Source organism: Thermosporothrix hazakensis (genome assembly GCF_003253565.1).
GTDB lineage: Bacteria > Chloroflexota > Ktedonobacteria > Ktedonobacterales > Ktedonobacteraceae > Thermosporothrix > Thermosporothrix hazakensis.
Genome location: NZ_QKUF01000016.1, coordinates 106,535 through 153,916, shown reverse-complemented (window position 1 = coordinate 153,916; position 47,382 = coordinate 106,535). Strand labels below are relative to the sequence as shown.

The window sequence follows — 47,382 nt, the reverse complement described above, 5'->3', positions numbered from 1 at the left end:
CCAGCCCGTCTGCTTGTCCTCGACACCGCGACAATCGTGCTGGAACGGCAGGATAGCCCTTCTTTCCTGGTTTCTTCTGCTTGCAATGCTCATAGAAGCGGGAGATGGCAGCCCACGCCCGATCAGCGGCAGCTTGCCGGGCCTGCGAGTTGAGGGAGAGCGCAAAAGGGAACTGTCTGGCCAGCACAGCACAATACCGCTGCAGATCATTCCTGGAGATGCCACGTGCATCCATCCAGAGGCGCAGGCACGTATTGCGAATGAACTGGGTGGTGCGGATGGCTTCCTCGATGGCGGCGAATTGCGCTTTCGACCCATCGAGCTTGTATTCGTAAATTAGCATCCCTTGCTCCTTGTTCGTCCTCACTATCTTCGTGTATTCTCGCACAACGGTTGTCTTCTGTCAAGCGAAGGAGAACGTTCTGACTCTGCTGGCTTCCTGCGCCATCCATCCCCCTGGCTGAAGCCAGCGGCCTTCTGCCGCTTTTTGGTAATGATCCCGGATCGCGTCCGGAGGTCATACCGCGTGAGTTCATAGTGGTACGGTTGCTCACAATTGATGAGACGCTCAAAGGCTTCGAGTGTCGCAGGAATATCGTCTTTCTGATCGTGCGGTGTTTTCTGTATCATATTCCACTCCTTCCCAACACCTGACCAGGGAGAAAGGCACTGCCCCTGACCCATTTCTTCATTATACCCGCTCTCCTCTACACGCCCTGCTTGCCCTGTGTAAGACAAACTCCTTTTGCAGCAAATTTTTCACACAAACCCTGCTTACGATCCCTTACAGCACACATAGCTTCGTGCTTCAGTATTTCCCTCTTGCATTTCGAGCTCGCGCAAGCTATACTGGAAGCAGATCCATGCGAGGCCAGAAGTGATGCCATTTCCAAGCACGCAGCCTCGCCCAACCCACGAGAAGGCAAGAAACCGGTCTCTGGAGCAAGCTGAGAAGGATTGGCAACAGGCCGGAAACCGTGAAAACGGATCGTGTCGCCATTTTCAGCGAGGAATATCTTGCTCTGCTTCACAAAACAGCTTCTGAGAACGCTTCTAGCACCATGCCTCGCTTTGCAGGGGACTTTGATCTATTCAGGATTTTGGAACGGCTCAAATCCGAGGGCGATCATGAACCCAACGCCCTTGCAGGGCTTCGATCCGTTCAGGATTTTGGAACTTCCTGGTAATTGCCTCTAAATCAGGGTGGGTATCAACCTGTAGGGAGCTTCGATCCGCGCAAAGAAGCAGGCAGGTCGACACGTCGCGAGGGAGCCTTGTCGGTAAGCCACCGCTCTGGTATACTTCCTGGTGTTGGGAGGAATGGGAGCAGTCGGGAACAATGCAGACAGAAGGAAGGTTCGATGCCCAGAGCACCACTTCACGCCCTGACCTGGTCCAAAGAGCAGCGCTGCTATGAGTTATACACTCGTGGACGGCTTGAGCATCGCTTTCAACCAGCGGATGAAGCCGCCTGGTTAGACTGGCTCCAGGAGGCGACTTCCTTTGCCTTCCATGGCGCAAGAGGCTCTCTCAATGTCTATCAGGAACAGCGACCACGTGGGGGAGCGTATTGGTATGCCTACCAGACCAAAGAGGGCCGCACCCGCAAGCGATACCTCGGACAGACCGAGAATCTTGGTTTCTTACAACTGGAGGAGACGGCACAGGCGCTCTTGCGTGAGCAGAAAACCGGACATTCGCTCGATCAGGGGATGCTGGTGCTTTCGGGACGACTTACTCCGCCGCGACTGCCAGGCGCCCTGGTAGAGCGTGAACGCCTGCTGACTGCACTCGATGAGGCGCTTTCGACACCGCTGACTCTGCTTTCCGCTTCGGCGGGATGGGGCAAAACAACGCTGCTCTCGGTCTGGGCACATCGACAAAAAAAGACACAGGTGGCCTGGCTCTCGCTGAACGAACTGGACAATAGTCTGACACGCTTCTGGGTCGCGCTGATCGAGGCTTTGCGTCGCTGCCCCTGCCTGGAACCAGACTTCGGAGAAAACGTCGTAGCACAGTTACAATCGCCTCAGCCTCCACCGCTTTTCTCCTGTCTCTCCGTACTTCTCCATGAGCTGGCAAGCCAGCAGCTCTATCCTGTTCCTATTGTCCTCATAGTAGACGACTATCATGAGATAGAAGAAGCAGCTATTCACCAGAGCATGGCCTTCTTCCTGGAGCACCTGCCCGCGCACCTGCATCTGATCCTCTCCACCCGCGTAGACCCGGACCTGCCTCTTGCGCGTCTACGAGCCCACGGACAGTTGACCGAGATTCGTGCGAGCGAGCTACGCTTTCAGGAGAACGAAGCACAGCAGTTTGTGGACAAGATGTTCTCGCCACCACTCTCAAAAGAAGAGGTACAGCGGCTGGTGAGCCGAACGGAAGGCTGGATTGCCGGGCTACACCTGGTCGCGCTCACGATGCAAAAGCGTAAGGATCGCACTACGTACCTTGAAACATTGACCGGGAGTCAGAGGTACCTGCTGGATTACGTGCAAGATGATATCCTGACACGCCTATCACCCGATATGCGCGACTTTCTCCTTCACATCTCCATCCTCTCTCATCTGGACGCACGTGTGTGCCAGGCCGTCACGGCTGCACCAACGAGAGCAGCCAGTCAGCACATGCTCACGTTGCTGGAACGAGCGAACCTCTTCCTGGTGCCCCTGGATGAGGAGCGACGCACCTATCGGCTGCATGATCTCTTTCGTGAAGCCCTGCTCTCGGCGCTCCATAACAACCAACCAGAGATAGTACCGCTTTTGCATCGTCGGGCTACCGACTTTTATGAGGCGGAAGGACAGTGGTCTGAAGCCATTACTCATGCACTTGCCGGGGCTTCTTTCTCCACAGCAGCGCGGCTGATGGAACAGACCATCGAACAGTTCTGGCTGCGTGGAGAGGCGGAGACAATGGCACGCTGGGTGCTGGCATTGCCTGATCCGGTGGTACGCGAACACGCACACCTGGCACTCACTACAGCACTCTATCTCCTTCACCCCGTCACCTATTCGACCCAAGAGCAGCGTGAACGTCGCCACCAGCAAGTGAGACAGCTCATAATACGGGTCGAAGGAGCCTTGCAGCATCAAGCGAACGAGCCCGCTTCGGAGACCCTGCTGCATCGGCGTCTGCGCCTGTTACGCGCGGGGATCGCCCTGTATGAGGCAATAGCGGCCTCAGAGTATGAGCGCCTGCCCGCCCTTCAGCAGGAGATGCAGGAGCTTGACCAGGACGAGGAGATCATCTGGCATATACTCCCGCTCTTCTGTAACGTCGTCTACTACACGGCCAGGCAAGAGAGAGCAAAGCTTTTACCACAACTGCTCGACGCCAGAGAGCAGGCCCGCCGCTCGGGAAGCCACCTGGCGGCAATCAGAGTCATACAGTGGTTGGCACTCGCGGCAGAAGAGGCGGGACAGCTACACCTGGCCTATCAGGAGAGTCTGGCCGCCCTCGACCTGATCGAACAGACGGGGAGCTATACCCTGCTCAAAGGGTACTTCAGGGATGTCCTGGCAGGAGTGTTGTATCAATGGAATCGGTTGGAAGAGGCGCGTGGCTGGCTGCGAATGGTCATTCAAGATGCCACCACCTGGCAACAGAGTGATTTACTCCTGTCAGGATATATGCATCTGATGCAGGTCGAGCAGGCAAGAGGAGATCTGTCTGCTGTCCAGCAAATACTGCATGAGTTTGAGCAGTTGGCAGGGTATCACCGTCGGAACTGGCTGCCCATCATGCAAGCACAGTGGTGGCTGGCTCGGGGAGAGATAAGAGAGGCAACCAACTGGGCAATGAGCATTGTCTTTCCCGAAGGGGCATGGGAACGCAGCTTGTATGACGCTTTCCCGATTGTGATGCGGGTATATTTTGTAGAGCGCCATTGGACAGAAGCTCTGGAGCAGCTAGAACGCTTTCGCGAGAAGCTGATTCATTCGGCCAACAGCAAGATTACCCTCACATATCTGGCTCAGTCCATGGTGGCGCTACACCATGCAGGCCAGAGCGAACAAGCATGCAAGGTCGCGACGCGCCTGTTCGCTTTGACCGAACCAGAGGGCTACCTGCGTCTGTACCTGGATGAAGGCGAACCGATGCGTCAGGCACTTGAGACACTGCTAACTCCCAACTCACAGCAGCATGAGGTGGCCCCCTCCACCAGAGCCTACATCTCAAAGCTGCTGACCACTTTCGAGCAAGTGCAACAAAGCACACACCTGTCTCAGGTTTCGCCCTCCTCTCTCGCATCTGCATCCCTCCCTGCCCGGAAGGCATCCACTCCGGGCATTCCCCTTACACAGCGTGAGCAGGATGTCTTGCGCCTGTTGGCCACCGGAGCCTCGAATCAGGACATAGCCCGGTCCCTGGTGATCGAACTGCCCACCGTCAAAAAACACGTCAGTAACCTGCTCAGCAAACTGGGAGCCACGAACCGCACTCAGGCAGTGGCCCTGGCGCGTGCCCGCTCCCTGCTCTAACAGGATTCCTCCCAACAGGGAACCGTTCTCCTCTTACACCTACTCCCTTTGGTATCCTTTTGGCTCCTGTGGAAGCGCTCGCGTTCTGTTATTCTTTATACCAGCGGAAAGGAAAACACGGTGATCCAGGATCCTCCGTTGTTCGCCTTTCTGAACACAACTTGAAGGCCGTGAAACGCGCAGAATGTGGAGGAGACAGATGTACTACGAGATACGAGTTCAGGGACACCTGGACCCGGCCTGGCAAGACCGCTTTGGCGGACTTTGCATCGAGCAACAGGAGACCGGAACAACGCTCCTCTCAGGGACGCTGCCAGATCAGGCCGCGCTGCATGGAGTGCTCCTCCAGATCGTCCGTCTCGGTCTGACGCTGCTCTCCCTTGAGACGAGCACAGCTCAGACAAAGGACGCTTGAGCAGGTGAAGCATGCCTTACTCTCACACGAAGAAAACACAGTTTAACGGCAAATGAAAGGAAGATTCGATCATGGCTAATGAAAAAATACAGATGGTGATGATGGCAGTTACCGATATGGCAAAGGCCAAAACCTTTTACGCGGAGCAATTGGGATTTGAGGTCACGACAGACTACGGACAAGGCGAACAGCACTGGGTCACACTTGCGTTCCCGGGAGGGGGTGCCTCGCTGACACTCTCGACATTGCATGGAAATATGCGTCCTGGTACAATGCGGCTCTACCTGGCGACATCCGATGTTGAAGCGACCTACAACGAGCTCAAAGCAAAGGGCGTTAAGGTCAACGACGTGAAGGACGATCTGTATGGTCCGGGGTCTGGCGTCAAATGGTTTGACCTGCGGGATCCCGATGGTAACGTGTGGCAGGTAGTCCAGGCCTAGTCACTGCGAGGTGCAGTGCAGATGCGCCTCGCATGCTTCAGTATCGCGCCGATTGATGCTCTGTTAAACAGAAAAATCAGGAGTATAGTATGAATCAGTCCTGGCAAGATTTTGCGCTCGCTGAACCAGAACTCTCCGCCTTTGGCGAGGCTCGCTTGAAAAGTGGCCCGGCCTATCTGGCAACTGTCCGTGCGAACGGAATGCCCCGCGTTCATCCCGTGACGCCAATTATAGGCGAGGGGCATCTGCTCCTGTTTATGGAACCGACATCTCCAAAGGGCCATGATTTACAGCGAGGTTCCGGCTACATGTTGCATTGTTGGGTAAGCAGCAATGATGGTGGTGAAGGAGAGTTTTGCCTGACAGGACATGCATTTTTAACTGATGATCCGGCGATGCGGGAACTTGCTGCGACATATGGGTATCAGCCGCAGGATCATTACATCTTATTCGAGCTGACTGTAGAAAGCGCGTTTTCAACGATCTACTCCGATACCGGCGAGCCAATACGGAAAAGCTGGAAAGGGCAAAAAAAGCCCTTGAGTATCACCGGGTGACAATGAGAAGCGCCGAATGCAGGTCACATCCCTGGTAAGCCCGTCACCCTTGAAGAAACGCCTCCAAAAGCTTCGCGGCCATATGAGGCAACATACAACGAGAAGAGGATACGTTCGCCACCGCGCTATGGCACGGTTTTCACCCCAGATCAATTAGAAGGAGATTGAGATGAGCAAAACAGAAAAGATGAACACACAGGAGTCCGCTGAGAATACGACCGTGAGCAACAAGAAGTCTAAGGGCTTCACAGAGGAAGAACGAGCCGCGATGAAGGAGCGCGCCAAAGAGCAGAAAGCAGAGGCACGCGCCAACAAGAATAAGGCGGAAGGGGAAAGCGACGTGCTCGCAAAGATTGCCGAGATGCCGGAACCAGATCGTGTCATGGCCACGCGGCTCCATGAGATCATCAAAGCCAATGCGCCAGAGCTCTCACCGAAAACCTGGTATGGGATGCCCGCATATGCCAGAGATGGTAAGGTCGTTTGCTTCTTCCAGCCCGCAAGCAAGTTCAAGACAAGGTACGCGACGCTTGGCTTCAACGACATAGCCCATCTCGACGAAGGCGCTATGTGGCCGGTCTCCTTCGCGCTCAAGGAGTTGACCGCCGCCGAAGAGGAGAGGATAAGCGAGCTTGTGAAGAAAGCGGTGAGCTAAGGGCGAGGCTTGCAACGAAGCCCGCGCGAGGGTCTTCTGCTGCTCCAAGCATGCTGCCGGGGAGGCGAGAGCCCAGGTTGCTCGCCTGTGGAGAGGAGGGATCCATATCTCTCCCCTCCGTTTCTTTAACTGACTGCATAGTGGGAAAGCTCTCTCACTCCCCGGGTTCTATCAGTTTCCTTGCTGGCTCTGCTTCTGCTGTGGTAAAAACAAGCATCTGCGAAATCGGGGGAGTCAGCGACCTGAAAGGAGCAGGTAAAGAGCGACACAACAGGTAAGTCAACCATCGCGCGGCGGCTTTCGGAGCAATATGGGGTTCGCCTCCACCACTGCGATGACATGCAGTCGGCACACACGGCCCGCTCAAACCCCATCGAGCACCCCATGCTTCATGCTTTCATCGCTATGACGATGGCGAACACCAGAGGAGATGTTTCGCACCTTTCACGGCTTCCATGGAGAAGGGTTCAAACTCATGTGTCAAGCAGCATACTCTCCAGTCTGGCCAACGTCCTCCAGCTCACTGAAGATGAACGGGCGCATCTTTTTACGCTTGCTCATCAACCCGCCCCCGATCTGCAGAGTATGCGGCCAGAAGAGCCGGTACAACACATCTCTCATCACATACTTGATGAGCTGAATGCTGTGCCTGCCCTGCTCACCGGACGTACTTATGATATCCTGGGCTGGAATAATGCCGCCAGAATGGTCTTTGAAGATTTTGGCAAACTTCCCAAAAGTGAGCGCAATCTACTGTGGTTGTTATTTACAAAGACTCCTTTGAGCGAGCAGATCACCCTCTTTGTCGAAAGGGAACACTATGCTCAAGAGATCCTGGAGGTCTTTCGGGGCCGGGTGAATCGCAGTTTGGACACTCCTGAGATCTCAACATGTATCAAACGCCTCCAACACGCCAGTCCGGTTTTTCGCAAGCTCTGGGCTCAACACAATGTGCACGCTGCCTGTACAGGCAAAAACATCTCAGGCATCCCGTACTTGGCGACCTGACTTTTGAGACGGCCACATTTCAGCATTCTACTGTCCGCTGTCATGTATCTTCAGGTGATGAAGAAACGACCAGGAAGCTTCATCAATTCTTTAAAAGGCATGATTTGACGGCAAACAACGTTTGAGAAAGAGATGCTGGCGCCGCAGCCACACCGTGTAAAAGCACTGAACCGTCTGATCCAACCCGGCATCTTGCAATGCCTGTAGCGTAGTGACGCTTCCGATAACACAACGGGAGACCACGCCCAAAAAAGAAAGGGGGCCTGCTTCTCTTGCAAGCCCCTGCGGCACCATATCAACAGTGTTTGTTGGCCGCCCTGTGTCGAGGTTGAAATAACGGCCCTCAGCCCTGGCTGGCTCAGCGAGGTGTGCTCGCCGCCAGCTCTTTGGGCTGCTGCGCTTTGATGCTGATCCGTTTGGGTCGAGCCGCCTCATTGATCGGCGCATACACCTTCAGCATGCCATTCTCGTAGCTCGTCTCGATGTGCTCGCTATCCAGCGCCTTTTCAAAGGTGATTGAGCGTGTGAACTCGCCGGAGCCGAACTCCTGAAGCAGCCAGTTCACCTGCTTCCCCTCTTCCACAACCGGCGCATACTTGCCCTTGAGGGTCAGTGTGTTCTCCTTCACCGTCAGCTCAATATCCTCCGCTTTGACGCCCGGCAGCAACGCCTGAACCTCATAGCCCTGCTCGGTCTCCAGCACGTTCACCGGAATCTGATTGACAGCTTCCGTGAACAGGCCTGCCGGATGGACAAAGCTCTGATCAAAGAGACGATTCATCGCATCACGCAGCGTAAAGAGCTCATTGAATGGGTCATAGCGTTTCAGCATTGTCATAGACATCACCTCCTGCGAAGCATGACTCTATGCGACACTCTTGACCCGGAAGAGAGATCATCTTTACTCTTCTTTCCCTGACCCCTCTTCCTCTTTCCATTTCTCTATAACAGAGGATCTCTCTGTTTTATTCCCGCCCACAGCTTTCATTGCTCTTTCCGGCTATGAACTTCTTCCTCTTTCCATTTCTCTATAACAGAGGATCTCTCTGTTTTATTCCCACTTCCAGCTGTGGGCCTCTTCCGCTTTCCACCTTTCTATAACAGAAGCTCCATCTGTTTTATTCCGACCCACAGCTTTCATTACTTTTTTCGGCTGTGATCCTCTTCCTCTTTCCATCTTTCTATAACAGAGAAGCCATTTCTGGTATTCCCATTCAACCGCTTCACCTCTCTTCATCGGCTTTCCATTACAAGAAAACAGAAAGGAGCTTTCCTGTATTTCCACAACGGTTTTTCTCTTTTCCCGTTGCTGCCCCTTCTGAGCTATTCATTGAATACAGAATGCTCAGAAACTCGGGGTACTACTCTCTATCTACGCTCTGCGCTAACCAGGGGAGCCCGCCACGAACGTATGTCACCGTATCCAGGACAGCGAACCAGTCGAAATTAGAGAAGCTTTGGGCACTCAGTGGTTCTATATACGACCCATTCTTTTTGCTTCCAGAGCGAACGGGAAGAACAGCAATCTCCTCTGCAGGCAGCCCCTGTCCGCCATGCGTGGGAATGAACCGCGCAGGTCCCGGAACAGCAGTCAGCAGCGCCTCAAGCGTGCCTGCTTCTGGCCGGCCGATTCCATGAACTGGCGATTCACCCACAGCGGAACCGATGACGGCATAGCGCGAACCAAACATCTCTTGAAGATGAGCTCCAACAGGACACCATGTCACGGTTTCGTTCCCCCATTGCCATATTGTCTGTTCTCGATTCAAATGGCTGTTGTGAGCAAAGATGAATACTTTGCCCCAGCCCTGTTCACGAGAAATGATATACTCCAGATTATCCGCCATCATTCCAGCACGGATATGCAGTAGCCTGATCATACGTTTGTCAGACGCTCGTGCTAGCTCTGCATGATAGTTCAACAACTGCCGCGCCTCCACCGCGAATTGCATAGCCTCCAGGTAGCGGCTTTTGTCGCTCTTTGCCACCAACTCGGGACGGCGAAAATGGAGCTCTGAAATGAGTTCCTCTACCTCAATGCGTAACGCCCTTGCCTCTGCTGACTGGCCTACGGCCTTCGTTGGATCGAGTGCAGCATCTGGATTTTCCCAGGCGGCATCTTGACCAAGCAGTGGTTCAATGCGGTTACGATATTCCTGACCGCGAACACGATCAATTGAGGTGAGGTAATCAAGTGCAACAAAGAGAATCTGACGTGGACTGGATGTGATAGGCGCATCAGTCGGACCATCGAAACCATAGAAATGGATTTTCACAGGATGTGCTGGATCAGCATTGTATTGGCGCATCCACTCGATAAGTTCTCGATTCGCTTCGAATCGCTCAAAGCCGTGTTTCAGCCCAGCATCGCGTACTGCTTCATACGAATCTGGCCCGCGCCCAAGCACATATTCATTGACAATGTCTCCCTTATGGAAATTGCTCTCGATGGCGATAGCGCTATAGCCGTGGCGCTCTACAAGGCGCTGGAAGAGTTGATTGCGAAGAAGAAGGAGCTCCTCCCCTCCATGAAGTGCCTCTCCAAAGCCGAGCAATTCTACGGAACTCCCAAGTGAAGCAATCAGCTTATCAACCGCAGCATTGAAGGTGGTCGGAGAAGCAAGCGAGAATGGAACTGCCTCCTGCGCAATCCAATCGTGCAGTGTCGCATATCTGACTGTTGAGTGAATCATGTATCTCTCCTCTGGAGTTTTCTGAGGAGCATTCCCTTCTGCTCCTCATCTCCGTTCTCGCACGCTCTACAAGAACAAGGTAAACAAGATGGATTTCGTATGGAAGGTGCATGCATGCATCTCCGATCCATGCTGGCCAGGCATTTTCTGGATCACATCCCTACTGTACAACACAGATGCAACATTTGAGGGTGAAAAGAGTAAAAACAGGGTGGCAGGACGTAAAAAAAGAGGCGAACAGGCTCAAGTATACCTGATCCATCTGATAGCGCCACACCGAGAAAGTCTCCAGTATCGTGATGAGAGTTTTAGATGATCCCTTATATAGCCCTATTCAGGCAGCAGAGAATGAGGGTTTTCAGCCAGACGAAACGGGGCATAAAGATTGCTTTTTCTCATACCTGCTCTTATACTATCCATTACCTTGCGAGAGCGAGGAAAAAGAGCATACGGAAACGGTGAAATGAAACAGCTCACTCATGCGTACCATCTGGCAGAAGCCGCAAATTGGCCGATGATTCAGCGAGATTGCCTGCTGAGCGCCAGCGCACTCTTCGACACTGCCGGAATCTCTGGCATTGAGCGGGAGCAATTGGAGCGACAACAGCGCCTGATACATACCAGACTGCCAAACGGCGTACAGATTCGAGATCAACGGCTTTAGCTGCATCCAGCATCATACCGACACGGTTCCAGCGTTGATCCACCAGCTCATGATCAGGCATTCCATAGATAAAGCCATCCAGCCCGATGGAAATTGCACGCTGTACCTCCACTTGATAGTCTATCTGAAGCCAGTTTTTTTCCGACCGGGGAGCACGTCCAATGGGACGATCACGCAGATAGACACCAATTGCGCGATACTGCCCATTCTTCGCGTCGGGGTCCAGCCACGCAGCGGAGTAATCTTGCGATGGAACCGCATTCTCAATAGAGATGGGAAAGGGAGGGAAGTAGTAGACAAAGACCTTCTTTTTCGAGGCACGCAGTACGCTGGTTGAGGGCATATCAAACAGAAAGGGATTCACGGAAGCAGGAAGCCGCGTGGGCCGATTGGGATCCTGCCGGACGGAACAGGTAAAGCCCGGCACCAGCAGCAAGGACGGTTCCCGCACACCCTGCTGAAAGGGCCAGCATCTTTCTGCGGCTAAAACGAAACGCCATAAAACAATTTCCTCCTGAAATTGTAGTTTTTCCAATGCTGATAGGAATACTCCTTCACAAGCAGCAACTTATGAACAGTATTGAGCGTTTTCTGCTTTCTAAACTGATCCTTGCCCCTCTTTCTAGCAGGAGTAGACTATCACCATTTTCACGAAAGGTAGAATGCGGGCAGTAGCATAATAAGAAACAGATTTGACTATTTTTGCCCTCAATGGGCACTTAGTTACTACCTGCATTCATACACGTTTTTATGGATAAAATAGCAGGCAGAGCATCTCCCGAATCCAGCCTGCCCGCGATTGAATTTTTACTATTTCTTTGATTTTTCTTGCCAATTTCATTGACAAGAATCCATTTTATATGATAACTTTTCTATGTAAGCGCAGCAAATATCTCCATTCTATAAAAGAAACTCACTAAACTCTTCTATGAACAAAGAAAAAGGAAGCAACAAGCATGAATCAATCCGAGGCGAAAAAACCGTTAGCACATTTTGAAGATTTCGTACACTCCATTCTTCAGGATTGGAAGGTTCCGGGCGCCGCTGTCGCGATCATTCAGAATGATGAAATTCTTCTCTCACAGGGCTTCGGGCAACGCAATAGAGCTGAGGGGTTAGAGGTGACATCCGAGACACTTTTCCCCATCGGCTCCTGTACAAAAGCCTTCACAACAGCAGCAATAGCTCTTCTGGTAGACGAGGGCCGGTTAGACTGGGATACACCGGTCAAAGCATACCTCCCCTCCTTTAAGCTCTATGACACCTTCGCCACCGAGCGACTGACGCCCCGCGATCTGGTATCGCACCGCTCTGGCCTGCCTCGCCATGACCTGATGTGGTACAACTCCACGCACACACGCAAAGAGCTGTTTGATCGTCTACAGTACCTCGAACCGAATAAGGATCTCCGCCAGCTCTGGCAGTATCAGAACCTGATGTATATGGTTGCCGGGTATCTGGTGGGAGAGCTGACCGGCCAGACCTGGGAAGAGTTCGTACAGAAGCGCATCTTCGAGCCTCTGGGCATGACACAAAGCTTTTTCTCGATCGAGCAAGCGAGAGAACAGGGCCAGTGTTCCCATCCCTATATTCATCTGAACGATGAAGTAAAGGAGATGGCCTTTTATGCGGCACAGGGAGCCATCGCGCCAGCCGGAGCGATTGTTTCGAGCATCAAGGACATGAGCCGGTGGATATCGCTCCAAACGAACGGGGGTAAAATCGGTGAAACCCAACTCATCTCTGAAGCTCAGATAGCACAGATGCACTCGCCACAAATGGTCATGCCAGAGACAAATAAATACGCCGAACTGACCAACTCAACCTATGGCATGGGCTGGTTCCTCCATACCTATCGGGGCCACAAAATGGTTGAACATGGCGGCAATATCGATGGCTTTAGCTCGCTTGTCACCATTTTGCCACAGAAAAATATTGGCATTGTCGTGCTTACTAACCTCCAGGTGAACCCGGTTCCCTCTATCCTGACATATAACATCATTGATCGCTTGCTTGGGCTGGAAGCAGTCCCCTGGAATGAGCGCTTCCGGAAGGAATTTGATGAGATGAAGGCGGCAGGAACAAAGGGAAAGGAAAAAAGCGAGGAAGACCGCGTTCAGGGAACATCACCATCACATCCCCTCGAAGCCTACACCGGCGACTTTGAGCATCCCGGTTATGGGACCATCTCGATCACGGAGCATGGGGGTCAGTTGAAGGCCATATTCAACTCGATGGAACTTCCGCTCAAGCACTACCATTACGACGTCTTCGATGCCACTGTTGAGAAATTCGACCTCACCATAAAAATGTCCTTCTTTACCAACACCCGTGGCGATATTGATACCCTCAGTGCGCCAATGGAATCAGCGGTTAAAGACATTGTCTTCAAGCGTGTGCCGAACAAACAGATGACAGAAAAGAGTTTCCTTGAGCCCTTCACCGGAATCTACGAGGTCATGGACATGCAAATGATTGTCGCCTTCAAGAGCGAACACACCTTGAGCGTCTCCATGCCAGGTCAGCCAGCCTTTGAACTCGTACCTTACAAGGGGACAGAATTTCAGGTCAAAGGGCTTTCGGGCTCCCGTATCGAGTTCAAAAGAGATGAGTCGGGAACAATCACGGAGGCAATCATCATTCAGCCAGGCGGTGCTATTACCGCGATAAAGAAGACAAAGTAGCGCCCGCAAAGCGGATGTTCTCAGTCTTATGGCAGCCAGAAATGAGTACGTTGACTCCAGGTGATGGCGTTTCACACAGGTACTTCAGGCAGCCTGAGAAGCGGTGTCACAGACAGAATATCGCTTCTCGTCATCCAGAATCTTCCTGCACATGATCGTGCAGGACCGGAGGGAAGTGGGCTACTGGCAGGTATCATTGCGGCCCTTGTCCCTCCTTCCGCCACAAAACGCTGAACTGCCTCCTCAGTGTCAAGGAAATCTGTTCTCCGGTGATATCGGCAACACTCGATAGTGGGAGAAAGGTTGCTACAGCCGGATAAAATCCACAAGCGGCTTTTATCCAGTCGCCCTGCTGATAAACGAAAAACCAGCGGGGAGCTCTGGTGCTCACCTCTTGACAGCGGCCCCCTTTTCGAGTATCCTGAAAATAACCGAACGAACGTACACCCGAAAGAAGGAAGGCAATGCCCGAACAGACGCGCTCAGATAGCCGTGCCCTCATTTTGCACGTCGCCCTCCAATTGTTCAGTGCCAGAGGCTATGATAGTACTTCGATAGACGATATTCGTCAGGCAGCAGGCTTCAAGTCGAAAGCCAGCCTGTATACCCATTTTAAGAGCAAAGAAGAAGTCGCGATAGCCTTGATTCAGCAGATCATGGCTGCACTGAATCAGACAATGTTTCGCGCATACCATGAGGCCAAACCAGAGCCACTTCACCAGCTCACGGCGATCGGGCGGGCTTTTATCTCCTGGGGGCTGCTCCATCCGCAGGAACATGCCTTCTGCTTCGTACGAGTACAACAGGATATACTCCTTCAAGGGAAAGCCAGTTTCTACGGTGCAGACATGCAAACGCCAGGGCGTACCCTTACCAGACTGATTACACAGCTACGCCAGACACAGCCGGTTCGAGCTATTGCTGATGCCGCGCTGCTCAGCATGTTTGTCGGGCTCATCAGCCGCGCTGTCATTGAACAGGAAGCCTTCGGGGACCTCACACACGAGCAGAAAGTACAGCAAATCCTTGAGGTTTGTTTTGCTATCTTGTTTGCGCAACCGGTCCCTATCCCGGACTGACTTTTTTGACGTGCACACTGTCCGAACGCCCGGATAGAAGAGAATCAGGAACGACAAGCGTATCAACCTCAGTGAATTACCATCAAACTTCGTTCATGCTATAATAGCGCGTCGCACGAACAGAACGCTCTGTTGCCAGAGTACCCCTTCACAACACTATTGAGCAGCCCGGCATTTGTATGAGCACAATGGCATGCAGAACAGCGAGTCAGGCGCGTACACGCGGAAAGAATGTCCTCAACAGTGGAGCTAGCAACATGCGTCTTCACACCAGACGTGCGCAAAGTTGCACTCCCGCAAGTCCTTTTTAGGGATCAGAAAGTACGCAGTCCCTGCATCACCAAAGTTCAGACCGATCTTTGGGACGTAGTCAAGCTGAAGCAAGAGTACATGCTGCTTCAATTGCTCCTCATCTTCCATGAGATCAGACGGTTGAATGGGAGTCGGGATCCCCAGAGCCTGATGCAACGGTTCAGAAGTATAACGGCCAGTGATCTCATCACATTCCGCTGGTAGAGATTCATCCAGGAGATGGAACCCCCATGACCAGATAGGTTCAAAGTGGATTTTCGCCTGCTGATAGGTGTTCACACCTTCGCTCACTGCATAGGGTTGCAAGCGAGCGCTATCGCCCCGCCAGTAGATTACGCGTCCGCAATCTGTCAACACGACATCACCAGACTGGAAGCCAAGCCCGAAGAAATAGAGCATGCCATCTGACGGAAGCGCCTCACGTGCGAACGCAAACGAGGCTAGATCTTGCAAGCGATACTGAGCCAGAAAGGTTAGCGGCGTTTCCCGGGGAACATCTCCATAATCCTCGATCAAGGAGGGATAGGAAACATCAGGCGGGAGATCAGGCATACCTCCCACTTTGGAGCTACCAACAGGGAGCTGCTCGGCGAGCTCCAGATGAATCTTCAGTGCTGGCTGGCGCCGGGCTAACAAAGCATCTTTATACTGTTCAAGGCCACATGCTTCAATCTCCTGTACAATTTGCTGTAACTGGCGCTCTAACTCGGCTTCATAGGCTTCCATATCCCTCATCCTTGTGATTTCTTCTTCAAGTCGCCTGTCAATGCGACGGACACTATCCCCTTGTAGGGAATATATCCGGTTCGCTATGAAAAAACAAGGTGTACCCGAATCCAGACGGCATGGGGACACTGCTTCCAGATCGATTTCGGCGTTCTCACGTCATACCCTCTGCCTCGGGTCATATGCTATCGGCATTTGGGCAGCATCCGTTATACTTGAAATGATACCGGTACATCTTCTTTCAGACTGTTTGTAGCATCGGCTTGTCTATTTCCGCTCTTCACCCGGCCTCAGAAGAGCAAAGCACAAAAGGAGCAAGAAAGATGACTACCCGTTCCTTCCGTTTCGGTGTGATGATCCATCAGGCGCAATCAAAGGAAGAATTGCAAGAGAAGGCAAAACGCGCGGAACAACTGGGCTACAGCACGCTGCTGCTTCCAGATCATATAGGTATACCATTGGCTCCCGTCCCGGCGCTGCTTGCCGCTGTTGAAGCAACCAGCACTCTGCGCGTCGGGAGCTACGTCTTTAACAATGACTTTCGGCATCCAGTAATGCTGGCAAAGGAAGCGGCAACACTCGATATCCTTTCCGGAGGACGCTTTGAATTCGGCATCGGGGCCGGTTGGCTGAAGAGTGAGTACGAGCAAATAGGATTATCTTTCGACGCAGGTGCGACACGTGTCGAGCGGCTGGAAGAGGCCGTTCAGATTATGAAAGCTCTGTTCACAGGAGAACCGGTAACATTTTCGGGCAACCATTATACGATCAAGGATCTCAGAGCGCCTCTCAAGCCGCTTCAAGAGCCGCAACTTCCGCTGTTGATCGGAGGCTCAGGGAAGCGCATTCTGTCACTTGCCGGTCGTGAGGCGTCTATTGCTGCTATTACAGCACGGGTCGTCCCTGACACCATCAAGCCAATCGTCTCGACAACTACCCCTGAGGCCACACAAAGAAAGATCAAGTGGATACGTCAGGCAGCAGGAGAGCGCTTCTCACAGATCGAATTACATCTTACAGTGCTTCTGACGCTCATCACGGATGATCGTGCCGGGACAGCACAGCAATTCGCACCCCTCGCGGGAATGACTGCGGAGCAAATTCTTGAAAGCCCGCACTGTTTGATGGGAACCGTCGAACAGATAAGCGAGGAGGTGTACCGGCTTCGAGAACAGTATGGCTTCTCCTATCTGGGCATCTATGAGGAAAGCATGGAAGCGTTCGCACCGGTTATTGCTCGCCTATCAAACAAATAAGCCTGTGATGCCCAACTCCCTGCATGCTGCGATCAGTGGCAACGCCCCCCTTCGCTCATGTGTCCCTGATCCGCCCCTTGTTGTGGGCAGAACCTGCTCAATAAGGGCGAATTATACCCTCTTTTGGCGATATACTCTTACCAGAGAAGATTTGTTGCAAAAGAGACGGGAGTCTACTGCATGTGAAGTATCTGAATATGCCGTACTTCAGTTCATAAATAGCTCTTCCCAAACATTCAGGCGAGGGATCGTTAAGCTGCATTGACCCCTTGAATTCTGGCTGGAGTCAAAGCCTCGGGATACATTCCGAAGAGAGCTGCTACTGACCCTCTAAGGCTCTCTTTCAGACATATTCAAAGCCATTTGAATATTCTCTATCCCTCCACATTCATTACTTATAAATTTTGATTTTATTCAGATATATATTTTTATCCCTTAATACTCCGATTATCTCTGTTCTAGAGCAGAATATCTTTACTGAAACAGGGCAAACGAGAGCCCACCCGCTCGCTTTGAAGCACTTTAAAGGATCTCCTGGCAGAGATAGAGTGTATGTATGATACTATACGTTGCAGGAGTCTCTATTGCAGATTAACGATGAAAGGACGAATCATGGTACGTATCCGCGATTTTGGGGTGCATCCTGGTTTATTGCGCCCGGGAACACTGAATGCTATCACCGATGTGGCGGGAGTAAGAGTCGGACATACAACGGTAAGGAAAGAGGTCAATGGTATTCCCTGGCGCACAGGGGTAACAGCCATCTGGCCCCATGCGGGTGACGCGCTTCAAGAGCGTATCTATGCAGGAATATTTGCGTTGAATGGTTTTGGTGAAGTGACGGGTCGCTCTGTGATTGAAGAGTGGGGTGTGTTGGCAGGTCCGATCATGTTGACAGGCACCAACCATGTGGGCGCAGTCCATCACTGGACAACGCAATATCTCTTTGAGCGCGGAGGCAGAGAGAAAGGGTTCACCGCCATTCTACCGGTAGTTGCGGAGTGTGACGATAGTTATCTTGATGGTGCTTTTGGTCAGGCTCTTGGACGGAACGAGGTCTATGCTGCACTGGATGAAGCTACAGGGGGTCCAGTTGCCGAAGGGTGTGTTGGAGCAGGGACCGGGATGCTCCTCTTCGACTTCAAGGGAGGGATCGGAACCGCCTCTCGCATCATCGAAGGAGAAGACATACAATATACGGTCGGGGTGCTGGTGTTGACGAATTTTGGTATCAAAGAGCGGCTCTGTATTGATGGTATCCCGGTCGGACGGCTGCTACAAGAGCCTCCTGCACCTGAGATCACAGAGGGAAGCTGCATCGTTCTTGTGGCAACAGACGCCCCGCTCCATCCTTTGCAATGCAAACGGCTGGCAAAGCGAGCCGCGCTCGGTCTGGCACGAACTGGCTCCCTGGCAGGTGATACCAGCGGCGAGATCATTCTTGCGTTTTCAAACGGAAATCGTATTTCTGAAGCCGCTGCGGGAACCAAAACAAACATTCAGGTTCTTGTTGAGGGATACACAAACGCGAATACCTCTATACTGAACAATCTATTTAAGGGTGCAGTGGAAGCTACTGAAGAGGCGGTGTATAATGCATTGGTTGCAGCAGAAACAACAGATGGAAGAGACGGGCATGTGGTGCATGCGATCTCGCATCAACGTTTGCAAGAGCTACTGCGACGCGGATACACCCCTGCATCATAACAAAACTATCTGAGACGGGCATATTCCTCTCATAGCCTTATATAGAGATGCCAGGAGCATGCTTGTCAGCGTTAGAGAAGCAGCTACTGGCACACATTTCTACTTCTCAGCAAGCCCTGCCTCCAATGCAACAACGTGGGATGGATCAAGCCTTTTCCGTTAGCGAGGCACCTGTAGCCTTCGAGCCACAAGCAGAGTCATCCAGGTAGTACACGCCGAGCGATGGATGACCCGGGCACATCATTATCTCTGTGCACATGAGACGCCCTTCATCTAAACGATTGAAACAATGGAGAACAGGTAATATTCTTCAGGGTTTATTTTTCCCTTGCCGTGCCACTCAGCCTCTCTTTTGTTTGTCCTGGGGATACTCTCTGTGCTTTTGAGTTATAAAAGACGCAAGTGAATCCAAGAGTCTCCCAGGCCTTGTGGCTGATGCTCGCTTCCTGGACACAGTGCATTCGTTCAAAGAGGTATCTGGAACGCTTCGGCAATATACCAATGGCGACCTCTCCCATCAATCTGGCTGCCTTCTTCCATCACGTCACCGCTGAGGTGAGGAGTTTGCCTCTATTGGTATCAGCTTCTCATACATGATCAGACGCCTCTCTTACAGCAAGCACTGGATACTCATGGCCTTTTCAGAGAGCTTTTCCCTCAGAAGCCCTTTTGCAGGATCTGGGGACGTTCACCTACACGATCCGTCGGTATCCCCTCTCTCAAAATAGAGGAGTTCCGAGTTTTGGTGATTCATCTCTCGTGAGAGATGCGGCAAGTTCAAAGCTGTTATGCACACCCGCTCATCTATTGGAACGGGCAAGGACACACCATGTCACTAACTGCTCTTTCTGTTCCGACTTTTTCGTGACGAGTCAGCAGAGAGAGGCACCGTTCCTACTTTCCTTAACCATTCCAACTGAGGTCTGTCTTAAGCTCTGGTTGGGAGTCACTGCTATACTGAGAACAGTGACCTTCACATGCAGAAGGGAAAAAAGTGATTGCTTTCTTAAGAGGCACATTCATCTATCCACACTGCAAGAGGATTCACAGATGAAGAACGAGCGTTTCTTTCGAGAAAAACGATGGTATGCGCTGCTCCTTGGAGCGGTGCCCATCGGGATCATCGTCGGCCTGGCAGCTCTGGCTTTTGTGGCCTGCATACGCTTCGGCACACTTGGCCTCTGGACCATGCTTGCTGGCGCACTTGGTATTCTCCACGCGACGGAGACCCCCTGGTTTATCCTGGGAGCCACCAGCGTTGGTGGCCTGCTGGTTGGCCTCTGCACCGCGCTTTTTCGTGGAGGGGGAGAAGTTCACCTGTTACAGGAACTCCAACAAGAAGGGCACATCGCTTATCGAAAGGTTCCAGGCACGTTACTCACCGCTCTCGTGTCGCTTGTGTTCGGCGCCAGTGTCGGGCCGGAAGGGCCTCTTCTCGAGCTGGGGGCAGGCATCGGCTCCTTTCTGTCCGATCGTCTCCGGCAACCAGTCGAGCAGGCACGTGTCCTGACCTATACAGCAGCTAGCGCGGTCTTTGGAGCGTTCTTTGATTCTCCCTTTGGCAGCGCCTTTCTGGCGCTAGAGTTACCTCATGCCCAGGATATGCGCTTCTATCGTTTGTTGTTTCCAGGAATCGTCGCGAGCATCATGACCTATGGCCTTTTTCTTTTTCTCGCAGGAGGAACGCTGGGAGGTGAATTTGTCTTTCCTCCTTATCAAGGGTTCCGTTTGCTCTACCTCCTGTATGCTTTTCCTCTTGGGGTCGTTGGTGCAGGCGCAGGGCTTCTGTTCATTTATCTGTTTCGGGAAATACACTACCTTATGCGCCCCCTGGAGCATCATCCAGTGGTGAGAGGGATTATTGGAGGCACGGCCTTTGGACTTATCTCCATGCATTTTCCCCTGATCCTGTTCTCTGGAGAGCAGCAACTGGAGACGCTGCTGCGTACAGGACTCAACCTGGGGGTCTTTACCCTCCTGCTCCTGGGACTACTGAAAATCGTGGTCACCTGCCTTTGTCTCAACACGGGCTTCTTTGGGGGACGCATCTTTCCCTCATTCTTCGCCGGGGGGGCGATTGGCATGGCCATTTACCTCCTTTTTCCGGCAATCCCGCTTGTCGTCTGCATGCTCTGTGTGCTTTCTGCATTGGCTGTAAGCATCATGAAGATTCCGGTGAGTATGACCCTCATCGTTGGTGCGCTCATTCAACCAGGGTTGGCGCCCGTAATCGCTATAGCCATCATCGTCAGTTTTCTAATGACTGTCAATATCCCGTTGCTTCCTGAGCGTGCGGAGCAACAACGGTCTCTCCTGCTGACCCTTCTGGAGCGCCTGCGGACACGATCAGGATCGGCCTCAGAGGACTAAGAAAGGCAAAGGAGGGCTCGCTCATGTTTCCCCTCACACTCCGCCGCCGTTGGCGCGATCTACTCAGCGGCTTCTGGCTGATTCCGGGCCTGGTCTTTCTCCTTGGGCTAGCTCTGGCGTTCCTGTGCCTTGCCCTTGATCGCTATATAGCCTATCCAGGCCCCATCTCGTCCGTGCTTGACAATCCCGATGCCGTTCGCAGTGTCCTGGGCACCGTATCGGGCGTACTGATTTCGATTACGGCCTTGATTTTCTCCATTACGCTCGTCATGCTCCAACTCATCTCAAGCCAGTTTACACCACGTGCTATCCGTGGCCTGTTCAGTGACCGAGTCAATCAGGTGACGACCGGCGCGCTGGTGGGTATTTTCGCGTATTGTCAGATTATTCTCTTTAATATCCGTAATGAAACTCCAGCGCACCCCGCCTTTGTGCCTTTTCTCGGTGTTTGCGTCGCTGCGTTTCTGCTCTTTGTCGGGCTTGGCCTCTTGCTTCTCTTTATCAGCCACTCAGTGTATGCTGTTCAGATTGCTAACATTGCGGCTCGCATTACCTGGCAGACCCTGCAAACCTTGCAGAAGCGACCATACCCTGATATCCTGGCGGAACAAGATCTCACCGCTGATGGAGAACGATTGGTACAGCAATGGAGCGCTGAGGCTCCCGCGTTTCCACTGTATGCCAGGCGGGCGGGGTATGTTCAGACTGTTTCAGTTCGCGATCTGAGAAAGGTCGTCTTACAGCATCACCTGCGCTTGTTTTTGCGCGCCTACCCTGGCCGCTTTGTGACCACACAAACCATCATTGCCGAGGTATGGGGACTCCCATCACACGCATCTCCTCTGATCGAGAAACAAATTCATTCCTGCCTGAGTATCGCCAATGAACGCGACCTCTGGCAGGACGCAGGCTTCGGGGTGCGCCAATTGACAGATATTACTTTGCGCGCACTCTCAGCCGCGATCAACGATCCCACGACCGCCGTGCTCTGCATTGATTATCTGCGCGTGTTACTGGAGTATCTCGTACGTGATCAGGCCATTGCGCCCCTCTATTCGACGTACTCCGGAGTGCTGGTCGTCGAATGTCGCTCCTTTGAGGAATACGCACAAATGCTCATTCAAATAGGTCGTTATGCCTCGACAGACGCTCGGGTTGTGAACCGACTGCTGCACACCCTGGAGTGTGTTGCCGAGATCGCCAGTGTCGAGCAGCAACGCGCGCTGCGTTTCCTGCACACCCTGGCGCAGACCATTGCTGCTCCTGCGCTGGCACAAGCCGCCACCGATTTTGATCGCGCGCTGATTGAAGAGCAACTCGAACGAACATTGCAAAAAATGGCCGAGTAGGTTCTTTCAATCATTGCTTTTCTCTGTATACTGAGAAAGAGAGCCTTGTAAGGCCGATAGAGGAGCGTTCCTATGGACCACCAGGTAGAGAACACACAATCCAAGCAGGGAAGAGATCAACACAAAGCCAATGAGCATCTGGCGAATGACCGGACAGGATTAGCCTGGATACGTACAGGACTGGCCATTATCGGCCTTGGCTTTGTGATCTCGCGCTTTGGTATGCTGTTACGTGCCCAGGCCCGGCCCGACCTGCCTCCCTCGGCGATACATTACTCCACGCTTCTAGGGGTAGCCCTGGTGGCCCTTGGCGTCCTCACACTCGTCTTCGCCTTGATCAGCTATCTCCGTATTCACCTCGCCATCGAGCAGAATCGGTTTGCGGGCACGCCCTGGCTTGTCGCAACACTCATGGGATTATTGGCCGTTCTGGGAATCTTGCTCTTTCTCTATATGTGGTTGGTCAGTTAGCCAAGCTCCGATTTGACGGCTTCAGTGGCCTTTACACGAGCAGCACACACCAGTTGAGCAGGCAGACGCGGATAGCGAACACGCAAGGGATAAGCGCTCTACTATGCAGTTCCACCCCATTGCTGAGGCGCTGCATGAAACCGAGTCGCATGAGCGCATAAAAACAATCAGTATGTTCTTGTAATGTTTGCCCCATGAGCTGCTTTTGCTTGTTGGTCGGCTTCAGTTATCCCACATCTGTCCATACAAGAATATCTCATCCATACAAAGATTTGTTGATAGGTACAGGTTCCCTCCTGTGCCCAAGTTCCAAAAAAGGAAGACCTGCTTCCTCCCCATCGCTCAAGCAAGGGATAACCGCAGGTCAAGTCTGATGATGTGGCCTCCTTGCCAGATCATTCCAAAGCTGCACAACGCCAGTAGAAGAGAAGCCTGCTCACTTATGGGGTCACAATAGGAAACGCTTGCTGAAACGTATCCAACAAGCCGAGAAGCTCCTTCACGGCGGCTTTGTTTCCTTTCACCTGGATGGCACCGTTCTCGATGGCCTGGTCAAAAGTCATCTTTCCTATGTTGATCGTGTCCAGCGCCTCCCGTGTAAGAGTGAGTGTAGCGTCAGCGTCTCTTGCTTGTTTCTCGGGAGTATAGGTCAAGGCGCAGTTCTCCAGCCGGAGTGTATACTGCTCTTTGATGTCCGTGAAATCCCAGTTCAGCAGGATGCGCTTGCCATTCGCTCTGGGACCATTAAGATGCACCCCCAGGTAGTCGAAGTACATCGGCAAGGTCATCGCTTTGAGCAGGTCCGGACTATTGACAATCGGTGGCAGCTCCGGAATGCCATTGCGTAACTCAAAAGCTCCCATCAGGTACTCGTTACGCCAGGTCCCATTCTCGGCCTGGTAGCCAAGTTGCTCCAGAGCATCCGCTAGAAGCAGCCTGGCCTGCTCATTCGAGGGTTCAGCAAAGACCACATGTTTCATTACCTCTGCAACCCAGCGATACTCTCCATGCTCAAAGCTGGCCTGCGCTTTCTTGAGAATGGCCGCTGCTCCCCCCATAAACTCAACATATTTCCTGGCAGCATCCTCCGGTGGTAGGGGATGAAGGTCGGACGGATGGGAACTATAGAAGCCCAGATACTGTTGATAGATGGCCTTGCTATTATGGTTGACCGACCCATAATAGCCCCGATTATACCATTCCTGGCTTAGACTCTCAGGCAGTTCGATCATCTCCGCGACCTCCAGCATGGTCGCTCCCTGGTTCATCAAGCGTAAGGTTTGGTCGTGCAGGTACTTATAGAGATCGCGCTGCTTGCTCAAGAACGTTTGAATGTTGTCCTTGCCCCAGGTCGGCCAGTGATGCTGTGCAAAGACAACGTCACTCCTCTCTCCAAAAAGCTCGATCGCCTCATTAATCGTCTTCCACCAGGCAACGGCATCACGCACTTGCGCACCTCGCAAGGTGTAGAGATTATGCAGATTGTGTGTCATGTCTTCCGCTGCACACAGTGCGCGCATCTGCGGAAAATACATAAGCATCTCCGCAGGCGCTTCGGTCCCCGGTGCCATCTGGAAGATGATTTCAACCCCATCAATGGTACGCGTTTCTCCGGTAGTGCGCAGGATGTCCGTCGGAGCAATTAAAGTCATTGTTCCTGTTGAGATCGTCTTGCCCAAACCAGCATCAACCTGTCCGTGGGCGCTGCGTGGGAGAACCGGCCCATACATATAGGTGCTACGACGCCCCATCGCATTACCCGCGTAGATATTTTCGCTCACCGCGTGCTCCAAAAAGCCATCAGGAGCTAAAATGGAAACCTTGCCACTAGATACATCCTCCTCGGAGACGACGCCCTTGACGCCGCCAAAGTGGTCGGCATGGCTGTGGCTATAGATGACCGCTACCACGGGCTTTCTGGGAAAGTGTTGATAGTATAATTCCAGGGCAGCATGGGCCGTCTCGGTACTGAGCAGGGGGTCTATCAGAATGAGCCCCGTGTCTCCCTGAATAATTGTCATATTGGAGAGGTCAAAGTTCCGCACCTGATAGATGCGATCAGTGACCTGAAAAAGCCCATGAATCGCATTGAGCTGTGCCTGACGCCAGAGGCTGGGATGCACACTCGCTGGGACGTCCTGCGAATCCAAAAAATGATAGGGGCCAAGATCCCAGATAGGCTGCCCATCTGCGCCCTGAATTCGAGCATCTGGCAGCGAAGCGAGAAAGCCGCGTTTGCTAGCCTCAAAATCATCCCGATTCGCGAATGGCAGCATCGAAGACATGCGACCATTCGCTTCCCTGGTCACCTGCGTGGCCTCTTTGGGCTCACTCTTCAGTTTCAGTGCGTGTTTTCTCATGATCATCTCCTTTTCAGAATGGACCTTGACAGTGAGAGACCGTTCTTCTCCCACGCCCTTAGATCTATATATAACAGAGCTTGATTCTTACCTATTACTCAATACAAAGATCTATCTTTTATCTAAAAAATCCTTTCTGTTATAGATCATAAAGTATACTTCTAATACTTTATATCTCTAAATCTCAAGATGGTTTTTTCTTAAAAAAATCAGATTTCTCTGTATTTTTTAAGGATTATTGTACACCTCCTTCGTTACGCTCTTGTCGTACCTGTGTTCACAATATCCCTGTTGTGCCATTGCACTCCATATACGAATTTCAGCCTCTCAATTCCTTTCGCAAGAGAGACTCTCAACCTGGATGACATATGGGTGATGAGCACACTTCCGACTGGTAGTGAAACAATCGTCACATGTTTGCCCACTTATTCGTGGAGAATAAGACGTCCACAAGTTTTCATCTTCTCTCTGGCTTCAAATTCACTCCAAGATGGATTAGCTCTTTCTATTTTTCTACTCATTTATACATTACTCTGTATATACAAACTCATCTAGGTGTATTCTATAGCTCAGTTATATTTTACTCCTTTTTAAGCTTAAAAATATGCTATTATCACTCCATGAAAACCTATTAGAAACGCGACAGCGAAAATATGAGGCCAGACAGCAATAGAAGGGAGAAAACCATATGTAAGCGATGTCACTGTATCATGTACCACCTTCAGCAGGTCACGGTTTCGCCTCATCTGTATGCAGCAAACGTACAGGAAGCAAGGGCAAACGAGGAAAAGACAGAGAAGTCAGTGAGTACACACAAGCCGCGCAGATGGAGGGAGGCACACCCCTGGCTGACCGGGTCCAGCAACAACAGCCTGTTCAAGTGGTTCTTCATCCATCTACTCAGATTCACAAGATCCAGCAGAACGCAGATGAGCTATTTGCCTGGGTTGATGTCTCCTTTACACTGTATCAGTCGTTAGCCGATCAAACAGGAAAACGAGACGAGCACACCGTCCTTGATCCGAAAACACAAAAACCTCTCATCCAACATATGCAGGTCCTGCTCCTTGCAGGGCTGAATACGGTCACCGGCCAGAGCTGGCTCGTCATGATATATGCTCTCAACGCCCCACCGCCAGAAATACTCGATGTCCCTTGAAATCCTGACCACCTCTCGGAAGAAAAGAGGCGGCGCTGTAGCAGGCGCCGCCTCTTTTTCGTTCTGCTTCCAGGTTCCTGCAAGGCCGGTTCGCGGCATCCAGAACAACGTGTGTTCTTACTGCCTGGTCGGCACACGTCGATACTTAAACATCCTCTCCCACCTCAAGATGGGAGTTTCCTGCGCCGCTCCCGTGAATAGTATGGAAAAGAAGCCAGGAAATGTATCTCTTGCTTTTTCCTCTCGTATACTGTATACCTATATACAGCACCATAGTTCAGCAGGCTAAACCCGCGAAACATCAGATATACTGAGAGTTTCGTGCGGCGATTACCACACAGCGCTGCAAACGGGCTGAGGACTATTGTGGTAAAGGACTATCCTGTTTACGAGGCTCCAAAAAGCAGAGGTTCCCACAAACCGATCTGGGGGCAGGCTCCTGAAGCGGTGCAGGAACCCCAGCAGTTCAAAAGAAGCAAAACCCGAATACGGGATCGAAATTTATAGGAGCAATCATCCAAATGGGGGATACTCTGTTTCGGAGTCGAAACGACAAAGAGCCCGACCATGGGATTTAAATTCGACAGATCCTCACGCGGCCGCGCAGGATACAGGGTATAGAAACGATCAAACAAGCGAGCAGTTTCCGCTCCCTGCTCTTTGAGTTTCCTTTTTAAGAAGGTGACAGCTTTTTTATCGCCTCTTTTCCGCTAACCACATATCTCGCTTGTCATTCTCTCCTAACAAGACACCTTATGCTCCTATCCTTCTCTTTTTTCTCTTACCTTTTTACACCTCAATGTTTTTGGGCTGACGCACAGAGCAGAGAGGCATTGAACCAGTTGAGAGCATAGGTACCTCTCAACAGAAAGAGAGCTTGAGGGGAAAGAGGCGCGTAAGCAGGGTGATGGCAGACATTGAGAGGCTTCCTGGAGACCAGACTATCCGCCGTTCCTTCAAGAGTCACAGTTGATGGGCCCCCCAATTCGGAGATGCCCACCAAAATGGCGAGATCGTGCACACAACAAGAGTGCTTGGAGAGCGCTTACAGGATCTTCAAGCGGGTAGGATGGGAGAGCGTTTGAAAGGTTCTCGCCACCTGCGCAATTAACGCCTCAGAAGGAGCGGCAGCTTGCAGCTCTGCAACCTTTTCAGGATCAATCGGCTGGGGACTATAGGGAAGCTCTTCCTGTTTTCCTGTCAGATGAGACATGCCTGATTCTGTTTTCCTGTTCACTATCTGAATATTTACTCAGATAATAGCAGGGGGCCTTTGCTGCTGTCAAGGGAGGGGTATGCCTGCATGACACAGGAAACTGTTTTATGGTCTGCTCGTAGAGCTCTTGCACAGAGGCCAGAGACAGGCGCGAATAGATTTCCAGCGACGCTCTGCTTTCGTGGCCAGAGTACGGTTGGATCAGAGCATCATCGGTCCCTTGTGTTTTCAACCAGGTTAAAGCGGCAGGCCATTGCACGCAGGTGATGTCGCTCTACCGCGACTTGTTCCACCAGCCCGGTGTGTCTCTCTCATCGGTCACATTCCCTCGTTTTATTGTGTCATTATTATGACAAAGGAAATCTGCCAGATGCGATAGGGGGACGCACTCCTGCTTCCCGCACAGATAGGGCTACCCATCAAGACACCCGAAAGAACAAATCGGCAGTCAAATCACATCATGGCAAAGAAAGCCTGGTCTATAAAGAACATAAGGACCTTCTATCAGTAGGCCCTTATGTTTATTCATCCGTATCGAAAGGATAAATTTCATGACCCATACATCTCCTACACATCCTATTCGCGTAGGCGTTCAGTTGCACCCACAGCATACCAGCTACGAGGACTTCGCACAGGCAGTGCGGGCGGTCGAGGAATTAGGCGTTGATAGCATCTGGAACTGGGATCATTTTTTTCCGCTCACTGGTGATCCGCAGGGCAACCATTTTGAAGCGTGGACGCTGCTCACGGCGATGGCCACACTGACAAAGCGTGCCAGGATAGGGTGTCTCGTGACCTGCAATACCTACCGCAATCCAGCTCTGCTCTCTGATATGGCGAAGACCGTTGATCATATTAGCGGCGGCAGACTGATTCTCGGGATCGGTGCGGGCTGGTTTGAGCGCGATTTCAAGGAATTTGGCTACCATTTTGACACCCCAGGCCGCCGCCTGGCAGCACTGGAGGAAGGATTGTCAATCATCAAAGAACGTTGGGAAGTGGATGCACCTAAACCCATCCAAACGCCTATTCCCATCTTAGTTGGTGGCAGTGGTGAGAAGAAAACGCTACGCCTGGCTGCGAAATATGCAAACATCTGGCATGGCTTTGGTGATGCCGCTACACTCACGCGGAAGATGGAGGTGCTTGATAGCTGGTGCAAAGAGATAGGGCGCGATCCGAAAGAAATTGAGCGCTCTTCCGGCACGGATGCAGACGATTCAGATACAACACGTGATGCACTTCTCAGGGCGGGAGTAACCCACCTGATTATAAGTGTGGGCGCTCCCTGGGATTTCGAACCTGTTGAGAAGCTGGTACGCTGGCGTGACAGCCGACGTGGTTAGCCAGCATGTTCAAGGAAGTCGAGAATAGTCGGCTTCCTTGACTTTTTTGGCCTTTGAGGCGCCAGAAAGGATGGTTGCAGGGCCGCTCATCAAGAAGCCCCTAATCAAGGCCACAAGGGAGCGCCTGATGTCTGGCTCGAAGTGAATGCGAAGGTTTCAGAGAGATTGGAGGGTATCGAGGTCGGCGATAAGATTATCGTTATTACCAATCAAAAAGAGACACGAGTTCTCTTGTAGATTCAATCAACAGGTTCCTTCATGAGGTTTTTAGAGGGCACAGATACTCCGCTCACCCGCGTTCTCTGGCATCTGGCTACCAGCAGAAAGGCAGGCACTGAAAAGGGTTCCGATTTTTGCGCCTGCACAGACATCACCAATCTAACATACGCCTGCATGAGGTACAAGATTGCAACAAGTATCATGTGGCTCCCTTCTTCAGAATCTGCTCTTGCTAGCATAATACCTTTGCTTCGACAAAAAGCGAAAACTTTTTCTTCTCTTTTTTTGAAAGAGATTTCATTACATCACACCTCGCTTTTGGTATCAGCAAACATATAGCCTTTTTCACTGCTCCTGGAGCCATAGAAGCTGATTCCCCTTAGCATCCTTTCTCCACCCACTCGCTTTTGAAACGCCATAGAAAAGAGGCCCTCCGTTCGTGGGGGGCCTCCTCTGGCAGGTCGAACGGTTTATTTCACCGCAGTCTCTTTTTTCGCGATATCAGCATAGAAATAGCCACTATCCTTCATAATACGCTGTTGTGTCTGATGATCAACATAGATCAAGCCAAAGCGTGGCTCAAAACCGAGCGCCCATTCAAAGTTGTCCATCAGCGTCCAGACAAAGTAGCCTCTGACTGGAACCCCTTCCGCGATGGCGCGCTGAAGGTACGTCAGATGGTCGCGCAGATAGGCGATACGTCGTTCATCATGTACATGGCCATCCGGGCTGACCTCATCTGGTAGCGCTATGCCATTCTCGGTTATATATATTTTCGGCGGACCGTAGCGCTCATTTACATACTTTAAAATATCATAGATGCACTTCGGGTATACCTCCCAACCCATCAACGTATGTTCGCCCGGAGGCAATACCCGGCAGTAGTTCACGGGAACAAGTTCGTCTCCATGCGCGATCACCGAACGCCGATAGATATTGATGCCCAGATAATCCAGCGGAACCGCCATCCGCTGCATATCGCCAGTCTCAATTCGCGGCATCTGCTCCCCGAAAAGCGCAACCATATCGGCTGGATATTCACCACGCAGCAACGCATCAAGGAACCAGCGATTCTGCATCCCGTCGAAGCGCAAAGCAGCAGCGACATCTTCAGGAGCCTCCGAAGCCGGCTCCGCAACATTTATATCCAGCACAATCCCGACCTGGCTTTGAGGCACATTCTCCCGAATCACCTGTGCAGACGCTCCATGTGCAAGGAAGACATGATGTAGAGCTGTCAGAGCAGCTCCAGGCTGCATCCGCCAGCCGGGCGCATCCTCGCCAAGCACATAGCCACCCCAGGTGAACACCCCCGGCTCGTTGAACGTCGTCCAGTGTTTGACCCGGTCACCAAACGCCCGCGTGACAACATCGGTATACTGCACAAAGTCCTCAACAATTCCGCGGCGGAGCCAGCCCTTCCCTTCATCCTGAAGCGCCTGGGGCAGATCCCAGTGATAGAGCGTGACAAATGGCTGAATGCCCGCTTCCAGTAAGCCATCAATCAGGCGGCTATAGAAATCCAGTCCGGCCTGGTTGACCGTGCCACGCCCCTGAGGCAAAATGCGAGACCAGGCAATAGAGAAACGGTACGCGTCTAGATTCAGTTGCTGCATCAGCGCGATATCCTCACGCCAGCGGTGATAATGGTCACAGGCAATATCACCATTTTCGCCGTTCTTGATTGCCCCGGGCGTATGGGTAAAGGTATCCCAGATATTTTTTCCACGTCCACCCTCGGTCACAGCTCCTTCAATCTGGTACGCAGCGGTAGCCGCCCCCCAGAGAAACCCCTCCGGGAACTCACCAATGGCATTCTTCATACTCACAATTTCTTCCTTTCCATCATGAAAGTTCATTCGAGGCCGCAAGCGCCAGATCGATAAAGAGTGCAGATGACCAGCCAAAAGCATGGGTTGCCCGTGGTGGTTTCTCACCGGTGAGCGGATGATAGTATTCATAGAAATCATCTGCCGCAAGTGCCAGCTCCAGCGTGCGCCGCCGCAGCTCTCGCGCCTGCTCAGGATAGCCTGCACGAAAGAGTCCATCGATCAGCAAATAGTTGACATTCAGCCAGACAGGACCACGCCACATGGATAGCGGGTTAAAGGCCGGGTCATCAAAGGCAACGGTGGGCACCGGATGATGTCCCCAGAATTGCCGTTCGTCTGTCAGCGTCTCAACCAGGCGATCAGCGATTGCAGCAGGCATACGACCGGTAATCAAAGGGAAAAGGTTAAACGGCGTGCGCACTGCAAGCAACTGCCCATCATGAGCCGCCCGGAACAGGCCTGCCTCCTCATCCCAGCGCAACTCAATCATCCGCTGTGCTAGCTCGCCTGCTTTCTGCCGCCACTGCTCCGCCTCGTCCGGCCGCTCAAGTACCTCGGCAATTCTGGCGAGATAGTCATATTGCAAACAGAGATATGCATTCAGATCGGGCGTTTCAACGGGCAACCCCTGATCCCAGAGCGGGTTATTATCCAGGCCAGAGGACCAGGGATGCAGGTACTCACACAGGCCATTCCCGTCCGGGTCGCTCCTGGTAAACCACCAGTGCTGAAAACGGATGATTGGATCATACATCTCATTCAAAAACTCCCGATCCCCGTCAAGCTCGTAGAGCTTCCATGCGGCCCAGGCCGTCAGCGGTGGCTTGGTGATATCAGCCTCCACAATCTCGGTGGTATGTGCCAGAATCCCTTCATCATGTACGATGTCAGGAATCAGGCCGTCAGGAAGCTGATAATCAAGCATGATGCGGAACTGATCCTGAGCCAGCCGCATATCACGATGTCGCAGCGCAAGCGCGTGGAAATACGAATCCCAGTGCCAGACGCCAACATAGCCCATTTTCGAAGGAACCATCCCTTCACGTATCGGGTGAGCATAGGGATAGAGCAGGTTGACACGCATCACCCACCAGGCATAGTAATACCGGGTACGATACTGCTCGGCGACCTCCGGCACTCCGGCAAACCAATCATGCCAGCGCTGTTCCGCCGCCTGGAGGGCCTGGCTGGCTGGAAGAACGCGCCGATTAAAGCCAGGCGTTCGTGTGATATTGAGCAACAGCGCAGCATCTTCCTCTGCTTCAAAGAGCAGACGTATCTCGTATTGCCCGTTCGTCAACTCAGTTACACGATTGCAGAGCAGAGTGGCGTTCGTTGTATAAACCAGCGAGCACGGTGAGGTGCTGGAACGGCTCAGGATGCCCCCGCGTCTGTCAGTCTGTCCCTGCTCCATTGGCGTATGCAGAATCAGCCCGCTCCGCCCGGCAGGCAGAGCCACCAGCAGGGTTTCGGGATCAACAAAGGTAATCCGAAAAGTCCCCCCCGGCGTCTGGTTGAGAATCTGATGGGGATAGGTCGTCCACGCACAAGCGCAAGGCTCCCCGGCCTCATCGGTGAAGCGCCAGTTGGTGATAGCTGGCGACAGCTCCGGGTCAATTTCATATTCAGCCAGACCAACCCACAGGCTCCGCTCGTCCGCACGAAAGAGGATGAGCCGGGAATCACGGTCGGTAAAAGGCACCCGCTCCAGCATGATGCGGTTCTTCAAGAGATTGAGATATGGTGATCCAGTTTCCATGTATGTTCACTTCCATCTAGAGAGGAGGACACAACTATGACTTCAGACCGGTCAGCGCAATTCCCTGAATAATCTGACGCTGACCCAGAACGTAGACCAGCAGCACCGGCAATACGGCAATCATTGAACCAGCCATCATCAAAGCCCACTGTGAGGTGTACTGCTCCCGGAACTGATTCAAGAGCAAGGGCACGGTATAGAGATCCGGGCTGCTAAGCATGATGAGCGGTACAAAGAAGCTGTTCCACTGTCCCAGGAAGGTAAAGATCCCCAGGGCGGCCATTGGCGGCTTCAGCAGCGGCAGGATCACATGCCAGAAGATCTGCCAGCGGCTGGCCCCATCAATGATCGCGGCCTCTTCCAGCTCTTTTGGAATCCCCAGAATAAACTGACGCATCAGGAAGACCCCGAAGGCATCGAAGAGCGCTGCTGGCACGATTAGAGCAAGATGGTTATCCAGCCAGCCAAGCCGTTGCATAATCAGAAAGCGCGGGATAATAGTTAACTGAAATGGAATCATCATTGTTGCCAGAAAGAGCACAAAGACGATATTGCGCCCAGGAAACCGAATTCTGGCAAAGGCATATCCCGCCATTGCCGTTGTAATCAGCTCACAGGCAACAACAACGATGGCAATATAGAAGCTGTTCCAGTATGCCTGGCCGAAAGGCATTGCCTGAAGCGAGGCAGGGTAATTCTGCCAGACAATCGGATTCGGCAGAAGCGAGAGCGGATCTTGAAACGCCTGCGAATCTTCCTTGAGCGATGTTACCGCCATCCAGATAAACGGCCCAGCCATTATGATCGCGCCGATAATCAGCAACACGTGTATGAGTGCGGCAAGCATGCTTCCGGCAATGCTACGCTGCTTCTGCCTCGGTCGGCGAGCCTGAAAAACAGGCTTTGACGTCTTTACAGCCTCTTGAAGCATACATCTTCCCTTCCTTCAACTTTACAGATCGTAGTTCACCCAGCGCTTTTGAAACGCAAACTGGATGAGGGTCAGGACGAGCAAAACCGCGAAGAGAATCATTGCCGAGGCGCTCGCCGGTCCAAAGGTAAACTGCCGAAAACTCAGGTTATAGATATGGTAGACAATAGTGTAACTGGCCTTGTCGGGGCCTCCCTGCGTCATCACAAAGGTCTGGTCGAAGACCTGAAAAGAGCTGATAATCGAGAGCACGGTGATAAAGAAAAGGGTCGGGCTCAACAAAGGGAGCGTGACTTTCCAGAAAAGCTGGAAACGGTTTGCACCATCAATGCGAGCCGCTTCAATATAGGTGGATGGAATATTCTGAAGACCGGCCAGGAAGATCACCATGTTTGAACCAAGGCTACTCCAGATGCTTACAATTGAGATTGAGGGAATAACCCAGTGCGCATCAATCAGCCAGGCAGGCCCCTCAATGTTGAACCAGGAACGCAACAGGACATTGATAAAGCCGGCGTCGCTGTTCAGCAGCCAGAGCCAGATCACACCGGTTGCTACCGAGCTGGTCACAACGGGCATAAAGTAGATAATGCGATAGATCGTTTTCCCGCGCACTTTGTTGAGACCCAGGGCTACAAGCAGCGCAAGCAGGATACCACCCGGTACTGTGATCAGGGTGTAGATCGTGGTGTTGACGAAAGCAATACGCAAATTCGGGTCTGAGAGCTGATCGATAAAATTTTGCAGCCCAACAAATTGCACCTCGCCCAGGCCGTCCCAGTGTACCAGGCTCAACCACAGAACGATCACCAGCGGAATGAGCGAGAAGGTGACCAGGCCGATCAACTGCGGCAGGAGAAAGAAGCCTCCCCAGAAGGCTTCACTCAGCGTCCGCCGCCACCTGTTCCTGTGCACGCTGGCCTTCATCGCGGATACGTCTAATTGCAGTCTCATAGATCACTCCTGTACGGGGTTCTACTGGAGCAGCGATTGCGCCTGCTTGATACGCGGGTTGACCATCGCGGCCACCTTTCCCAGCGTGGTCTTAACATCAGCCCCCTTCAAGAATACCGGATCGAAGGCTGAGACAATATCCAGGCTCAGGCCGGGAGTTCCCATTTCAGAGGCAAAGGTTGCAAAACCTGTATTGCGAGCATCCAGCAAATGCTGCGCGTGAACAGGGTCATTTCCATCCAGTACAACCTGATCCGCTCCCTTCACCGACGGAACCGCGTCTCCGGCGTCTTTCAGGCGCAAGGTCTCGCCATCTTTAGAGACATAATTTGACAGGAATTTATAGGCCTCTGCCGGGTTCTTCGTTTTCTTGTTAAGCACGATATAGGCCAGAAAGATACCTGTAGGCCTGCTCTTTCCATCTGTACCGGGCATTGGCACAATGTCATAATCCAGTCCCTTTGCCCGCGCCCCCTTGAAGGTCGAGAGATAGTAACGCCCTGCGGACAAGAATCCAACCTGATTGGCTGTAAACATCAGGTCTTCGCTCTGATTCGAGGGGAGAGAAGACGCATAGGCAAACTTCTTCGCCCGGACATTCTCGGCCAGCCACTCAAAGGCCTCGACTGTCTTCGGGTCCTGATCGGCGATAAAGTCCCCGTAGCCATCCTTATCGTAGATCCTGCCGCCATTGTTGATCGCCCAGCTATAGTGATACAGCATTGAATCGCTGGCAAGGATATAGCCGCGCTTCTTGTTCGCCGTGATTTTATCGATCATCTGTTGAAATACATCTCTGGTCCACTTTCCCTGCTTATACAGCTCGGCGGGCATTTCGGTAATGCCGGCCTCCTGCAAGACCTTCTTGTTGTACCACAAGACGATCGGGTTACAATCTACAGGAATTCCGTAAATTTTCCCGCTGCGCGTTCTGGCCGCGCCCCACATGCCCGGGAAATAATCGCTCTCCTTGACCACGCTATCACTCTTCGCCAGAAGCGGTGTGAGTTCCTCGATCGTCTTATTTTGAATCAACTTGATGATATGCTCGTCTGCGGCGTAAAAGACATCAGGAGCAATACCGCCATTCAACTGAGTCAGAATCTTGGGCAAATAATCATCGTATGAGGGGATCGGGGCAAACTTGACATTCGCGTTATGGTCCCTGTTGTACCTGTCGGTGAACTCCTGAAGCCGTTTGGATGTTTTCGCTCCAGCCCAGGTTGACCATTTAATAGCGCCATTGCTATTCGCGTTCCCGCCTCCACAGGACTGTAAAAGCGTCCCGATACCGGCCAGTGACGCCCCCAGAGCAAGCGAATGAGAGAGGAATGTACGACGGTTAGCCTTTACCAGGGGAAGAGATGAGAGCCTGTCATTCATACCTGTGCTACTCCTTTCATGACATCTGCTCAGATGCAGGCAGCTTCGTTGTTGCCTTGTGTTTCAGATCTTCCTACAAAATTATGTGTAAAAACAGGCAGGCGAGGCAAATTGAGAAAATGACAACCTGATAAGTATTTGACATGATGTCATCCTGTAGAGCCAGGATCCTCCTCCCCTGCCGTTTCACCCCCACTATGTATCACAACTCTGTGAACCCACCCCGCTTTAACCCATAGCGTTAAGCAGGTAAGTTAATCGGTTAATTAACTTGTTACAAGTATATAACACAAGGATTTTGCAGTGTCAATACTTTCGGCAGCTCTTTTTTTCACCCGCGCTCATCTGGTAGCTGCTCTATTGACAGGCTGTACTCCCCTGCCTATACTAGAAGTCAGCCTGAACCGGCTCCGAACAGTATTACCGCAGGAGACAAACTTGACAACCATTTATGACGTGGCAAAGGCAGCAGGCGTTACAGCGGCCACTGTTTCATATGTCCTGTCCGGCAGAGGCTCGATCAGTCAGGCCACCCGGGAGAAGGTGTTAAAATGTGCTCACGAGCTGGGGTATCGCCCGAACCTGCTTGCACGCAGCCTGACCAAGCAGCAAACACGCACGATCGGGCTTGTCATTCCACATATTATCAACCCGTTCTATGCTGGCATTGCAGAAACAGTGGAACGCAATGCCTATACCCGTGGGTTCCGCACCGTCATCACCAATACCTATGAAGATGAGCGCCTCGGTCAGGAGCTTCTGGAGGATCTGGCTGCACGACGCGTCGATGGCATTATTGCGCTACCCGGCGGCCTCTCCCTTGCCGCAATTCAATCTATGCTCAAATCCGGGCTCCCGGTCATCTGTTGCCTGTGGGAAGAAGAGGGGCAGAACATCCCTTCAGGTGTTGGCCTGGACTTTAAGCGTGGCGGCCAGCTCGTTGCCAGACACCTGCTCGAACTGGGTCACAGGCGGCTCAGTATTATCGTTGATACCCGACCAGACGGCAGCCTGGATCATCATCTTCGCTTCTCCGGCTTCACGGAGACGTTACAGGATGCCGGTTGCCCGCTTGAACCACAATTCATTGCTCACGGCGATTCGTCGCTTGAAAGCGGCGAGGCAGCAGCACATCAATTGCTCACGCAGCCAGAGCGCCCGACAGCCCTTTTTGCCACAAATGACCTGATGGCAATGGGAGCGATCAGCGCTGCCTGGAAGCTTGGTCTTCATGTGCCACACGACCTCTCGGTTGTCGGCTTCGATAATATTGCCCTCTCCCCCTTCATGGCTCCACCGCTTACCACAGTCAATGTGGATCGCGACAGGCTTGTAACGCTGGCCCTGAATCTTTTACTCGGTCGGATCGAGGGGAAGCAGCTCGAAACGCCGCCGCTCCTTCTACCCGAAATGGTTATACGCTCCTCAACCGCAGCCCCTGCTCCAGAGCGCGGCCCTGCCTCGCCATAAGGGCCTCGCCTGCTCGTCGCCAGGCACCGAAGCCCTCTGTTTCGCCCTTTCAGGCCCATGTCCTTGCGGTATATACTCTCTGCTTTCTCGCTTGGCAGAAAATAGGCTAAAACGAATATACCTACGTCCGAAAAGATGAGCACGCAGCGACACGTCACCAACGATCATGCTTCTCGATGGATTCTCTATATAGTTGTAGTCGATCGGTGCATTACATATACATCTTGATCAAGCAACTGGGATCTCTTTTCATCGATAGATTCTGGACTCCCCATCGGAAAGGATTTCACATTCTATGGCTGCTTCCAGTACAGCCTTCTTTCTCCTTATTGCACTTGAGCAGTACCTTGAAGGGCAACATATCAAGCTCTGGCTTCTGGGGCAGATCTCCGGGCTGAGCTTTCCTGGCGGTCTCGCCATTCTCGAAGTATTGGGGCCCCCGACAGCGGGAGCATCTGAAAACGCCTGTATTGTTCAGCTCTTGAAAAACCAGGCACTTTCGGCACTTAGAGACATGTTGTACGTAAGGGCAGCGAGAACCAGAAGGAGGCCCCTTTGCCCTGCTCGCTCTCTACCCCAACAGCCCCTTGATGCCGCCGAATGAGCGATTGAGAGATGTAGAGACCCAGGCCCAGATTTGCACCCAGACGACTATGCGCTTTGGCATCAGCAGAGCGCTGAAAACGGCTCCAGATCTTCTGTTTCGCCTCTTCCGAAAGCCCGGGGCCACGATCATGCACCCAGACCCGCGCCTCGTCTCCAGCCGAGGTCACCTCCACAGTGACAGGCGCTCCAGCCGGCGAGTATTTGAGGGCATTGGTCACGTAGTTCCCGAGCACTTGAGCAACACGCATCCTATCTACGCAGACAGGAAGCGGCACCTCAGGCAGCAAGAGCGCAATGGTATGATCCAGAGCCGTCGCCCGCAGATCTTCGACTGTCTCCCGGACAATCTGACGCAGATCGGCGGGCATCATGGTCAGTTCCAGCTTGTCAACCGCGATGCGCGAGGCATCAAGCAGATCCTCAATCAGACGATCCTGCACGCGTGTCTGTCTGAGAGCCTGCTCAATTAAGAGACCCGTATTCTGCAACAGATCAACCACCCTCGGTCCGCACTCTTCTGGCTGGCAGACAAAGCGCTTGAGCCGCCGCTGTGCCAGTTGCAGCGTTCCTCCAATAGCAGTCAAGGGTGTCCGCAGTTCATGGCTGATGATCCCAAAGAAAACCTCTCTCTGCTTCTCGAGTTCTTTCTGCTCGGAAATATCTATTATGATCGCTGTATAATGCTTTGAGTGTTCCATGTAGGCGCCTGCCACCAATACCGGCACTCTATGCCCGAGTCTGTGATAATACTCTTTCTCATATGGTGATGAGACACCCATAGATCTTGCTTCTTCATGTCGCTCTCGATCCAATGCCTCATATTCCTTTGGCGTGATCTTCGCAAAGTTCAGCTTTCCGGTCCGCAATTCCTCCCGGGAGGCCCCGATCAGGGTAAGAAAGGCATCATTGGCATCGATAATATCGCTCTCTTCAGTACAGGAAGCCACGGCAACAAGGTTGGCATCCGCCAGACGGCGAAATGTCTCTTCCTGCTCCTTGTAGAGTGACTGTATCTCTTTCAAAGCGGTAATATTGTGATAGTAGACGGCCAGATGATCAGAAGCCGGGACAATATGGAGCTTCCACCACTGCTGAGCAGGTGCATAAAACATCTCATATTCGACAGGCTGCTGTGTCTCTCGGGCAAGCCGTAAAAAGCGCTCAGTTTCACTGCCACAGAGATGCGGCGTGACTTCCCAGATCGATTGACCCAGAAACATTTCGCGATGAACGCCAGCCAGCTTCTCCGTACCCCTGCTTATATAGCTATAGCGCCATTCATTATCAACGTGAATACAGCCATCGGCGACATGTTCCAGAATAGAGGTAATACGCCGATTCGCAGCCTGTAGCGCCTCCTCAATTTGTTTCTGTTCGGTAATGTCAAGCGTAATGCCAATCGCGTATAACGGGGTACCCTGTTGATCGGTCACAACGCTGCCGCGCGAAGCAACCCAGACTGTGCCCTCTTCAGGATCAAGCATACGATAGACGGCGTTGTAGTCGCTTCCCGTCTCAATTACCCGCTCAAAGGTTCGGCGAACAAGCGGACGATCATCAGGATGGATAAAAGTAAAAAACTGCTCATCAGTCAGAAGTGTATTTGAAGGCAGTTTAAGAAAGTGGGCAACGCGACTATTAATAATACCTCTGGCATACAGGCGGCCCTGTTTATCTCTAGAGATCTCCCAGCGCCAGACTCCGACGTCAATGGCTTTCTGCGCCCTTTGATAATACTCTTCAAGCAGTTGCTCCGCCTGCCGCTGTGCGGTCACATCATGATGCGTTTCCAGAACGAGAGATCGCTCTTCATGAGGAAGCAACCGGGCATGGCTCTCAACGATAACCTGTCTCCCATCTTTCGCCTTATGGAGTAATTCCGCTTCCCATATCTCCTTTTCTTGAAAAAGACGCCTTTCTCTTTCCATCGGTTCCCGGATAATTTGTTCCTGAAGGAGCTGGCGGACATCCTGTCCAAGCGCCTCCTGAGCCGTCCAGCCATAGAGCTCTTCTGCCTGCCTGCTCCAGAAAGAGAGATGGTAATGCGGATCATAGATCAAAACTGCATCCTGAATAACATCCAGTAGCGCAGGCTCGACTTGCACTAAATCTTTATGAAAACGCTCCCCCTGTTGCTGTCCGGATATATTGGTACTTGAAAGGAATTTATATTGCTCCACCTCGCATGCCCTTTCTACTCTAAGAGCAAACATAGAACGCCAGTTGATTCTCTCATATACTATCAACTAGCGTCAAGAGTAAATTTCTCTTTATAGTAGAGATAAAGTAAAGAAAAACGCATGTCTCTCGCCATAGAGCATTTCTCTTTATACTTCTTCTGAAGAAAGAGCACAGCGCTTCACACCAGTGCTCCGGCACAGCAGCGTTTCTTGCCCGTTCTACAGGCCAAAGGAGAGGATCGCGAAAGCGGGGAGTTCTAAAGGGGCTCCCCTGCAACAGGGAAGGGGAGAGAACCCGTTGCAGGAGAGAATAAGGCTTTTTGCTTCCTTCCAGGATCTCAGGCGATCTGGGCCGTGTTGTATACGTTCAACGCTTCGTTACCATAGTAGGGCGAGTACATATTATTGGAGGTAGCCCCATACTTGTAATCGTTATGGCCGTTGACATACCAGGTTCCGTTGACGTTAATCAACCAGCCGCCACCGCTGCAACCGCCAGTCATATTACAGGAGATGCCAATAGGCTGCGGGGTTCCTGAGTCATCGGCGATGCGCCCGGAAATGCACTGATACATCCGGTTCCCGTTAAAGGGAGAAGCGGCAGGGTAACCCAGCGCATACCAGGTCTGGGTGCGGGACAGATTGGCCCCGAATTGGACCCCGTTGACGGCCGCAACCAGAGTCTGCCCGTTCAGGGTATTTACAACAGCCGCACCATAGTCGCGATAGAGTGCGCCGGAGGAGAGCCAGACGCTATCAGCAAGAAGCCGACGGGCTGTCCAGCGCCCTTTCGGGCAGCTTCCATCGATGTACTGCGGACAGAAAGCCCAGTTGGTGTAATATCTGTTCTCACCACCAGCAGCAACGCAGTGGCCCGCCGTATCAACAGTACTCCCATTCTGACTTTGAACCGCAGTGCCGGAACAGACATAGTTGCTTCCGGTTCGAGGATCTGTGAAGAAGACCTTCCCAATCGTGGAATAGGGGAAAGTGCCGTATGAGCCAGTAGGAACAGCCGTTGCAGCCAGTATACCCGGTCTCGTTGAGACCGGCTGCTTCTTCTCAGGCAAAATGATATCCGCCGGTTTTGCGGTGCGCATTCGTTCGGGCGTCCAGTAGTCGGCAACAGCCTTCGGGTCCTGGGTCACCTCTTTCATACTGACACCTGATGTGCTCGTATTGGCAGCACGGGCAGTTGTCCCTACATCACTAAGTAAGAGGGCACAAACAAGGGCTAGCACGCCAGGAAAAAGCAGAAAACACCATCGTCTGGAGGAATTCCTTCTCATCGTCGAGAATCCTTTCTCTCATTGAATGAGAAATAGCTAGAGGACAGTATCAGTTGTATATGCATCCTGCGAAGTGAAAGGAAGAGAAGCAAAAAGCGAAACGTGCCACCGAGCTACTCCTTGCCGATATATCAGGTCCTTAGATATATCAGCTCTCGCTCGTCAATTACATCTATTTCACTTTCACAGGAAAGCATAGCATAAGGAAGCCAGATATTCCTTTATCCGGCTGAAAAGCGCCAGGCACCCTCTTCATCTCAGTATCAATACAACAACGATAATATGATAACATATATTTTTCTTTCTTTCAATATCTTTTCCCCTCTCTCCATTTTTTGATTCTTCTGCCCTTTTTTAAAGAGGAAACAGTGGTACAAGAGGGCGAATAAAGAATCATTGGCCCTTTGACTATCAATCAGGCATATTTTTTGCTCAACAATGATGACCGAGAGATCCAGGTCTGTGCAGTTTCTATGAATAACGCCGTCCTCGCCGAGACAGTTTCCCACGATTTGACACCCCATCCGATCTGCAAATATCGTGGAGGTCCAGTGAAAGAGCAACCAGACCATCTCACTTCTCAGGAAGCATTGTTCGAGGCAATACTGTTATCCCCAGTCCTTCTCGAACCATCGACAGAAGAGTACGACTATCTCCCACATGATAACGAATACGTGCTTCACCTCGCTTTGACGGCTTCCGGCCAACTACCCCCATACATTCGCAAGCCATTTTGGCAAGGTCAGGGGTTCTGTCTGGAGATCTTCTGCCATCACTTTTGCATAAAAAAAGAGAATTTTGCCCCCAGAGTGTGGGAAACGGTGCCTACCCGCGCCTTCGCCTTGCTGCTCCTCATCCAGATGTTCCCGCAGTTGGAGGTATCCGCTGCTCTGTGCAGGAAAGAATCGCTCGCAAACTTTGTTCAAGAAGGACAAGAATCTGTTCGCGTGGTATATCTTGATGCTCAAGCCATTGAAGACACACCTCCTGAAAAAAACTGATCCAGCTCTGAAGAGCAAGCCGTACCAGAGGATCTGCCTCATTGCTGCCCAGACTCTGGCAGAAGAACGTAAATTGGCGCTGTCGATAGTCTGTCAGCAGAGCCTCAGCCTCGGCATCTGAGCCGATCCCTCCACGAAAAACCATTCTTGCCATCACCTTCTATCCAAATTTCATCCTGGTCTTGATCCTGACCGGGTTGATTGGAATCTTTGTGGTTGGCTTCATCGTCACGCTGTATACCCTCTTGCAGGTCGAGGCTGAAGACCGGAGGTCGGGTTTTTCGGCACGCTCGAAACGGTTACAGCGCCGGCAACACTCATCAGCATGACACTGAGCAGCAGTTTCGGCGATAGTCTGGGAGCGGTTCCCTGGATGACCATCTCAGGAGTGCTGGCCTTGTTAGCAGGCATTGTCCCTGCTGCGGCAGGCTCGCATTGCCCCTTTAGAGAAGCAGGAAGCAGAGAAGGAAAGGGTATGACGTCACGCGAGCCAACGAGCCGCAGGCGGCCAATTCGGTGAAGCAAATATGATGCATCCCGCCCGTCCGCTTGCCTTCGCGATTGTCATGTTGGAACGTGAGATAGGCCTTCTTGCCGGGTTTCTTGAGGCAAGAGTTCTCATACAAGCAGGAGATGGCGGCCTGACGGGCCTGTGGGTTAAGACAAGCAGCAAAGGGGAAAGCTTTGACCAACACGGCACACTATCGCTGAAGATCGTTTTGGATATGCCTCGTTCATCCATCCAGAGACGCAGACACCTCTTATGAATGAATTGGGTGGCGCGGATGACTTCCTCAATGGCAGCACATTGTGCTTTTGAGGCAGCAAGCTTGCCTTCAGAGATCCGCATCCCTTGCACCTTTTCCGTCATCCTCTGTTATGTGAAATCATACCATCACCGCTCGGGCAGTCATGTGTTCTCTGCTGCTTTTTCTGCACGTGCCATACATCCCCTTGTCTAAAGACAGGGGTCTTCTGGCGCTTCCTGGTGAACTATCGCTGCCGTGTTGCGATCCTCGGCAACATCTCACAATATGTGGCTCAGAGCCGTGGATTCAGAGACTTCGTGTATGACACGAACAATGGCAATCAACTCTGGTTCGCTTCACATCTTTAAGAACTCGAAGAGCCCTTACAGCACCTTCAGAGGCACTGATGAAGCAAGGCCGTCGCTGTCCTGAAGCCCCTTCCGATTTCTACGACGGCTTGCCTTTCCCCGACCATGAAGAAGAGATTGTCAGGCTGTCAGGCATTGGCAAAAAGGCCTGTTTTTGATATTGCTCAAAGGAGCTCTATGTAGAGGCTACAAGCAGCCAGAAAGACCTTCTTTTCCGGAAGCTGTGCTACCAGCGTGACCTCAACATGTTCAATGCCTGAGCGTCGCTGTATAGCTCCTCTGCTCCCGCACGTCCGATAGTAGCTATCGAAACCTGCTGCAAGGCTTTCAGTTGCGTTTTGAGATCAAGGATCCGCTTTTCGATGCATTGCTGTGCCGTCACCGGAGTATCGACGCACCCAATAATAAAAAAGGCTTGACTCTCACGCTAACGGAAGGGTTATACTACCAACCAGAAGAAAGGAAAGGAAACTCATGTATCGTATAGGTCAGCTTGCAAAAGAAGCACAGGTCTCTATTCGAACTCTGCGCTACTACGATGAGCTAGGGTTACTCAAGCCTTCTATCGTTACAGAGAGTGGCTACCGTTACTACTCCGCTGAGGATACGGTCACACTCTATATTATTCTTGCCCTGAAACAATTAGGCTTCTCCTTGCTCCAGATTCGAGAAATGCTGACAGAGCACCCAAAGGAAGAGCGCTGGAAAACATCGCTGCATTACCAGTTACAGGCCGTCAAGGAAGAAAAACAACGCCTGCAACAATTGGAAGATGCTTTACAGGTCGCATTGAACGCGATTGAGATCAAGGAGAAGCTACAGGCTGAGGATCTTCGTCTCTTTCTCGAAGCGGCTCAAGCAGGCACACAGCAGCGGCAACAGTTTCGCGCCCGCCACTTTACTCCAACGGAACAGGCTATCCTGGCGAACTTGCCGGAACTGCACACCGACGATCCGAAAACCCAGACCTGGACACGTCTGCTACGAGAGGTTCGTGAACACATGCATGAACCTCCTGACTCGCCTGCCTCTCAACGACTGGCAGAAGAAATTGTCGCCTATGCTGATGAACTCTTTCAGGGAAACGAGGAACTGACCGGGAAATACTGGGAGTTGATTCGGCCACAGCCCGGACAACCTGCCCGGCTCTACGGCCTCGACGCCGAAACGATGACCTATATAGATGCTATTGTGGATTGGTATATAGCACAGACGGAGCACAACGAAAATGCTACAAACACAGAACGAAATGAAACCGAAAATTGCTAAGCAACGGGCTTCCTGGCTGATAGGAGGAATCGCGCTTCTGGTGATGAGTGTGGGCCTGTTATTTGCCTGTGGCTATCAGCAAATCTCGCCAAGTCGTGGGGATGGAACAGCTCCTATAAGCTTGCTCCCATACCTGCTGCTCATTGCGATACTGCTTGGGCTCATCCGCCTGCTTCCAGCCGGGCAAACCGGAGCGCTTGCCGAAGAGATGCGCCCACAGATGAAGAAGGGAACCTATCTGCTCATCGGCTATACGTTGGTCCTTCCCTGGCTCTTGCTGCTTGCCCAGATTCTCTGGGGTCAAGATGGTTACTTTTTCGCCAAAGTACTTTTGATCCTGGTATACTCTTGTGTTCTCTTCCTATCATCCAGACATAAGCCTTTAGAGAACGAGAAGTCTACCCGATCGCTCAGGCGATGGCTCATCCCTTGTATAGTCATTCTGGCGTATTGTTTGCTTACCAGTGGCGGCTTCTTCGCGATATCTGCTACCCGGATCCCTGGCCTTTCAAAAGAGACCTGGCTTGATTACCTGGTTCTATCCCTCGTCACCAATATTCTGACGGCAGGCATTGCTGAAGAGCTTCTCTACCGCAAGCTGCTCCAGACACGGCTCGAACTTCTCTTCGGTCACGGGAACGGGATCGCACTCGCAGCGTTTCTGTTTGCCTGGATGCATTTTCCAACTCGCTTTCAGTCTGCCTGGTTGGGGCAAACGGGACAACCACTGCTTGATGCTCTGCTCGCACTTGCGGCAGTAGTTAGCTTTCAAGGAGCAATGGGCGTGCTGTTCGGCTACTTCTGGTTCCGCTATCGCAATTTCTGGCTTTCTGCCCTTTTCCACACGTTGGCAAACGTCCTCCCATTCCTGCTGAGTCTGAAAGAAGTTATGCTGTAGCTAGCAGCCAGATTTGTAATACGCAAAGAGTAGCCTTTTTTGAAGGATAGCATCACGAAGCAGCCATCAGGCTCTATTATGTCTGAGGCTGCTTCTTCACAAGGGCGACGTTTTTAAAAGAGGCGCCGAGACTTCCTTCCACCATACAATTCAATAGAGTGCTCCCCTTCGGATATCCAGAATCATGCTCATGAGTTGCTGATTGTTGGAAGTGGACCGATCAGCCTTGCCTCTGCGCTCTTCCTGGCGCGTTATGGGCCTCGTCCGCTGCTATGATTGAGCAACCTTCCGGTGTCTCTCAATTCGCCCACGCACACGAGCGATTATCAAGACGCGCCAGAAGGTCCCTGTCTTCAGACATGGGGAGCGTCAAGGTACGCACGATGAGACAGGTCCGCTCGGTCGGGCTGGATAAGCGCACATGCAGTGCAGAAGGGAAAAGAGATCAAAGACGCTCGTCAAATGAAACGGGAAGAGCCCTCTCCTATCAAAATGGTGCATATGGTCGAAGATGATGAAGATATCAGATCAGCCCTCTCACTCATCTTGAAAGAGGTTTTCCCTATCGAGCTATGTTTACCTCTGATGGGTTTTAGACACTCAATTTCATTTGCCCGCAAGGTCACACACTCCAAGAATCCAGCAATATGTGCTCGGTTCCGCTATGTATATAGATTGCTTAAAACAACTTGTAAAAGATAGCTGAAAGAATATTTCAGTAACTTCGCTCAATTTCTTTGTCACCTTCCATATCATGCTCTTTTCTACTATACACTTTCTGCAAATACCCGTGTCAAGACACAAGCGAACAAATGAGTGGGAAAGGATGCAACAGCTCATATATCAGAAGGAGCGGAGTCTTCATCCCATTCATCTTCCATAGGTTCGATTGTGAGAATGTCAGCGAGCGCATCATCAGCTGCATGACGAACCGGCATACTGGGATCATTCCTCCTTAAAACCAGGAGGAGCTGCACCAGATGGTCCGGAATATGCCGGCGAATCTTTGCAAGTGCACGAACTGCGGCAAGACGAGTCTGCCAATGATGCCAGTGCAGGTACTCTTCTAACTTTGCAAAAGATGCGGGACCCGAAAGCCTCAGTCCACCGATCATTTGCGCAACAACGATAGAGGAAAGAGAACGAAAGATTTTCCCGGGTGGCTGGTGTTGGAGAATCGCGTGCGCCTCCGCATATATCTCTGACAATAACTCGGGCCTATGTCTCCGCACAACGTTCAGAGCCGCTTTACGTACAGAACCTGCTTCATCTCCAATAAGAGCGAGCAATGCTTCATCAGAAAGCATCGCGCTATGGTGTTCGATTTCTTCAACTGCAGCCCGTCTCACATCTGCATACTCATCTTCTAGCAGTGACAACAACGTCTCTACCTCTACCTTTGCTCCCACTGCCTTCACCACCGCTGCTCTCACATCCCCATCCTCATCCTTGAGGAGCGGCAATAACCTCTCTACCTCTACCCTCGCTCCCACTGCCTCCACCACTGCTGCTCTCAC

40 protein-coding genes and 2 pseudogenes are annotated in these 47,382 nt (G+C 52.1%); 23 read left to right on the top strand and 19 right to left on the bottom strand.

From position 1 onward, the window contains the following. Together EI42_RS20195 and EI42_RS20190 are read right to left on the bottom strand one after the other, a co-directional pair. Positions 1-343, bottom strand: a pseudogene (locus tag EI42_RS20195) (RNA-guided endonuclease InsQ/TnpB family protein); the annotation flags it as partial. 23 nt (positions 344-366) lie between these two features. Continuing rightward, the gene (locus EI42_RS20190; RefSeq protein ID WP_111324448.1) at positions 367-630 is read right to left on the bottom strand and encodes a hypothetical protein; all 264 of its coding nucleotides are present in this window, start codon (positions 628-630) and stop codon (positions 367-369) included. Positions 631-1,361: 731 nt separating this feature from the next. Here EI42_RS20190 and EI42_RS20180 point away from each other — a divergent pair. The 6 genes from EI42_RS20180 to EI42_RS20155 all read left to right on the top strand — a co-directional run bounded on the left by EI42_RS20180 (position 1,362) and on the right by EI42_RS20155 (position 7,565). Next, positions 1,362-4,487 carry a DUF6788 family protein gene (locus tag EI42_RS20180; protein WP_111324446.1) on the top strand — a complete coding sequence of 1,042 codons (3,126 nt, stop codon included), beginning with the start codon at positions 1,362-1,364 and terminating at the stop codon, positions 4,485-4,487. 199 nt (positions 4,488-4,686) lie between these two features. Continuing rightward, complete coding sequence (locus EI42_RS20175) at positions 4,687-4,902, top strand: hypothetical protein (RefSeq protein ID WP_111324445.1); 216 nt, start codon at positions 4,687-4,689, stop codon at positions 4,900-4,902. A 71-nt stretch (positions 4,903-4,973) separates the two neighbouring features. Next, positions 4,974-5,345 carry a glyoxalase superfamily protein gene (locus EI42_RS20170; RefSeq protein ID WP_111324444.1) on the top strand — a complete coding sequence of 124 codons (372 nt, stop codon included), beginning with the start codon at positions 4,974-4,976 and terminating at the stop codon, positions 5,343-5,345. A gap of 89 nt (positions 5,346-5,434) precedes the next feature. Then, complete coding sequence (locus EI42_RS20165) at positions 5,435-5,902, top strand: pyridoxamine 5'-phosphate oxidase family protein (RefSeq protein ID WP_111324443.1); 468 nt, start codon at positions 5,435-5,437, stop codon at positions 5,900-5,902. Between the two features lie 169 nt (positions 5,903-6,071). After that, positions 6,072-6,557, top strand: a complete 486-nt coding sequence (locus EI42_RS20160; RefSeq protein ID WP_111324442.1) for an iron chaperone — start codon at positions 6,072-6,074, stop codon at positions 6,555-6,557. Between the two features lie 477 nt (positions 6,558-7,034). Further along, the gene (locus tag EI42_RS20155; RefSeq protein WP_111324441.1) at positions 7,035-7,565 is read left to right on the top strand and encodes an MmyB family transcriptional regulator; all 531 of its coding nucleotides are present in this window, start codon (positions 7,035-7,037) and stop codon (positions 7,563-7,565) included. 358 nt (positions 7,566-7,923) lie between these two features. On the opposite strand, the gene EI42_RS20150 is transcribed toward EI42_RS20155, so the two are convergent. The 3 genes from EI42_RS20150 to EI42_RS20140 form a co-directional block, all read right to left on the bottom strand. Then, the gene (locus EI42_RS20150; RefSeq protein WP_170142775.1) at positions 7,924-8,403 is read right to left on the bottom strand and encodes an Hsp20/alpha crystallin family protein; all 480 of its coding nucleotides are present in this window, start codon (positions 8,401-8,403) and stop codon (positions 7,924-7,926) included. A gap of 213 nt (positions 8,404-8,616) precedes the next feature. Then, positions 8,617-8,850 carry a hypothetical protein gene (locus tag EI42_RS20145; protein WP_111324439.1) on the bottom strand — a complete coding sequence of 78 codons (234 nt, stop codon included), beginning with the start codon at positions 8,848-8,850 and terminating at the stop codon, positions 8,617-8,619. Positions 8,851-8,926: 76 nt separating this feature from the next. Then, on the bottom strand, positions 8,927-10,258 hold the full coding sequence (locus EI42_RS20140) for an erythromycin esterase family protein (RefSeq protein WP_111324438.1): 1,332 nt from the start codon (positions 10,256-10,258) through the stop codon (positions 8,927-8,929). 463 nt (positions 10,259-10,721) lie between these two features. Between EI42_RS20140 and EI42_RS34940 the strand changes: the two genes are divergently transcribed. Then, complete coding sequence (locus EI42_RS34940) at positions 10,722-10,922, top strand: DUF7002 family protein (protein WP_371860027.1); 201 nt, start codon at positions 10,722-10,724, stop codon at positions 10,920-10,922. 344 nt (positions 10,923-11,266) lie between these two features. Here EI42_RS34940 and EI42_RS34935 read toward each other — a convergent pair whose 3' ends face one another. Then, entirely contained in the window at positions 11,267-11,422 is a 156-nt protein-coding gene (locus tag EI42_RS34935; RefSeq protein WP_371860026.1) for a hypothetical protein, read from the bottom strand. Between the two features lie 456 nt (positions 11,423-11,878). Here EI42_RS34935 and EI42_RS20130 point away from each other — a divergent pair, with 456 nt between their 5' ends. The 3 genes from EI42_RS20130 (at position 11,879) to EI42_RS20125 (ending at position 14,685) form a co-directional block, all read left to right on the top strand. Further along, on the top strand, positions 11,879-13,606 hold the full coding sequence (locus tag EI42_RS20130) for a serine hydrolase (protein ID WP_111324436.1): 1,728 nt from the start codon (positions 11,879-11,881) through the stop codon (positions 13,604-13,606). A 63-nt stretch (positions 13,607-13,669) separates the two neighbouring features. Further along, positions 13,670-13,840: a hypothetical protein gene (locus EI42_RS33390; protein WP_211326274.1), complete on the top strand. Its 171-nt coding sequence runs from the start codon at positions 13,670-13,672 to the stop codon at positions 13,838-13,840. Between the two features lie 230 nt (positions 13,841-14,070). Then, positions 14,071-14,685 carry a TetR/AcrR family transcriptional regulator gene (locus EI42_RS20125; protein ID WP_111324435.1) on the top strand — a complete coding sequence of 205 codons (615 nt, stop codon included), beginning with the start codon at positions 14,071-14,073 and terminating at the stop codon, positions 14,683-14,685. 249 nt (positions 14,686-14,934) lie between these two features. Here EI42_RS20125 and EI42_RS20120 read toward each other — a convergent pair whose 3' ends face one another. Next, the gene (locus EI42_RS20120) at positions 14,935-15,723 is read right to left on the bottom strand and encodes a YwqG family protein (RefSeq protein ID WP_170142774.1); all 789 of its coding nucleotides are present in this window, start codon (positions 15,721-15,723) and stop codon (positions 14,935-14,937) included. Between the two features lie 323 nt (positions 15,724-16,046). Here EI42_RS20120 and EI42_RS20115 point away from each other — a divergent pair, with 323 nt between their 5' ends. From EI42_RS20115 to EI42_RS20090, 5 genes are all read left to right on the top strand, one after another. After that, positions 16,047-16,979 carry an LLM class F420-dependent oxidoreductase gene (locus EI42_RS20115; protein ID WP_111324433.1) on the top strand — a complete coding sequence of 311 codons (933 nt, stop codon included), beginning with the start codon at positions 16,047-16,049 and terminating at the stop codon, positions 16,977-16,979. Positions 16,980-17,591: 612 nt separating this feature from the next. Then, complete coding sequence (locus EI42_RS20110) at positions 17,592-18,686, top strand: DmpA family aminopeptidase (RefSeq protein WP_211326273.1); 1,095 nt, start codon at positions 17,592-17,594, stop codon at positions 18,684-18,686. Positions 18,687-19,736: 1,050 nt separating this feature from the next. Next, a complete protein-coding gene (locus EI42_RS20100; protein WP_111324430.1) occupies positions 19,737-21,056 on the top strand; it encodes a chloride channel protein in 1,320 nt (439 codons plus the stop codon). 23 nt (positions 21,057-21,079) lie between these two features. Beyond that, positions 21,080-22,405, top strand: coding sequence for a DUF2254 domain-containing protein (locus tag EI42_RS20095; protein WP_111324429.1), 1,326 nt, complete (start codon positions 21,080-21,082; stop codon positions 22,403-22,405). Positions 22,406-22,477: 72 nt separating this feature from the next. Beyond that, positions 22,478-22,876, top strand: coding sequence for a YidH family protein (locus EI42_RS20090; RefSeq protein WP_111324428.1), 399 nt, complete (start codon positions 22,478-22,480; stop codon positions 22,874-22,876). Positions 22,877-22,907: 31 nt separating this feature from the next. Here the strand turns inward: EI42_RS20090 and EI42_RS32690 are convergent, their stop codons facing one another. After that, positions 22,908-23,072, bottom strand: a complete 165-nt coding sequence (locus tag EI42_RS32690; RefSeq protein WP_170142773.1) for a hypothetical protein — start codon at positions 23,070-23,072, stop codon at positions 22,908-22,910. 244 nt (positions 23,073-23,316) lie between these two features. Then, on the bottom strand, positions 23,317-25,236 hold the full coding sequence (locus EI42_RS20085) for an alkyl/aryl-sulfatase (RefSeq protein ID WP_211326272.1): 1,920 nt from the start codon (positions 25,234-25,236) through the stop codon (positions 23,317-23,319). 826 nt (positions 25,237-26,062) lie between these two features. Between EI42_RS20085 and EI42_RS20080 the strand changes: the two genes are divergently transcribed. Continuing rightward, positions 26,063-26,395 carry a hypothetical protein gene (locus EI42_RS20080; RefSeq protein ID WP_137686441.1) on the top strand — a complete coding sequence of 111 codons (333 nt, stop codon included), beginning with the start codon at positions 26,063-26,065 and terminating at the stop codon, positions 26,393-26,395. 1,045 nt (positions 26,396-27,440) lie between these two features. Here EI42_RS20080 and EI42_RS32685 read toward each other — a convergent pair. Beyond that, positions 27,441-27,608 carry a hypothetical protein gene (locus EI42_RS32685; protein ID WP_170142772.1) on the bottom strand — a complete coding sequence of 56 codons (168 nt, stop codon included), beginning with the start codon at positions 27,606-27,608 and terminating at the stop codon, positions 27,441-27,443. Between the two features lie 94 nt (positions 27,609-27,702). Next, positions 27,703-27,852 (bottom strand): annotated as a pseudogene (locus tag EI42_RS34930) (tyrosine-type recombinase/integrase); the annotation flags it as partial. Positions 27,853-28,162: 310 nt separating this feature from the next. Between EI42_RS34930 and EI42_RS20065 the strand changes: the two are divergent. Next, positions 28,163-28,957 (top strand): LLM class F420-dependent oxidoreductase, encoded by a 795-nt coding sequence (locus EI42_RS20065; protein WP_111324423.1) that lies wholly within the window; start codon positions 28,163-28,165, stop codon positions 28,955-28,957. A 689-nt stretch (positions 28,958-29,646) separates the two neighbouring features. On the opposite strand, the gene EI42_RS20055 is transcribed toward EI42_RS20065, so the two are convergent. The 5 genes from EI42_RS20055 to EI42_RS20035 form a co-directional block, all read right to left on the bottom strand. After that, the gene (locus tag EI42_RS20055; RefSeq protein ID WP_111324421.1) at positions 29,647-30,999 is read right to left on the bottom strand and encodes a GH1 family beta-glucosidase; all 1,353 of its coding nucleotides are present in this window, start codon (positions 30,997-30,999) and stop codon (positions 29,647-29,649) included. A 22-nt stretch (positions 31,000-31,021) separates the two neighbouring features. Continuing rightward, positions 31,022-32,767: an amylo-alpha-1,6-glucosidase gene (locus EI42_RS20050; RefSeq protein WP_111324420.1), complete on the bottom strand. Its 1,746-nt coding sequence runs from the start codon at positions 32,765-32,767 to the stop codon at positions 31,022-31,024. 34 nt (positions 32,768-32,801) lie between these two features. Further along, positions 32,802-33,614: a carbohydrate ABC transporter permease gene (locus EI42_RS20045; RefSeq protein WP_346268196.1), complete on the bottom strand. Its 813-nt coding sequence runs from the start codon at positions 33,612-33,614 to the stop codon at positions 32,802-32,804. A 105-nt stretch (positions 33,615-33,719) separates the two neighbouring features. Beyond that, positions 33,720-34,625: a carbohydrate ABC transporter permease gene (locus EI42_RS20040; protein WP_111324418.1), complete on the bottom strand. Its 906-nt coding sequence runs from the start codon at positions 34,623-34,625 to the stop codon at positions 33,720-33,722. A 48-nt stretch (positions 34,626-34,673) separates the two neighbouring features. Beyond that, the gene (locus EI42_RS20035) at positions 34,674-36,035 is read right to left on the bottom strand and encodes an ABC transporter substrate-binding protein (protein ID WP_111324417.1); all 1,362 of its coding nucleotides are present in this window, start codon (positions 36,033-36,035) and stop codon (positions 34,674-34,676) included. Positions 36,036-36,473: 438 nt separating this feature from the next. Between EI42_RS20035 and EI42_RS20030 the strand changes: the two genes are divergently transcribed. Continuing rightward, positions 36,474-37,505: a LacI family DNA-binding transcriptional regulator gene (locus EI42_RS20030; RefSeq protein WP_170142771.1), complete on the top strand. Its 1,032-nt coding sequence runs from the start codon at positions 36,474-36,476 to the stop codon at positions 37,503-37,505. Between the two features lie 506 nt (positions 37,506-38,011). Here the strand turns inward: EI42_RS20030 and EI42_RS20025 are convergent. Both EI42_RS20025 and EI42_RS20020 read right to left on the bottom strand, forming a co-directional pair. Then, positions 38,012-40,291 carry a PAS domain S-box protein gene (locus tag EI42_RS20025; protein ID WP_170142770.1) on the bottom strand — a complete coding sequence of 760 codons (2,280 nt, stop codon included), beginning with the start codon at positions 40,289-40,291 and terminating at the stop codon, positions 38,012-38,014. Positions 40,292-40,629: 338 nt separating this feature from the next. Beyond that, the gene (locus tag EI42_RS20020; protein WP_111324414.1) at positions 40,630-41,448 is read right to left on the bottom strand and encodes a trypsin-like serine peptidase; all 819 of its coding nucleotides are present in this window, start codon (positions 41,446-41,448) and stop codon (positions 40,630-40,632) included. A 536-nt stretch (positions 41,449-41,984) separates the two neighbouring features. On the opposite strand from EI42_RS20020, the gene EI42_RS32000 reads away from it, so the two are divergent. The 5 genes from EI42_RS32000 (at position 41,985) to EI42_RS19990 (ending at position 45,865) form a co-directional block, all read left to right on the top strand. Continuing rightward, positions 41,985-42,581: a hypothetical protein gene (locus EI42_RS32000; RefSeq protein WP_137686440.1), complete on the top strand. Its 597-nt coding sequence runs from the start codon at positions 41,985-41,987 to the stop codon at positions 42,579-42,581. A 325-nt stretch (positions 42,582-42,906) separates the two neighbouring features. Next, entirely contained in the window at positions 42,907-43,101 is a 195-nt protein-coding gene (locus EI42_RS33385; RefSeq protein ID WP_211326270.1) for a hypothetical protein, read from the top strand. 468 nt (positions 43,102-43,569) lie between these two features. Beyond that, complete coding sequence (locus EI42_RS34710) at positions 43,570-43,698, top strand: DUF4180 domain-containing protein (RefSeq protein WP_211326269.1); 129 nt, start codon at positions 43,570-43,572, stop codon at positions 43,696-43,698. 474 nt (positions 43,699-44,172) lie between these two features. Then, complete coding sequence (locus EI42_RS19995; protein ID WP_111324409.1) at positions 44,173-44,967, top strand: MerR family transcriptional regulator; 795 nt, start codon at positions 44,173-44,175, stop codon at positions 44,965-44,967. Further along, positions 44,948-45,865, top strand: coding sequence for a CPBP family intramembrane glutamic endopeptidase (locus EI42_RS19990; RefSeq protein ID WP_211326268.1), 918 nt, complete (start codon positions 44,948-44,950; stop codon positions 45,863-45,865). The genes EI42_RS19995 and EI42_RS19990 overlap by 20 nt, the downstream gene beginning before the upstream one ends. An 836-nt stretch (positions 45,866-46,701) precedes the next feature. On the opposite strand, the gene EI42_RS19985 is transcribed toward EI42_RS19990, so the two are convergent. Continuing rightward, the coding region (locus tag EI42_RS19985; RefSeq protein WP_211326267.1) for a HEAT repeat domain-containing protein at positions 46,702-47,382 on the bottom strand (681 nt) is incomplete at its 5' end.

Bases quoted from the DNA above. Each gene is read 5' to 3' on its own strand.
- EI42_RS20190 (WP_111324448.1), bottom strand. From the start codon at position 630: ATGATACAGAAAACACCGCACGATCAGAAAGACGATATTCCTGCGACA.
- EI42_RS20180 (WP_111324446.1), top strand. From the start codon at position 1,362: ATGCCCAGAGCACCACTTCACGCCCTGACCTGGTCCAAAGAGCAGCGC.
- EI42_RS20175 (WP_111324445.1), top strand. From the start codon at position 4,687: ATGTACTACGAGATACGAGTTCAGGGACACCTGGACCCGGCCTGGCAA.
- EI42_RS20170 (WP_111324444.1), top strand. From the start codon at position 4,974: ATGGCTAATGAAAAAATACAGATGGTGATGATGGCAGTTACCGATATG.
- EI42_RS20165 (WP_111324443.1), top strand. From the start codon at position 5,435: ATGAATCAGTCCTGGCAAGATTTTGCGCTCGCTGAACCAGAACTCTCC.
- EI42_RS20160 (WP_111324442.1), top strand. From the start codon at position 6,072: ATGAGCAAAACAGAAAAGATGAACACACAGGAGTCCGCTGAGAATACG.
- EI42_RS20150 (WP_170142775.1), bottom strand. From the start codon at position 8,403: ATGACAATGCTGAAACGCTATGACCCATTCAATGAGCTCTTTACGCTG.
- EI42_RS20140 (WP_111324438.1), bottom strand. From the start codon at position 10,258: ATGATTCACTCAACAGTCAGATATGCGACACTGCACGATTGGATTGCG.
- EI42_RS34940 (WP_371860027.1), top strand. From the start codon at position 10,722: ATGAAACAGCTCACTCATGCGTACCATCTGGCAGAAGCCGCAAATTGG.
- EI42_RS34935 (WP_371860026.1), bottom strand. From the start codon at position 11,422: ATGGCGTTTCGTTTTAGCCGCAGAAAGATGCTGGCCCTTTCAGCAGGG.
- EI42_RS20130 (WP_111324436.1), top strand. From the start codon at position 11,879: ATGAATCAATCCGAGGCGAAAAAACCGTTAGCACATTTTGAAGATTTC.
- EI42_RS33390 (WP_211326274.1), top strand. From the start codon at position 13,670: ATGGCGTTTCACACAGGTACTTCAGGCAGCCTGAGAAGCGGTGTCACA.
- EI42_RS20125 (WP_111324435.1), top strand. From the start codon at position 14,071: ATGCCCGAACAGACGCGCTCAGATAGCCGTGCCCTCATTTTGCACGTC.
- EI42_RS20120 (WP_170142774.1), bottom strand. From the start codon at position 15,723: ATGGAAGCCTATGAAGCCGAGTTAGAGCGCCAGTTACAGCAAATTGTA.
- EI42_RS20115 (WP_111324433.1), top strand. From the start codon at position 16,047: ATGACTACCCGTTCCTTCCGTTTCGGTGTGATGATCCATCAGGCGCAA.
- EI42_RS20110 (WP_211326273.1), top strand. From the start codon at position 17,592: ATGGTACGTATCCGCGATTTTGGGGTGCATCCTGGTTTATTGCGCCCG.
- EI42_RS20100 (WP_111324430.1), top strand. From the start codon at position 19,737: ATGAAGAACGAGCGTTTCTTTCGAGAAAAACGATGGTATGCGCTGCTC.
- EI42_RS20095 (WP_111324429.1), top strand. From the start codon at position 21,080: ATGTTTCCCCTCACACTCCGCCGCCGTTGGCGCGATCTACTCAGCGGC.
- EI42_RS20090 (WP_111324428.1), top strand. From the start codon at position 22,478: ATGGACCACCAGGTAGAGAACACACAATCCAAGCAGGGAAGAGATCAA.
- EI42_RS32690 (WP_170142773.1), bottom strand. From the start codon at position 23,072: ATGGGGCAAACATTACAAGAACATACTGATTGTTTTTATGCGCTCATG.
- EI42_RS20085 (WP_211326272.1), bottom strand. From the start codon at position 25,236: ATGAGAAAACACGCACTGAAACTGAAGAGTGAGCCCAAAGAGGCCACG.
- EI42_RS20080 (WP_137686441.1), top strand. From the start codon at position 26,063: ATGGAGGGAGGCACACCCCTGGCTGACCGGGTCCAGCAACAACAGCCT.
- EI42_RS32685 (WP_170142772.1), bottom strand. From the start codon at position 27,608: ATGTCTCATCTGACAGGAAAACAGGAAGAGCTTCCCTATAGTCCCCAG.
- EI42_RS20065 (WP_111324423.1), top strand. From the start codon at position 28,163: ATGACCCATACATCTCCTACACATCCTATTCGCGTAGGCGTTCAGTTG.
- EI42_RS20055 (WP_111324421.1), bottom strand. From the start codon at position 30,999: ATGAAGAATGCCATTGGTGAGTTCCCGGAGGGGTTTCTCTGGGGGGCG.
- EI42_RS20050 (WP_111324420.1), bottom strand. From the start codon at position 32,767: ATGGAAACTGGATCACCATATCTCAATCTCTTGAAGAACCGCATCATG.
- EI42_RS20045 (WP_346268196.1), bottom strand. From the start codon at position 33,614: ATGCTTGCCGCACTCATACACGTGTTGCTGATTATCGGCGCGATCATA.
- EI42_RS20040 (WP_111324418.1), bottom strand. From the start codon at position 34,625: ATGAAGGCCAGCGTGCACAGGAACAGGTGGCGGCGGACGCTGAGTGAA.
- EI42_RS20035 (WP_111324417.1), bottom strand. From the start codon at position 36,035: ATGAATGACAGGCTCTCATCTCTTCCCCTGGTAAAGGCTAACCGTCGT.
- EI42_RS20020 (WP_111324414.1), bottom strand. From the start codon at position 41,448: ATGAAAGAGGTGACCCAGGACCCGAAGGCTGTTGCCGACTACTGGACG.
- EI42_RS33385 (WP_211326270.1), top strand. From the start codon at position 42,907: ATGACACTGAGCAGCAGTTTCGGCGATAGTCTGGGAGCGGTTCCCTGG.
- EI42_RS19995 (WP_111324409.1), top strand. From the start codon at position 44,173: ATGTATCGTATAGGTCAGCTTGCAAAAGAAGCACAGGTCTCTATTCGA.
- EI42_RS19990 (WP_211326268.1), top strand. From the start codon at position 44,948: ATGAAACCGAAAATTGCTAAGCAACGGGCTTCCTGGCTGATAGGAGGA.